This is a genomic window from Chitinophaga rhizosphaerae (assembly GCF_003958645.1).
Lineage (GTDB): Bacteria > Bacteroidota > Bacteroidia > Chitinophagales > Chitinophagaceae > Chitinophaga > Chitinophaga rhizosphaerae.
Genome location: NZ_RXLO01000009.1, coordinates 173,015 through 230,685, shown reverse-complemented (window position 1 = coordinate 230,685; position 57,671 = coordinate 173,015). Strand labels below are relative to the sequence as shown.

The 57,671-nt window shown below is 55.0% G+C and carries 51 protein-coding genes (2 of these 51 running past the window's edge); 26 read left to right on the top strand and 25 right to left on the bottom strand.

Going from position 1 to position 57,671, the window contains the following annotated elements; all coding sequences use genetic code 11:
* From EJ361_RS20405 to mraZ, 8 genes are all read right to left on the bottom strand, one after another.
* A protein-coding gene (locus tag EJ361_RS20405; protein ID WP_126247727.1) for an FtsW/RodA/SpoVE family cell cycle protein crosses the window boundary here: on the bottom strand, positions 1–58 show its start. 1,109 nt of this gene lie to the left of the window's left edge; the window shows 58 of its 1,167 coding nt (coding positions 1–58); its start codon is at positions 56–58; its stop codon lies off the left edge, out of view.
* An 18-nt stretch (positions 59–76) separates the two neighbouring features.
* A complete protein-coding gene (gene murD, locus EJ361_RS20400; protein ID WP_126247725.1) occupies positions 77–1,420 on the bottom strand; it encodes a UDP-N-acetylmuramoyl-L-alanine--D-glutamate ligase in 1,344 nt (447 codons plus the stop codon).
* 5 nt (positions 1,421–1,425) lie between these two features.
* Positions 1,426–2,673, bottom strand: coding sequence for a phospho-N-acetylmuramoyl-pentapeptide-transferase (gene mraY, locus EJ361_RS20395; RefSeq protein WP_126247723.1), 1,248 nt, complete (start codon positions 2,671–2,673; stop codon positions 1,426–1,428).
* Positions 2,674–2,691: 18 nt separating this feature from the next.
* Positions 2,692–4,161, bottom strand: a complete 1,470-nt coding sequence (locus EJ361_RS20390; protein ID WP_317126945.1) for a UDP-N-acetylmuramoyl-L-alanyl-D-glutamate--2,6-diaminopimelate ligase — start codon at positions 4,159–4,161, stop codon at positions 2,692–2,694.
* A gap of 5 nt (positions 4,162–4,166) precedes the next feature.
* Entirely contained in the window at positions 4,167–6,269 is a 2,103-nt protein-coding gene (locus EJ361_RS20385; RefSeq protein ID WP_126247721.1) for a penicillin-binding protein, read from the bottom strand.
* 34 nt (positions 6,270–6,303) lie between these two features.
* Positions 6,304–6,678 carry an FtsL-like putative cell division protein gene (locus EJ361_RS20380; RefSeq protein ID WP_240646693.1) on the bottom strand — a complete coding sequence of 125 codons (375 nt, stop codon included), beginning with the start codon at positions 6,676–6,678 and terminating at the stop codon, positions 6,304–6,306.
* A gap of 76 nt (positions 6,679–6,754) precedes the next feature.
* Positions 6,755–7,663 carry a 16S rRNA (cytosine(1402)-N(4))-methyltransferase RsmH gene (gene rsmH / locus EJ361_RS20375; RefSeq protein ID WP_126247719.1) on the bottom strand — a complete coding sequence of 303 codons (909 nt, stop codon included), beginning with the start codon at positions 7,661–7,663 and terminating at the stop codon, positions 6,755–6,757.
* 11 nt (positions 7,664–7,674) lie between these two features.
* The gene (gene mraZ / locus EJ361_RS20370; protein ID WP_126247717.1) at positions 7,675–8,145 is read right to left on the bottom strand and encodes a division/cell wall cluster transcriptional repressor MraZ; all 471 of its coding nucleotides are present in this window, start codon (positions 8,143–8,145) and stop codon (positions 7,675–7,677) included.
* 307 nt (positions 8,146–8,452) lie between these two features.
* Here mraZ and EJ361_RS20365 point away from each other — a divergent pair, with 307 nt between their 5' ends.
* The 9 genes from EJ361_RS20365 to EJ361_RS20325 all read left to right on the top strand — a co-directional run bounded on the left by EJ361_RS20365 (position 8,453) and on the right by EJ361_RS20325 (position 15,925).
* Positions 8,453–9,286, top strand: a complete 834-nt coding sequence (locus EJ361_RS20365) for an outer membrane protein assembly factor BamD (protein WP_126247715.1) — start codon at positions 8,453–8,455, stop codon at positions 9,284–9,286.
* Positions 9,255–9,596 carry a DNA-directed RNA polymerase subunit omega gene (locus tag EJ361_RS20360; protein ID WP_126247713.1) on the top strand — a complete coding sequence of 114 codons (342 nt, stop codon included), beginning with the start codon at positions 9,255–9,257 and terminating at the stop codon, positions 9,594–9,596. Before EJ361_RS20365 ends, EJ361_RS20360 begins: the two co-directional genes overlap by 32 nt.
* A gap of 76 nt (positions 9,597–9,672) precedes the next feature.
* On the top strand, positions 9,673–10,878 hold the full coding sequence (coaBC, locus tag EJ361_RS20355; protein WP_126247711.1) for a bifunctional phosphopantothenoylcysteine decarboxylase/phosphopantothenate--cysteine ligase CoaBC: 1,206 nt from the start codon (positions 9,673–9,675) through the stop codon (positions 10,876–10,878).
* Complete coding sequence (gene porD / locus EJ361_RS20350; RefSeq protein WP_126247709.1) at positions 10,871–11,788, top strand: type IX secretion system protein PorD; 918 nt, start codon at positions 10,871–10,873, stop codon at positions 11,786–11,788. The genes coaBC and porD overlap by 8 nt, the downstream gene beginning before the upstream one ends.
* 9 nt (positions 11,789–11,797) lie before the next feature.
* Positions 11,798–12,274 carry a DUF4296 domain-containing protein gene (locus tag EJ361_RS20345; RefSeq protein ID WP_126247707.1) on the top strand — a complete coding sequence of 159 codons (477 nt, stop codon included), beginning with the start codon at positions 11,798–11,800 and terminating at the stop codon, positions 12,272–12,274.
* Positions 12,275–12,346: 72 nt separating this feature from the next.
* Positions 12,347–13,039, top strand: a complete 693-nt coding sequence (locus EJ361_RS20340; protein WP_126247705.1) for a CoA transferase subunit A — start codon at positions 12,347–12,349, stop codon at positions 13,037–13,039.
* An 8-nt stretch (positions 13,040–13,047) separates the two neighbouring features.
* A complete protein-coding gene (locus tag EJ361_RS20335; protein ID WP_126247703.1) occupies positions 13,048–13,704 on the top strand; it encodes a 3-oxoacid CoA-transferase subunit B in 657 nt (218 codons plus the stop codon).
* A 41-nt stretch (positions 13,705–13,745) separates the two neighbouring features.
* On the top strand, positions 13,746–14,549 hold the full coding sequence (locus EJ361_RS20330) for an aminotransferase class IV (protein WP_164714341.1): 804 nt from the start codon (positions 13,746–13,748) through the stop codon (positions 14,547–14,549).
* Between the two features lie 77 nt (positions 14,550–14,626).
* Positions 14,627–15,925 (top strand): cryptochrome/photolyase family protein, encoded by a 1,299-nt coding sequence (locus EJ361_RS20325; RefSeq protein ID WP_126247699.1) that lies wholly within the window; start codon positions 14,627–14,629, stop codon positions 15,923–15,925.
* A gap of 33 nt (positions 15,926–15,958) precedes the next feature.
* Here the strand turns inward: EJ361_RS20325 and EJ361_RS20320 are convergent, their stop codons facing one another.
* Positions 15,959–16,750 carry a 1,4-dihydroxy-6-naphthoate synthase gene (locus EJ361_RS20320; protein WP_126247697.1) on the bottom strand — a complete coding sequence of 264 codons (792 nt, stop codon included), beginning with the start codon at positions 16,748–16,750 and terminating at the stop codon, positions 15,959–15,961.
* A gap of 12 nt (positions 16,751–16,762) precedes the next feature.
* A complete protein-coding gene (gene mqnB, locus EJ361_RS20315; protein ID WP_126247695.1) occupies positions 16,763–17,422 on the bottom strand; it encodes a futalosine hydrolase in 660 nt (219 codons plus the stop codon).
* A gap of 36 nt (positions 17,423–17,458) precedes the next feature.
* On the opposite strand from mqnB, the gene EJ361_RS20310 reads away from it, so the two are divergent.
* From EJ361_RS20310 to fabD, 3 genes are all read left to right on the top strand, one after another.
* Positions 17,459–17,896, top strand: coding sequence for a 6-pyruvoyl trahydropterin synthase family protein (locus EJ361_RS20310; RefSeq protein WP_240646692.1), 438 nt, complete (start codon positions 17,459–17,461; stop codon positions 17,894–17,896).
* A 21-nt stretch (positions 17,897–17,917) separates the two neighbouring features.
* Positions 17,918–18,523 (top strand): GTP cyclohydrolase I FolE, encoded by a 606-nt coding sequence (gene folE, locus EJ361_RS20305; RefSeq protein WP_126247693.1) that lies wholly within the window; start codon positions 17,918–17,920, stop codon positions 18,521–18,523.
* Positions 18,524–18,635: 112 nt separating this feature from the next.
* The gene (fabD, locus tag EJ361_RS20300; protein WP_126247691.1) at positions 18,636–19,535 is read left to right on the top strand and encodes an ACP S-malonyltransferase; all 900 of its coding nucleotides are present in this window, start codon (positions 18,636–18,638) and stop codon (positions 19,533–19,535) included.
* Positions 19,536–19,610: 75 nt separating this feature from the next.
* Here fabD and EJ361_RS20295 read toward each other — a convergent pair whose 3' ends face one another.
* Together EJ361_RS20295 and EJ361_RS20290 are read right to left on the bottom strand one after the other, a co-directional pair.
* Positions 19,611–20,057 carry a GNAT family N-acetyltransferase gene (locus EJ361_RS20295; RefSeq protein ID WP_126247689.1) on the bottom strand — a complete coding sequence of 149 codons (447 nt, stop codon included), beginning with the start codon at positions 20,055–20,057 and terminating at the stop codon, positions 19,611–19,613.
* A gap of 17 nt (positions 20,058–20,074) precedes the next feature.
* A complete protein-coding gene (locus EJ361_RS20290) occupies positions 20,075–21,295 on the bottom strand; it encodes a trans-sulfuration enzyme family protein (RefSeq protein WP_126247687.1) in 1,221 nt (406 codons plus the stop codon).
* Positions 21,296–21,366: 71 nt separating this feature from the next.
* On the opposite strand from EJ361_RS20290, the gene EJ361_RS20285 reads away from it, so the two are divergent.
* The 3 genes from EJ361_RS20285 to EJ361_RS20275 all read left to right on the top strand — a co-directional run bounded on the left by EJ361_RS20285 (position 21,367) and on the right by EJ361_RS20275 (position 23,052).
* Positions 21,367–21,861 (top strand): DinB family protein, encoded by a 495-nt coding sequence (locus tag EJ361_RS20285; protein WP_126247685.1) that lies wholly within the window; start codon positions 21,367–21,369, stop codon positions 21,859–21,861.
* 32 nt (positions 21,862–21,893) lie between these two features.
* Positions 21,894–22,589 carry an NUDIX hydrolase gene (locus EJ361_RS20280; RefSeq protein ID WP_126247683.1) on the top strand — a complete coding sequence of 232 codons (696 nt, stop codon included), beginning with the start codon at positions 21,894–21,896 and terminating at the stop codon, positions 22,587–22,589.
* A gap of 199 nt (positions 22,590–22,788) precedes the next feature.
* A complete protein-coding gene (locus EJ361_RS20275; protein ID WP_164714340.1) occupies positions 22,789–23,052 on the top strand; it encodes a hypothetical protein in 264 nt (87 codons plus the stop codon).
* Positions 23,053–23,104: 52 nt separating this feature from the next.
* Here EJ361_RS20275 and EJ361_RS20270 read toward each other — a convergent pair whose 3' ends face one another.
* Positions 23,105–24,109 carry a beta-ketoacyl-ACP synthase III gene (locus EJ361_RS20270; RefSeq protein WP_126247679.1) on the bottom strand — a complete coding sequence of 335 codons (1,005 nt, stop codon included), beginning with the start codon at positions 24,107–24,109 and terminating at the stop codon, positions 23,105–23,107.
* A 93-nt stretch (positions 24,110–24,202) separates the two neighbouring features.
* Here EJ361_RS20270 and ruvA point away from each other — a divergent pair, with 93 nt between their 5' ends.
* From ruvA to EJ361_RS20245, 5 genes are all read left to right on the top strand, one after another.
* The gene (gene ruvA, locus EJ361_RS20265; protein ID WP_126247677.1) at positions 24,203–24,790 is read left to right on the top strand and encodes a Holliday junction branch migration protein RuvA; all 588 of its coding nucleotides are present in this window, start codon (positions 24,203–24,205) and stop codon (positions 24,788–24,790) included.
* 184 nt (positions 24,791–24,974) lie between these two features.
* Positions 24,975–32,072 (top strand): T9SS outer membrane translocon Sov/SprA, encoded by a 7,098-nt coding sequence (gene sov, locus EJ361_RS20260; RefSeq protein WP_240646691.1) that lies wholly within the window; start codon positions 24,975–24,977, stop codon positions 32,070–32,072.
* A 124-nt stretch (positions 32,073–32,196) separates the two neighbouring features.
* On the top strand, positions 32,197–32,556 hold the full coding sequence (locus tag EJ361_RS20255; protein ID WP_126247673.1) for a hypothetical protein: 360 nt from the start codon (positions 32,197–32,199) through the stop codon (positions 32,554–32,556).
* A 168-nt stretch (positions 32,557–32,724) separates the two neighbouring features.
* On the top strand, positions 32,725–35,007 hold the full coding sequence (locus tag EJ361_RS20250) for a TonB-dependent receptor (RefSeq protein ID WP_126247671.1): 2,283 nt from the start codon (positions 32,725–32,727) through the stop codon (positions 35,005–35,007).
* Positions 35,008–35,078: 71 nt separating this feature from the next.
* Positions 35,079–36,290, top strand: coding sequence for a sialidase family protein (locus EJ361_RS20245; RefSeq protein ID WP_164714339.1), 1,212 nt, complete (start codon positions 35,079–35,081; stop codon positions 36,288–36,290).
* Positions 36,291–36,744: 454 nt separating this feature from the next.
* Here EJ361_RS20245 and EJ361_RS20240 read toward each other — a convergent pair whose 3' ends face one another.
* From EJ361_RS20240 to dprA, 6 genes are all read right to left on the bottom strand, one after another.
* Entirely contained in the window at positions 36,745–37,506 is a 762-nt protein-coding gene (locus EJ361_RS20240) for an SDR family NAD(P)-dependent oxidoreductase (protein WP_126247666.1), read from the bottom strand.
* 11 nt (positions 37,507–37,517) lie between these two features.
* Positions 37,518–39,452: a T9SS type B sorting domain-containing protein gene (locus EJ361_RS20235; RefSeq protein WP_126247664.1), complete on the bottom strand. Its 1,935-nt coding sequence runs from the start codon at positions 39,450–39,452 to the stop codon at positions 37,518–37,520.
* A gap of 228 nt (positions 39,453–39,680) precedes the next feature.
* A complete protein-coding gene (locus EJ361_RS20230) occupies positions 39,681–40,484 on the bottom strand; it encodes an alpha/beta fold hydrolase (RefSeq protein ID WP_126247662.1) in 804 nt (267 codons plus the stop codon).
* Complete coding sequence (gene lnt / locus EJ361_RS20225) at positions 40,465–42,069, bottom strand: apolipoprotein N-acyltransferase (RefSeq protein WP_126247660.1); 1,605 nt, start codon at positions 42,067–42,069, stop codon at positions 40,465–40,467. The genes EJ361_RS20230 and lnt overlap by 20 nt, the downstream gene beginning before the upstream one ends.
* A 77-nt stretch (positions 42,070–42,146) precedes the next feature.
* The gene (guaB, locus tag EJ361_RS20220; RefSeq protein ID WP_126247658.1) at positions 42,147–43,625 is read right to left on the bottom strand and encodes an IMP dehydrogenase; all 1,479 of its coding nucleotides are present in this window, start codon (positions 43,623–43,625) and stop codon (positions 42,147–42,149) included.
* 107 nt (positions 43,626–43,732) lie between these two features.
* A complete protein-coding gene (dprA, locus tag EJ361_RS20215) occupies positions 43,733–44,839 on the bottom strand; it encodes a DNA-processing protein DprA (protein ID WP_126247656.1) in 1,107 nt (368 codons plus the stop codon).
* 165 nt (positions 44,840–45,004) lie between these two features.
* Between dprA and EJ361_RS20210 the strand changes: the two genes are divergently transcribed.
* Positions 45,005–45,790, top strand: a complete 786-nt coding sequence (locus EJ361_RS20210) for a 5'-nucleotidase, lipoprotein e(P4) family (protein ID WP_126247653.1) — start codon at positions 45,005–45,007, stop codon at positions 45,788–45,790.
* A gap of 455 nt (positions 45,791–46,245) precedes the next feature.
* On the opposite strand, the gene EJ361_RS20205 is transcribed toward EJ361_RS20210, so the two are convergent.
* From EJ361_RS20205 to pckA, 5 genes are all read right to left on the bottom strand, one after another.
* Positions 46,246–46,707, bottom strand: coding sequence for a DUF1569 domain-containing protein (locus tag EJ361_RS20205; protein WP_164714338.1), 462 nt, complete (start codon positions 46,705–46,707; stop codon positions 46,246–46,248).
* Positions 46,708–46,714: 7 nt separating this feature from the next.
* A complete protein-coding gene (locus EJ361_RS20200; RefSeq protein ID WP_126247649.1) occupies positions 46,715–48,589 on the bottom strand; it encodes an OmpA family protein in 1,875 nt (624 codons plus the stop codon).
* 943 nt (positions 48,590–49,532) lie between these two features.
* A complete protein-coding gene (locus tag EJ361_RS20195; protein ID WP_126247647.1) occupies positions 49,533–50,156 on the bottom strand; it encodes a 7-carboxy-7-deazaguanine synthase QueE in 624 nt (207 codons plus the stop codon).
* A 169-nt stretch (positions 50,157–50,325) separates the two neighbouring features.
* The gene (folD, locus tag EJ361_RS20190; protein ID WP_126247645.1) at positions 50,326–51,213 is read right to left on the bottom strand and encodes a bifunctional methylenetetrahydrofolate dehydrogenase/methenyltetrahydrofolate cyclohydrolase FolD; all 888 of its coding nucleotides are present in this window, start codon (positions 51,211–51,213) and stop codon (positions 50,326–50,328) included.
* 115 nt (positions 51,214–51,328) lie between these two features.
* The gene (gene pckA / locus EJ361_RS20185; RefSeq protein WP_126247643.1) at positions 51,329–52,933 is read right to left on the bottom strand and encodes a phosphoenolpyruvate carboxykinase (ATP); all 1,605 of its coding nucleotides are present in this window, start codon (positions 52,931–52,933) and stop codon (positions 51,329–51,331) included.
* A 304-nt stretch (positions 52,934–53,237) separates the two neighbouring features.
* On the opposite strand from pckA, the gene EJ361_RS20180 reads away from it, so the two are divergent.
* From EJ361_RS20180 to rsmI, 4 genes are all read left to right on the top strand, one after another.
* On the top strand, positions 53,238–54,530 hold the full coding sequence (locus EJ361_RS20180; RefSeq protein ID WP_126247641.1) for an aminopeptidase P N-terminal domain-containing protein: 1,293 nt from the start codon (positions 53,238–53,240) through the stop codon (positions 54,528–54,530).
* 224 nt (positions 54,531–54,754) lie between these two features.
* The gene (locus EJ361_RS20175; RefSeq protein WP_126247639.1) at positions 54,755–55,522 is read left to right on the top strand and encodes a CDP-alcohol phosphatidyltransferase family protein; all 768 of its coding nucleotides are present in this window, start codon (positions 54,755–54,757) and stop codon (positions 55,520–55,522) included.
* A gap of 66 nt (positions 55,523–55,588) precedes the next feature.
* Positions 55,589–55,834, top strand: a complete 246-nt coding sequence (gene purS, locus EJ361_RS20170) for a phosphoribosylformylglycinamidine synthase subunit PurS (RefSeq protein WP_126247637.1) — start codon at positions 55,589–55,591, stop codon at positions 55,832–55,834.
* Positions 55,835–55,837: 3 nt separating this feature from the next.
* Positions 55,838–56,560, top strand: coding sequence for a 16S rRNA (cytidine(1402)-2'-O)-methyltransferase (gene rsmI, locus EJ361_RS20165; protein WP_126247635.1), 723 nt, complete (start codon positions 55,838–55,840; stop codon positions 56,558–56,560).
* A gap of 13 nt (positions 56,561–56,573) precedes the next feature.
* Here the strand turns inward: rsmI and EJ361_RS20160 are convergent, their stop codons facing one another.
* On the bottom strand, positions 56,574–57,233 hold the full coding sequence (locus EJ361_RS20160) for a DUF6896 domain-containing protein (RefSeq protein ID WP_126247633.1): 660 nt from the start codon (positions 57,231–57,233) through the stop codon (positions 56,574–56,576).
* Positions 57,234–57,446: 213 nt separating this feature from the next.
* Between EJ361_RS20160 and EJ361_RS20155 the strand changes: the two genes are divergently transcribed.
* A protein-coding gene (locus tag EJ361_RS20155; protein WP_126247631.1) for a DUF4255 domain-containing protein crosses the window boundary here: on the top strand, positions 57,447–57,671 show its start. 366 nt of this gene lie beyond the right edge of the window; only the first 225 of its 591 coding nucleotides appear in the window; its start codon is at positions 57,447–57,449; its stop codon lies beyond the right edge, outside the window.

Below are 57,671 nucleotides of genomic sequence, written 5' to 3'. Positions count from 1 at the left end.
AGAACACGATCGTCCATATCACCTTGTCGCCTTTCGTCTTTTGAAGCAAGTTGTTCACGTTGTTCCGTTTTTGTTGTTAGAGTTCCCTCACCGCATCCTTGAAGGCGCGGCCTCTCTCTTCATAATTCTTGAAGAGGTCGAAGCTTGCGCATGCAGGCGAGAGTAATACCACGTCGCCTTTGCTGGCCAGGTTGAAGGCCTGGGCCACGGCGTCTTTCATGTTATCGGTATTCACCATCACTTCCATGTCTTTGGACAGGGATTCGTGAATGGGGCGATTGTCGACCCCGAGGCAAACGATCGCTTTAACTTTTTCGCGGACCAGTTCGCGGATGGCGCTATAGTCGTTCCCCTTGTCCACACCGCCCATGATCAGGATCACGGGGCGTTCCATGCTTTCGAGGGCGAACCATACGCTATTGACGTTCGTGGCTTTACTGTCGTTGATAAAATCCACTCCGCGCACGGTAGTTACGTATTCCATCCTGTGCTCCAGGCTGGAGAACGTGCTGAGGCTTTCCCGGATCTTTTCTTTCCGGATATCCATCGTGCGGCCTGCAATCCCTGCTGCCATTGAATTATACAAATTATGCTTACCTTTTAATGCCAGATCGTACATCGACATAATTACCGGTTCGTCTTCTTTCACCTGAATGTTCAGCTGGTCGTTCGTTATGAATCCACCTTCTTTCAATTGTTCCATAATGCTAAAAGGTATTGTTGTAGAATAAATGGGTTTCTTGGCTATATGTTCCCGGATCACCGGGTCGTCTATACAATAAATAAAATAATCTTCCCTGGTCTGGTTCATGGCGATGCGGAATTTGCTTTCCACATAATTCTCCATTTTGTACGCGTACCGGTCGAGGTGATCGGGCGTGATATTGAGGAGAATGGCCACGTTCGGTTTGAAGTCCACGATATCGTCCAGCTGAAAGCTGCTCACTTCCACCACATAATAATCAGCCGGTTCGGTTGCTACCTGTTTGGCGTAGCTCACCCCGATGTTCCCTACCAGCGCGGCGTTGAGGCCGGCGGTCTTGAAAATCCAGTGGGTGAGGGCCGTGGTGGTGCTTTTGCCGTTGCTGCCGGTGATGGCGATCACCTTACTCGTATCCTTGCTGAAGCGCCAGGCGAATTCGATCTCGGATATTACGGGAACCCCGCGCTCGCGGACCTTCTTCATCAGTTCCGACTTCTCGGGGATGCCGGGCGATTTCACGATCTCGTCGGCCCCGAGGATCACGTCCCACGAATGATGCCCTTCTTCGAATAGAATGCCGTTCACCGCCAGTTCCTGTTTGTACAGGTCTTTGATGGCGCCACCGTCAGACACGAATACCTCGTATCCCTGCTTTTTCCCCAGCAGGGCCGCACCAATGCCGCTTTCTCCGGCTCCGAGTATGACGAGTTTTTTCATGTTGACTATCTCATTTTCAATGTGGCGATGGCGAATACGACGCACATGATCGTCACGATCCAGAAACGCACGGCGATCTTGCTTTCATGATATCCGAGTTTCTGGTAGTGATGGTGGAGCGGGCTCATGAGGAACACGCGTCTTCCTTCACCGTATTTCTTCTTCGTATACTTGAAATATGCCACCTGGATCATCACGCTGAGGCTTTCCACGAAGAAAACGCCGCAGATGATGGGCAGTAACAATTCTTTCCTGACGATAATGGCCAGCGAAGCGATGATGCCCCCCAGCGCCAGGCTCCCCGTATCGCCCATGAACACCTGGGCGGGGTAAGCGTTGTACCAGAGAAACCCGACACAGGCCCCCACGAACGCGGCGATGAAGATCGACAGCTCGCCGAGGTGCGGGATATACATGATATTCAGGTATTCCGCGAACTGGATGTTGCCGCTCACGTAGGCGAATATGCCGAAGCAGACCCCGATCACGGCCGAGACGCCCGTCGCCAGGCCATCCAGCCCATCCGTCAGGTTCGCTCCGTTGGAAACGGCGGTGATGATGAGGATCACGATGAGGATGTAGAGCACGAATGTGAATTTCTCCGCACCGGGGATCCAGGAAATCAGTCTGGCATAGTTGAACTCGTGGTTTTTTACGAAAGGGATGGTGGTGATGGGCGTTTTCACGTCCACGAAGCGGTGCCCGTCGGGCGTTACGCGCTCGTTGCTCACCACTTTTTCGTAAGGCGCCAGTTTCTTGCCGTCCATGATCTCGCGGCTCATCACCACGTTTTCATTGAAGTACAGCGTGGTACCTACGATGATGCCGAGGCCTACCTGGCCGAGGATCTTGAACCTTCCCGCAAGCCCTTCCTTATTTTTCTTGAATACCTTGATGTAATCGTCAATAAACCCGATCAGCCCCAGCCAGATGGTGCAAAGGAGGATCAGGAGGATATACACGTTCATCACCCTTGCAAACAGCAGGGTGGGGATCACTATGGCGGAAAGGATGATGAGGCCGCCCATGGTGGGAGTGCCTTTTTTGGTCTGTTCGCCTGCCAGGCCCAGGTCGCGGATGGTTTCCCCGATCTGCTTGCGCTGCAGGTATTTCACGATGCGCTTGCCGAGCAGCAGCGAGATCACGAGCGAGAGCAACAACGCCATGGTGATACGGAACGTGATGAACTGCCACATCCCGGTACCGGTGTAGTTGAACTCGTTTTTAAGATAAGTGAACAGATAGTATAACATATAATTGGTCGTGATCTTCTATTTGTCAAACATTTCCAGGATCTCGCGCAGCACCTGCTTATCGTCGAACGGGTGCTTCACGCCCCGGATCTCCTGGTATTTTTCGTGCCCTTTCCCCGCGATGAGGATGATGTCTTCCGGTTTCGCGAGGCTGACGGCGGTTTTGATGGCTTCGTGGCGGTCGGCGATCGACAGCGTTTTCTTGCGCTGGGTCACATTTACGCCGGCTTCCATTTCTTTGATAATGGCCGCGGGGTCTTCCGACCGCGGGTTGTCTGACGTGAAAATGGCTTTATCCGAATGTTCGGCGGCCACTTCACCCATGATCGGGCGTTTGGTTGTATCGCGGTCGCCGCCGCAACCTACCACGGTGATGATCTGCTCATGGCCCTGGCGGAGGTTTTTGATGGTGGCGAGCACGTTGATGAGCGCATCCGGCGTATGGGCGTAGTCCACGATGCCGATGATGCGTTCGTTTTTCGACACGATGTAATCGAACCGCCCTTCCGCGCCGTTCAGGTTGCTGAGTGCGGCCAGTACGGTATCTTTATCGTCTCCCAGCAGCACGGCGGCGCCGAACACGGCCAGGAGGTTGTAGGCGTTGAATTCGCCGATCAGCCGGAAGTGCACGTCTTTCGCGCCGATCTGCATTACCAGCCCGGTGAGATTGTTTTCGAGGATCTTTCCCTTGAACTCGGCCATGGTGCGCAGGCTGTACGTGGCTTTGCGGGCCTTCGTGTTCTGCAGCATGACGTTCCCCCGCTTGTCGTCCAGGTTCGTGAGAGCGAAGGCGGAGGAAGGAAGGTTGTCGAAAAACGATTTTTTCACCCGGATATATTCGTCGAACGTCTTGTGGTAATCAAGATGGTCGTGCGTGATGTTCGTAAAGAGGCCGCCCGCGAATTGCAGCCCCGCGATGCGTTGCTGGTGAATGGCGTGGGAGCTTACTTCCATGAAAGCGTAATCGCATCCTTCGTTCACCATGTCTGCCAGCAGGGCGTTCAGGTTGATGGGGTCGGGCGTGGTATGCGTTGCCGGAACGATGCGCTCGCCGATCTGGTTCTGCACGGTCGACAGCAAACCGCAATGATGCCCCATCGCCGTGTACAAACGGAACAGGAGCGTGGCCACGGTGGTTTTGCCGTTGGTGCCCGTAACGCCGACGAGCCGCAGCTTGCGCGACGGGTTGTCGTAAAAGTTGCCGGCCATGATACCTGCCGCCTGGTGACTGTTGCTGACGCGCACATAGCAAACGTTGGCGGCCGTAACCTCCGGCATTTCCTCACAGATCACGGCAGCGGCGCCCTGCGCCACCGCTTTCGGGATGTAGGCATGCCCGTCGGCCGCCACTCCGCGGATGGCGATGAACACGTCGCCCGGTTTTACCTGGCGGGAGTCGATATGCAGCGCCTGCACGGCAATGTCGTTATTGCCCTGCACGTCCAGGATCTGCACCTGGTATAATATGTCCCGCAACGTCTTCATCATCTGTATCAGCTCAGTTCTATAATGATCGTTTGTTCTTTTCCGATGTTGGTTCCGCCGGGGAGCGACTGGCTGGTCACTTTTCCCGCGCCGCGGATCACTACGCGCAGTCCTGCGTTTTCCAGCAGGTACAGTGCGTCTTTCAGGCCCATCCCCTTTACATCGGGAACGGTGCCGCTTTGTTGTTTTACCGGTTCGAAGGCCAGTTTTTTCCCTTTCACGTCTGCCTTCACCCAGTTGCTGCTGGAGAGGCTGCCGGAGTAAGGGAGGCCCAGCGTGGCGGCTATGCTTTTCCACTCACTGCCTTTCCCGCCTTTCATGACCATCATGGAATCCAGCCCGCCGTTGCCCGCGAGGTAACGCGGTTTCTTCACGGCCAGGGCGTAGAGCTTGTCGGCCACTTCGCGGAAAACCGGTCCTGCCACGGTGCCGCCGTAGAATTTGGCGGCATGGGGCTTGTTCCGGATCACTACCACGCAGGTGTATTGCGGATCGTCTGCCGGGAAATATCCTGCGAAAGACGATTGGTAAATCTTGTCGGCATAGCCCCGCTTGCCATCCGCGATGAGTGCGGTACCGGTTTTGCCGGCGAAGCGGTAATAGGGCGTTTGCAGTTTGGCGGCGGTACCGTTCAGGACCACGCCTTCGAGCATATCGTGCAGCGCGTTCAGGGTCTTAGCCGAACAGATGCTGTCTGCCACGATCACCGGCTCGAAGTTTTTCACCGGTTGCCCGTATTCCTGGATGCTGTTCACCAGGTAGGGCTTCATCATTCTGCCGCCGTTGGCCACCGCGTTGTACAGCATGGCGGTGTGCATGGGCGTTTGCGTCACTTCATAACCGAACGCCATCCACGGCAGGGTGGTGGCGCTCCAGCTTTTGTTGGCCGTGGTCTTGATCATCGGTTTGCCTTCGCCGAGAAGGTCGATGCCGGTGAGCTCGTCCAGGTGGAGTTTGCGGAGGCGGGCCGAGAATTCGTTCGGCTTCTTCGCATAATATTGATATACCAGCTTGGCCATCCCTACGTTCGAGCTGCGCTCGAATGCACGTTTGACGGTTACGTTGGTGAGGTGATGCGGTTCGGAATCGTATACGATGCGGCGGTTGATGGGCCAGCGGCCGTAATTAAGGTCTACCATCGAGTTCGGCGTGATGTATCCGTCTTCCAGCAGGGCGATCATGGTGGCCAGTTTGAAGGTGGAGCCGGGTTCCCCTTTCTGGATGGCATGGTTCATATCTTCCCAGTAAGAGCCGTCGGGTTGGCGGCCGAGGTTGGCGATGGCCTTGATCTTGCCGGTTTTCACTTCCATGAGGATGGCGGTGCCGTGCACGCATTCGTTCTGGACCATCATCCGCATGAGCGCCGTTTCCACGATGTCCTGCATGTTCACGTCGAGCGTGGTGATGACGTCTTTCCCGTTTTCCGGCTCGATGTCGTACCCTTCCACGGGCATATAGGTGCCGCCGGCGATCCTGCGCATGAGGCGCTTTCCGGTCACGCCGCTGAGATATGCGTCGTAGGTGTTTTCCAGGCCTACGTTCTGCGAGTTGGTGCGGGCGAGGCCGATGGTGCGGTTGGCGAGCAGCTTGAAGGGATTGATCCGCTTGTTCTTGGTCTCAACGATAAGGCCGCCCTTGTTGCGCCCGAGGCGGAACAAGGGGAAAGTGCGGAGCTGCTGGTACTGGTCGAAGCGGATATCGCGCTTGAGGAGGAAGTAACGGTCCTTTTCTTTATAGCCTTCCTGCAATATCTTTTTATAATCGGCCGCGGAGCGGTCCATGAACAGGTTGGCGAGTGCGCGGGAAAGAGAGTCGACGTTATCCTTGAAAACCGTTTTCTTTTTATCGCGCAGGCCGTCGGCTTTGAAGTCGATGCGGATATCGAAGTAGGGGATGGAGGTAGACAGCATGCGGCCCTCTTCGGAGTAGATGGTGCCGCGGTCGGCATCCAGGTCCATATAAGCGGTGTGGAGACTGTCCGACATATTGCGCCAGTAGCTGCCTTCCACCTGCTGGAGGAAAACGGCCCGTCCGACGATGGCGACCGCGAAGATGCCCATGCCGATGAGGCACAGATACGACCGCCATAATATGTCTTTTTTAATCTCCATTTGCCGGGTTAGAATCAGTATCGGTGTGAATTTCCTATTGTTCGTTGTCGGTTTTCGCCTTCGGTTCGATCCGTTGGGGCGGTGTGCTGAGTTCTTTGAGGCCGAGGGGTTCCACGGCTTTGCTCACTTCACTGAGTTTGCTTCTGAACATCAGTTCGCTTTTCACGCTCAGGTATTCCCATTTCAGTTCCTTGATCTGGCGGCTGAGCCGGTTGATCCGGATGACCTTCTTCTCGGCGAGGTGATTATTGGCGATGTATACCAATGCCACTACGGCGAGGAAGAGGATGAAGGGGAGGTTTTCCGTGATCATCCGGTAGTTGATCCGCAGCCGCCATTCCCTCCGCGGCGCTGCCGGGGTGCTTTCCTGCGGTATTTCCGCTGATATGTCTTTTACTTCTTCCTGCAAACCTTTACGTGTTTAGCGATTGATGATGCTGACAGTATATTCGGTAAAAGGGGATGATAGGATGGAAGTAACAACTTTAGCGTTTCTCCGCGACCCGGAGCTTTGCGCTCCGGCTTCTGGGGTTCTCTTTCAGCTCGGTGGCGCCGGCCGTGACCGGTTTCTTCGTGACCAGGCTGAACACTTTCGGCGGGGTTTCGAAGCTGTACGGGTTTTCGTCCACCGTTTCGAAACTGCCGTTCTTCATAAAGTTCTTCACCAGCCGGTCTTCCAGTGAATGGAAGGTGATGATCGACAGCCGGCCGCCGGGTTTGAGCACGGCGGTAGACTGGGTGAGGAGGTCTTTCAATGCCCCCAGCTCGTCGTTCACCTCGATCCGCAGCGCCTGGAATACCTGTGCGAGGTATTTGGCCGGATTGCCTTTCACGATGGGCTGGATGAGCGATTTGAATTCCCCGATGGTCCGCAGCGGATGTGCTTTCCGGAGCGTAACGATGGTTTTGGCCAGCGTGCGCGAATTGGTCACTTCGCCATAGTCCTGGAACAGCTGGTGCAGGTGGTGCTCGGAATAAGTGGTGAGCACGTCTGCGGCGGTCAGCTTCGCGCGGTTGTCCATCCGCATGTCCAGCGCCCCGTCGAACCGCGTGGAGAACCCTCTCTCCGCCGTGTCGAACTGGTAGCTGGAAACCCCGAGGTCGGCGAGTATCCCGTCGGCGCCCAGCGCCTTATGCAGTTTGCAAAAACGCTCCAGGTGCCGGAAATTCTCGCGGACGAACGTGACCCGCTCGTCCGGGATGCGGTTGCGGTAGGCGTCTTCGTCCTGGTCGAACACCACCAGCCGGCCCTGCGGCCCCAGGTGCGAAAGTATCGCCCGGGAATGACCGCCGCCGCCGAAAGTGGCGTCGATATACAGGCCGTCTGGCCGGATCTGCATATGCTCGATCACTTCCTGGAGAAGGACGGGCTGATGATAGAAACCTGCTTCCATACGTACCGTTTTTACAACCCGGGAATATTGCTACCGTCGGGCGACATGACCTGTTGGGCCAGATTGCTGAAGGCTTCCGGTGAAAAATTATCAAAGAACTCCTGGTATTTGGCCTTGTCCCATATCTCGATCTTGTTGTTGGCGGCGGCCAGGACGATGTCTTTGTCCAGCCCCGCATGTACGGCAAGGTTCTTCGGGATGTTGAGGCGGCCTGCACTGTCCAGCTCCACAATGGTTGCACCATTCAGAAAATAGCGGCGGAATTCCCTAACTTTCGGATCAAAATCGTTCAACTTGGCAATTTTCTCCTGGATAGGCGTCCACTCACGCATCGGGTACAAGGTCAGGCACTTCTCGAAGCCGCGGTTCAGCACAAACTGGGCCCCAGCGTCTTCCGGCAACTGCCGTTTAAACCCGGCAGGGAGCAGGAAACGCCCTTTTGCGTCCAGCGTAGATTCATATTCTCCTAAAAAGCCCGTCATGCTTCGTTTTAGTACCTGATTACCATTTTCTAACACAAAATAACACTTTTTCCCACTTTTAACCGAAAAAATGTATTCTATATTTTTTCCACACGAGGATCGTGCCTACAGGCGCAGGTTTGAGGTGTGCGGGAGAAGGTGGGTTGTGGATAAAGTCGGGGGTATGTGGAAAAAATGTTTATAACCGGGGTTTTGTTGTTGAAAACGCGCCGTGGGACGGAAATCCGCTTTTTTGCAAATTTTTAACGGCCATCCATTATGTCAAGTCCGGATTTTGCTTTTAATTCGTACCTTTGCGATTCTTTTTATGAGGAAAATTTTCTTACTAGCTGGCCTTGTGGCCCTTACGCTCGCTACTGTTTCCTGCAACCGGGAACTCAGACGCATTGAAAAAAGCAATGACCTGGACAAGAAGTTAGCGTATGCCGATAAAATGTACGAGAAGAAGAAGTACCAGATGGCCCAGACCTTATATGAGGAAATGATCCCCGTATTCAAAGGCACTGACAAATTCGAGCCGCTGTATTATAAATACGCCTACTGTTCTTTCTACCTGAAAGATTACACCCAGGCCGCCTTCCACTTCAAAAATTACCTGGACGCCCTGCCATCCAGCCCCCGGGCCATGGAGATCGACTATCAGCAAGCCTATTGCTATTATAAACTCTCCCCCAAGGTTGCGCTGGACCAGACCAATACCATGAAGGCCATCGCAGCCATGCAAACCTTCATCAACACCTATCCCCAGTCCGACAAATCCACCGAGGCCTCCGTCGTGATCGACCTCCTCCGCCGGAAACTGGAACAGAAAGATTTTAACGCCGCCGAGCTGTATTACAACCTCGGCCACTATAAAGCATCGGGTGTGGCCTTCAAAAGCCTTATGCGCGCTTACCCGGACTCCGAGCGGAGCGACAGCTATAAGTACATGGCTATCAAGGCATATTATAACTATGCCAGGAACAGCGTACATTTCCGCCAGAAGGAGCGATACGAAACCGTCGTAAACGAATATCTCGAGTTCAATGACCGCTATCCCTCCAGCAAATTGCGCGGGGATGCCGAAAAATACTTTACCTTAGCAAAAAATAACATTAAAACGCTGGAAAATGAGCAAAATAAAACGGAGTCTGTCCAGTAGCCTGAACCCCTGGGTTGAGACTAAAAACACGACCGATATCAAAAACAGAACCGGTAATCTGTACGAATCCATTGCCATTATTGCCAAAAGGGCAAACCAGATCAATATTACCGTGAAGGAAGAGCTCCACTCCAAACTGGAAGAGTTCGCCTCCCACACGGATAACCTGGAAGAAGTGCACGAGAACAAAGAGCAGATCGAAATCTCCCGTTTCTACGAAAGAATGGCAAATTCCGCCATTCAGGCTACCCAGGAATTCCTGGACAATAAGATCTATTTCCGCAAAAACGACGACGATCTGTATTCCTGATCCTTCGTTGTATTTGTGAAAAATACTAATTTCATAGCGGCAGAATATCGTTGTTCTGCCGCTTTTATTTTGCCAGATGTTACAAGGTAAGAAGATCCTACTGGGCGTTTCCGGCAGCATCGCCGCCTACAAGGCTGCCCTGCTCGTGCGCCTCCTCGTCAAGGAAGGCGCCCAGGTGAAGGTGCTCATGACCCCCTCCGCCTGCGATTTCATCACGCCCCTTACGCTCGCCACCCTATCGAAACAGGAAGTCGGCGTCCATATCTCCGAACACGGCAGCTGGAGCAACCACGTAATGCTCGGCCGCTGGGCAGACGTCATGCTCATCGCCCCCGCATCCGCCAACACCATCGCCAAAATGGCGGGCGGCATTTGCGACAACCTCCTCCTCGCCGTGTACCTTTCCGCCACCTGCCCCGTCCTTTTCGCACCTGCGATGGACGAAGATATGTGGCTCCACCCCGCCACCAGGGCCAATGTCGGCAAACTGCTCGCCTATGGCCACCGCCAGCTCCCCGTTCACCGAGGCGAACTGGCCAGCGGCCTCTTCGGCGAAGGCCGCATGGCCGAACCCGAAGCCATCGTTTCCTTCCTCTACAACTTCTTTTCCGGCAGGCCGGACGGGCAACCCCTCAAAGGCAAAACCGCCCTCGTATCCGCCGGCCCCACCCAGGAACCCATAGACCCGGTACGCTTCATCAGCAACCATTCCAGCGGTAAAATGGGCATCGCCATCGCCGAAGCCCTCGCCGAAGCCGGCGCTTCCGTACACCTCGTGCTCGGGCCCACCCCCCGCGAAACCCACCACGCCGGGGTCTCCACCGAAAAAGTGACGACCGCCGCACAGATGTTCGACGCCTGCACGGCCTTCGCGCCGAAGGCGGACATCCTCGTCATGGCCGCCGCCGTGGCGGATTATCGACCGCGCGACGTAGCCGACAAAAAAATCAAGAAGAAAGACGACGAAATGAACCTCGAACTCGAGAAAACGGCAGACATCGCCCGGGCTCTCGGCGCTTCGAAGAAAAACGGTCAAACCCTCGTCGGATTTTCCCTCGAAACCAATAACGAACGCGAATACGCGTTGAAGAAACTGAACGACAAACGCCTGGACATGGTGGTCCTCAATTCCCTGAACGACCCCGGCGCCGGCTTCAACTTCGATACCAATAAAATCACCCTCCTCCGTGCCGATGGCCAGGAGCGCCAGCTTCCCCTGCAATCCAAGCAGGACGCTGCCAGGGAAATCGTTTCGGCTATAATCGACATGCAACATGGGTAAACAACTTCTCGCTTTCTGCCTTTGTTTGATGGCATCCCTTGCCGCGGGCGCCCAGGAATTCCGCGCCAATGTTTCCGTTCAGGCCGCCCAATTGGGCACCAACGTGGAAAAACGCATCTTCAACACCCTCCAGACCGCCCTCAACGAATTCATCAACGGCCGGCGGTGGACGGACGACGCGTTCACCACTTCCGAACGCATCGAATGCAACTTCCTCCTCAACGTAACCCAGGACCTGGGGAACAATACCTACCGCGCGAGCCTCACCGTGCAGGCGGGCCGGCCCGTCTACAACACGAGCTATACCTCCAGCATTTTCAATACCCAGGATAACAACCTGGTTTTCCGCTACGTAGAGTTCCAACCCATGGAATTCAACGAACAGCGCATTTCCGGCAACGATCCCCTGGCATCCAATCTCACCGCGGTTGTCGCCTATTATTGTTATATCATCTTAGGGCTGGATTACGATTCGTTTTCCCCCCGCGGCGGCGACAATTATTTTAAAAAAGCCCTTAATATTGTGAATAACGCCCCCGACGGAAAAGACGTTTCCGGGTGGAAGGCTTTCGAAGGTAACCGCAACCGTTACTGGCTGCAGGACAACCTGCTGAACGTCAAGTTCGCGCGGTTCCACGACGTGATGTATACCTATCACCGCCTGGGGCTCGACCAGATGTACGAAGACGTGAACAAGGGCCGCGCCGCCATCATGAATTGCCTGAACATGTTGATGGGCATCCAGGAAGACCAGCCCAACTCGATGGTGGTGCAAAGCTTTTTCGCCGCCAAGAACGAAGAGCTGATGAAACTCTTCTCCAAGGCGCCGCCGCAGGAAAAAATGCGGGCCATCCAGATGCTGTCCGTCCTCGATGTGCCGAATGCCAACAAGTACCAGCAAATGAAGTAATATAAGAGTATGAAGAATTGGAGAAAGATAGCGGGTGTCCTCTTCATCGCAGCCCTCATGGCTGCCTGCGGCGAAGCGGACCGTACACCGAAAGGCGTATTGGGAAAAAATGAAATGCGCGATATTTTGCTGGATATGAACTATGCAGACGTGTTTGCGCGCGAGCAGATGATGGAAGGCCGCAGTTCGGTAGACATCACGGAAGCCATGCGCGATTCGGCGAGCAAAACCCTGTATGCACAGATCCTGCTGCTTCACAAAACCGACCGCGAAACGTTCACGAAAAGCTGGCAATTTTACGAATCGCATCCAGACAGGCTGGAGGCGATCTATAAAGATATGGCCGACGTGGTGCGCCGCAAGCGCGAAGCCATCGATTCCACCGACCGGGCGCGAAATGAAAGAGAACAGCGCAAATTGGGCCGCACCCGTATGGATTCCCTGTTCTGGCCCAGCCCGGATAGTTTGAAACTGAATATATTCTGACGTTATACACACCAAAACATGAAACGCCCCGGGAGGCGTTCCATCTTTCGGTTACAAACAAAAACTGAGAAGATGAACAAGATCGTTGCAAACGCCGACGAGGCCATCGCCGATATCCCCAACGGCGCCACCCTCATGCTCGGAGGATTCGGCCTGTGCGGCATTCCGGAAAACTGTATCGCAGCCCTTGTGCGCAAGGGCGTAGGCAACCTGACGTGTATCTCCAACAATGCGGGGGTAGACGATTTCGGGTTGGGATTGTTGCTGAAGACAAGACAGATTAAAAAGATGATGTCGAGCTACGTGGGCGAGAACGCCGAGTTCGAGCGGCAATTGCTGTTGGGCGAGCTGGAGGTAGACCTTATTCCGCAGGGCACCCTGGCCACGCGCATCGCCATGGCGGGGATGGGCATTCCTGCTTTTTTCACGCCGGCGGGTTTCGGGACGGAAATTGCGGAAGGGAAGGAGACGCGGCGTTTCGGGGAGAAGGATTATCTCATGGAACTGGCGCTGCCGGCCGATTTCGCCATCGTGAAAGCCTGGAAGGGCGACCGGATGGGGAACCTCGTTTTCCGCAAAACCACCCGCAACTTCAGTACTTCCATGGCGCGGGCGGGCAATGTGACCATCGCGGAGGTGGAGGAACTGGTGGAACCCGGGCAATTGGACCCGGACGAGATCCACGTTCCCGGGATATACGTGCACCGCATCTTCCAGGGGCACGATTACGAAAAACGCATCGAAAGAAAAACCGTCAAAATCTGATTTTCGCTATGGCTCTTGATAAATACGGCATCGCCAAACGCATCGCGCAGGAATTGCGCGACGGGATGTATGTGAACCTGGGGATCGGCATTCCCACACTCGTGTCCAACTTCGTTCCGCAGGGCATTTCCATCATGCTGCAATCCGAAAATGGCATGCTGGGCATGGGGCCCTACCCGACGGAAGAAGGCATCGACCCCGATCTCATCAACGCCGGGAAAGAAACGGTGACCATCCTGCCGGGTGGCGCCTTCTTCGACTCCGCCGAAAGCTTCGGCATGATCCGCGCCGGGAAAGTTGACCTCACCGTGCTGGGCGCCATGGAAGTCTCCGACTCGGGCGATATCGCCAACTGGAAAATCCCCGGGAAAATGGTGAAAGGCATGGGCGGCGCCATGGACCTCGTGGCTTCGGCCAAAAACATCATCGTAGCCATGATGCACACCAATCCCAAAGGCGAAAGCAAATTGCTGCCCCAATGCACCCTGCCGCTCACCGGCGTGCGCTGCGTCAGGAAAATCGTCACCGAAATAGCCGTGCTCGATGTTACGCCCGAAGGGTTCCGGCTACTGGAACGCGCGCCGGGCGTGAGCGTAGACGAAATCAAAGCCAAAACGGCCGGCCGGCTGGTCGTTGACGGCGATGTTCCCGAAATGGTTTTATAATCGTAACTTACGGTATGCAATTGTGTTATAACGGAAGATTTATGGCGGCCGACAAACCGTTGCTCACCGTAGATAACCGCAGTTTCCGGTATGGCGACGGGTGCTTCGAAACCATGAAAGTGTACCAGGGGCAACTGTTATTGGCGGACCTGCATTTCGAACGGCTGGTCGCCAGTTTGCATATCCTGCATTTTCATATTCCGCCGCATTTTACGAAAGACTATTTCATCGACCTCATCCAGCAACTTTGCCGGACCAACGGCGTGAGCGACCTGGCGCGTGTACGCCTCACCGTATGGCGCGCGGGAACGGGACTGTATGACCCGGTCGATCATACCCCGCATTTCCTCATCCAGTCCTGGGAATTGCCGGACCATATTTTCGAACTGAACAGCACGGGGCTTTCGCTGGACGTGTTCCCCGACGCCGTGAAAACCGGCGACAAGCTCAGCAACGTCAAATCCAACAACTGCCTGCCTTACGTGCTGGCCGCCATGTACGCCCGTCAGCACGAGGTGGCCGAAGCCGTTTTGCTCAATCAATACGGCCGCGTGGCGGATACGACCGTAGCGAACGTGTTTATCGTGAAAGACGGCGATGTGTTCACACCACCGCTGACGGAAGGATGCGTGTGCGGCGTGATGCGCAAACACATCCTCACCACCGATTTCCCGTTCCGCATCCAGGAGCGGGTGCTGACCGTGCGCGATCTGCAAACGGCCGACGAGATTTTTCTTACCAACGCCATCTACGGCATCCGCTGGGTGGGCGAATTCGGCGATACCAGTTACGGGAACGCCACGTCCGCCATCCTGCACGACTTGCTGTACGAATCCATGTTGTAAGTTCGACGTATCTTCGATTTTCCATCTGACTTGAACTTTTCCGCCCGGGGAGCAGCATCGCCTGTTAAAACCTGCGCATGAAAATTGTTATCTGCTGGCTTCGCCGCGACCTTCGCCTGCACGACCAGGCTGCATTATACCACGCCCTCCGCAGCGGTTGCCCCGTTGTGCCCGTGTTCGTTTTCGACACTGAAATCCTCGACGACCTGGAAGACCGGGCCGACCGCAGGCTGCAATTCATCCACGATGCGCTGTCCGGCCAGCAGCAGCAGCTGTTGAAACTGGGAAGCACTTTGCATGTATATCACGGCCCCCCCGCCGCCGCGTTCCGGTATTTCACGGAAGTGTACGATGTAGCCGGGGTTTTCGCCAATCACGATTACGAGCCATACGCCTGTAGGCGCGACGAAGCCATCGGCGCGCTTCTCCGGGAAAAAGGCATTCCATTCAAAACCTTCAAAGACCAGGTGATTTTCGAAAGGGGGGAAGTGTTGAAGGATAACGGGGAACCCTATACGGTGTTCACGCCTTACAGCCGTAAATGGCTGGCCGCCATGGAGCCGTTTTTCGTCAAATCCTATCCAACGGAAAAGTATTTCGGCAATTTCCATCTGCAGGACGGGCGCCCCATCCCTTCGTTGCCCGACATCGGCTTCGCGCCCACGCGCCGCGATTTCCCGGCGCCCGATCCGGAAGACGCATTAATAAAACATTACGATCAAACCCGCGACTATCCTGCCATTCCGGGCACGAGCCACCTGAGCGTGCATCTCCGCTTCGGGACGGTGAGCATCCGCGAACTGGTGCGCCGCGCCATGAAACTGAACGATACATTCCTGAAGGAGCTGATCTGGCGCGAGTTTTACCAGATGATTCTGTGGCATTTCCCGGATGTGGTGCATGCGTCATTCAAAAAGGAATACGACAACATCGCCTGGCGGAACAACGAGCGGGAATTCCGCGCCTGGTGCGAGGGACAGACCGGTTACCCCATCGTGGACGCGGGAATGCGCGAGCTGAACGAAACCGGTTACATGCACAACCGCGTGCGGATGGTGACGGCGAGTTTTCTCACCAAGCACCTGCTGATCGACTGGCGCTGGGGCGAAGCCTATTTCGCGAAAAAGCTGCTCGATTACGACCTGGCGGCCAACAACGGCGGCTGGCAATGGGCAGCGGGCTCCGGCTGCGACGCGGCGCCGTATTTCCGGGTGTTCAATCCCACGTTGCAGGCGCAGAAATTCGATAAGGAAGGAAAATATATCCGGAAATGGGTGCCCGAGATCGATGAACTCACTTACGTTCAGCCGGTCGTCAATCATGAAATGGCGCGGAAACGGGCGCTGGAAGTGTACGGGAAGGGACTGAAGCCCTGATATGCGAATACTGAAACCAATGCTGAATTAGCGCTATAGCATGCCTGCTTTCTCCTTCAGCACCTCGATCGCTTTGTGGCCCTGTTCGCCTAAATTCAGGCTGAAGTCGTTGACATACAATTCGATATGCTGCCGCATCACCTGCTCGTCCATCTCCTGGGCGTGTTCCTTGACATAAGGAGCGAGGGTAGGGTAGTTGGCGAAAGAAAACTGCAGGGATTTTGCGATGAGGGCGTCTACCTGCCGGGCGGTGGTTTCGGGAATGTCTTTGCGGATGAAAATGCCGCCCAGCGGGATGGGATGACCGGTTTTTTCTTCCCAGAAAGCGCCGAGGTCGGTGATTTTTACGAGGCCTTTTTGCTGGTAGGTAAAGCGGTTTTCGTGGATAATGACGCCGGCGTCTGCCCGGCCGGAAATCACCGCCTGTTCGATGTCGGAGAAAACCATGATGTCCTTGTTTTTCGCGTCGGGGTAAGCGATGGAAAAGAGGAGGTTGGCGGTGGTATTTTCTCCGGGGATGGCGATTTTCAGGTGTGGGATCTGTTCGGGGGAAAGGGGCTCCCGGGCAATGAGGAGCGGGCCACAACCCCGGCCCAGCGCGCTTCCGCTGTTGAGGAGACGGTATTTGTCCGCCACACGGAGACCGGCGGCGAAGCTCAGTTTCGTGATGTCCAGTTTACCCTGGAGGGCCCATTTGTTGAGGGTTTCCACATCCTCCAGCCGGGTGTCGAACTGCAAACCCTCCGTATCTATCTTTCCATTCACCAGTGCGTCGAAAATGAAAGTATCGTTCGGGCAGGGCGAAAATCCTAAGCTCAGTTGCATATATCGTTCTTTTTATCGTTCGTTATTCCATTCGTTGATCGTATCGCGGAGCAGCCCGTTGAGCCGGGCCACCGCCGATTTGATGTCCCACTTCGATTTGTCGCGCTGTTCCACGTAATTGGATACGGTGCGCAGCTGGAGAAAGGGGACGTTTTCCATCAAACCCGCATAATGCAGCGCCGCGCCTTCCATGCTTTCGAGCGTGGGGGCGAACTGCTGTTCCAGTCGGGCGATGGTGACGGCTTCGCCGGATACGGTATTGACGGAAACGGCGGATGCCCGGGGTAGCTGCGCCAATGCCGGTGGCATCCTGTCAAACGGATTCAATAAAAAATTATTCGTAAACGGGTGCTGATCATGCTTCCAGAGCCCAATGCCGAAGAGGTCCCGGAAAACGCCGTTGTCTTCCGCCCCCAGGTCGCCGAAATACTCCTTATCCACCAGCAGCGCGTCGCCCAGCTTCACGTTCCGGTCGAAAGTGCCCGCGATGCCGGCCTGGAGCACCAAAGCGGGCTTATCGGCGGCCGCGAGGCGCTTTCCCAGCGCAAAAGCCGCGCTGAACAGGCCGATGCCCGTGATAACCGTTTCTACGTCCGTTCTTCCGGATTCCTTCAGCCAGGCGATCGTGGGTTGGATTTCCGCCTCCGTAGCGGCGGCAACGAGCAGTTTCATCCCATAAAGGTACGTTTTCGACGAATTGCTTTAACTTTGCAGAAATTTATCAAGGAACAAATGATCTATTTGACGCGCGTCGAGCATTTTAATGCCGCGCACAAGTTGTACAATCCGCAGTGGAGCAAGGAGCAAAACCACGAAGTTTTCGGCAAATGCGCCAACGACAACTGGCATGGGCACAACTATGAACTGCACGTAACGGTAAAAGGCGTACCCGATCCTGAAACCGGTTTTGTATTCAACGCCAAAACGTTAGGGGTCCTGATCAACGATGTGGTGGTTGAGAAGCTCGACCATAAGAACCTGAACCTCGACGTGGATTTCATGAAAGACAAATTCACTTCCGCGGAAAACGTGGCCATCGCCATTTGGGAACAACTCGAAAAACATCTGCCGGGAACCGTTCAGCTTCATTGCATCAAGTTGCACGAAACTTCCAAGATCTACGTGGAATACTATGGCGGTAAATAACCAGTAAAAACACAGCAGCACATGGCTTACAATAAAGAAGAGCAGTACGACGAATCAGTGACGAACGGGTTGAAGGAGTTTTACCGCAATAGCATTGCCCTGCTGGGCGAAGACCCCGGGCGCGAAGGGCTGGTGAAAACCCCTGAACGGATGGCCAAAGCCATGCAGTTCCTCACACAGGGTTACCAGCAAGACGCGAAGGAAGTGCTGAACGGCGCCAAATTCACGGAAGCGTACAGTGAAATGGTGATCGTGAAAGACATCGAATTGTATTCCATGTGCGAGCACCATATGCTGCCTTTCTTCGGAAAAGCGCACGTGGCCTACATTCCCAATGGTTTTATCACCGGGCTGAGCAAGATCGCCCGGGTGGTGGACATTTTCAGCCGCCGCCTCCAGGTGCAGGAGCGCCTCACCCACCAGATCCTGGACGCCATCCAGGATACGCTGCAGCCCCAGGGCGTGGCCGTGGTGATCGAAGCGCAACACCTGTGCATGATGATGCGCGGCGTGCAGAAACAAAACTCCGTCACCACCACGTCCGCTTTCAGCGGCCAGTTCGAAGACGGCGCCACCCGTGCCGAATTCATGAAACTCATCAGTTCCGACCTCATGGGCCGGCGCTAATCAGCCGTTATCATATTGATCCAAAACACATATGGTTTGACCCGGACACTTCCGTGCTGGATTAAACCATAATTTTTTATATATATTTGCCATCTGATAATTAATCATATCAATGAAGCACGCATTCGTTTTTCCCGGTCAGGGAGCACAATTTACCGGTATGGGCAAGGCTTTTTACGAACAAAGCCCCAAGGCCCGCGATCTCTTCGAGCAAGCCAACGAACTGCTCGGATTCCGGATCTCCGACGTGATGTTTGAAGGCTCGGAAGCGGACCTCAAACAAACAAAGGTAACCCAGCCGGCGGTATTCCTCCATTCGGTGATCGGGTTCCTCTGCCTGGAAAACGCCCGTCCCGACATGACGGCCGGCCACTCCCTCGGCGAATTCTCCGCCCTCGTGGCCAATGGCGCCCTCGGCTTCGCCGACGCGCTCAAACTCGTGTCTATCCGCGCCAACGCCATGCAGAAAGCCTGCGAGATCACCCCGTCCACCATGGCCGTGGTGCTCGGGCTCGACGATGCCAAAGTGGAAGAGATCTGCGCCACCATCACGGACGATACCGTGGTGCCCGCGAACTATAACTGTCCCGGCCAGCTCGTGATCTCCGGCACCAAAACCGGCATCGCCAAAGCCATGGAGCTGCTCAAGGCCGCCGGCGCCAAACGCGTTATGGAGCTCGCGGTAGGAGGGGCTTTCCACTCGCCGCTCATGGCGCCCGCCCAGGCAGAACTACAGGCTGCCATCGAATCTATCGCGTTCAACTCGCCCAACTGCCCCGTTTACCAGAATGTGGCAGCCAAAGCCGTGACCAATCCCGCCGAAATCAAACAGAACCTCATCACCCAGCTCACCGGCGCCGTGAAATGGACGCAGTGCGTTCAGGCCATGGTAGCCGATGGCGGCGCCCGCTTCACCGAAGTAGGCCCGGGTAAAGTGCTGCAGGGGCTCATCGCTAAAATCGACAAGAACGTTGCGACCGACGGCGTGAGCGATACGCTTGTGCTGGCGTAACCCTTCGCCGAACGATATAAAAAAAGCGTCCCGGTTCCTCAGAGCCGGGACGCTTTTTTTATTATTCCGTCCACATCACAGATCGATGCTGACGTTCAGCCATTCCGGATCGAATTTGGCGTTGTATTTTTTGTAGAAATTGATGGCGGGCCCGTTCCATTCCAGCACCTGCCACATCATGCCGCTGAAACCTTTTGCCCGCGCTTCTTCGAGCAGGCGGTCGAACAACAGTTTGCCGAGCCCTTTGCCACGGTAGCTTTCAGACACCACGATGTCTTCGAGCCACATGCGGGTCCCTTTCCAGGTGGAATAGCGTATATAATACAGGGCCATTCCGGCGACAATACCGTCTTCTTCCGCTACAAATGCCCACCATACCGGGTTTGGGCCGAATCCCGATTCCTCGAAATGTTCCAAAGTCACCGTCACCTGTTCGGGTGCTTTTTCATATAATGCCAGTTCCCGCACCAGTTCCATCATGCGGGCGCAATCTTTTCTTTCAGCGTTGCGGATCGTAATCATGCTGCAAATATAGTTGTTTAGGCGAGGGCCTGGTCGAGATCGGTGAGGATATCCGTTACCGATTCGATGCCTGTGCTCATGCGGATGAGCCCGTCGGTGATGTCGTATTTCTCGCGCAATTCTTTCGGGACGCTGTAGTGGGTCATGGAAGCCGGGTGGCAGATAAGCGTATCGGTGGTGCCGAGGCTCACCGCGCGGAGGCACATTTTCAGCTTGTCGATAAACCGCTTGCCCGCGTCCAGCCCGCCTTTCAGCTCAAAGCTCAGCATGGCGCCGGCATGTTTCATCTGCCGCGATGCGATCATGAAATCGGGGTGATCGGCAAGGCCGAGATAGTTCACGGTGGCGATGGCCGGATGCCCGTCGAGGAAGCCGGCCACTTCCATCGCGTTGTGGCAATGCCGCTCCATGCGCACTTCCAGCGTTTTGATGCCCTGCGTGAGCATAAATGCGTCGAACGGGTTGGAGTTGGCGCCGAGGAGGCGGTGCACCTTTTCCACCGGGCCGTTCATCAATTCCACATCGCGCCCGATCAGCACGCCGCCGATCGCGGTGCCATGACCGTTGAGGAATTTGGTGGTGGAATGGAAAACGTAATCGACCCCGTAGGCGAACGGTTGCTGGAGGTACGGCGTGGCAAAGGTGTTGTCTACCGCCGTGATGACGTTTTTCGCTTTCGCCAGGCCGGTCAGCACTTCCAGGTCTACACAGCGAAGTGTAGGATTGGCGGGCGTTTCGAGGTACATCATTTTGATGGAAGGGTCCTTTTTCAGGATGTCTTCAGCGGCGTTCAGGTCGCGGAGGTCCATGATGATGGCTTCGATGCCCAGGGGCGGGAGGATCTTGCGGAACAGTTCGTCGGTTCCGCCGTAGAGCGAATAATGCGATAGTATCTTATCGCCCGACTTGAGATGGGCGAGGAAGAGCGTGGAAAGGGCGCCCATGCCGGAGGCGTGCAGTTTCGCCTTGAGAACGAGCGGGTTGCCGTCTGGCCCCGTAAGCCCGAAAGCTTCGAGCGCGGCGATCTTGGCTTCCGCTTCCCGGAAATTGGGAGAATCCCAGCGGGAGTAGATGAATCCGTCTTCCTGGCCGCTGAAACGGCGCATGCCCTGTTCGGCGGAGTCGTACACGTAGGTGGAAGAAGCGTAGATAGGCGTGAGATGGGCGTACCTGGGGTCCTGTTCGTGACCGGCGTGGATGCAGACGGAACTGAAGCCAGTGAGTGGTGAAGGGTTCATATCGTTTGAATTATTTTTTGGTAATGATTATCTTGTTAAGGTAAACAACGGAACGTAAAAATAAGATATTAATGAAGGATCTCCTGGTGCAACTGGCCGGGCATAACGCCTGGGCCAACGGCCGGCTGATGAAGGTGATGGCGGCATTGCCCGATGAGCAGCTGGACCGCGACATGGGCAGCAGTTTCCCGACATTGCGGAAAACGGTGTTGCATGTCTGGAATGCGGAAAGCGTCTGGTACCAGCGGTTGCTGCTGGCGAGCCCGGTAGTGCCTCCGGCGGCGGGTTTCAGTGGTGGTATGGAGGAACTGGCCGGGTTGTTCGTAAGGCAGAGCGAGGCGTTGAAGGCGTTCGTGGCGGGCGCGTCTGACGCGAAACTGGCGCATACGGTGGAATTCAACAGTCCGGTGAAAGGCGTTTGCAAGTCGCCGGTGACGCGGATATTGATGCAGGCGTTCACGCACAGCGCGTTCCATCGGGGGCAACTGGTGACGATGTTGCGCCAGCAGGGGGTGCCGCGGATACCGTCCACCGATTTCATCGAATATACAGGATGGAAAAAATAATTCCCCTTATTTTACAGCCATAATCGGAGCTAATGAGCCTTGCATCGTTTTACGCCAATGCGCCTCACCACCTGGTGGCGGTGGATTGTATCATTTTCGGGTTTGAAGACGGGAAACTGAAACTGTTGATCATCCAGCGGAAAGTGGCCCCGCTTGCCGGCGCGTTTTCGCTGGTGGGAGGCTTCGTCCAGGAAAATGAAAGTACGGACCATGCGGCTATTCGCGTGTTGCGGCAAACGACGGGCATCCGCGACATTTTTATGGACCAGCTCCGCGCCTACGGCGATGCCGGCCGTGATACTGGCGCCCGCGTGATCTCGCTGGCCTATTACGCCCTCATCCGCATCAGTGAGCACGACAAGCTCCTGGCCCAGCAGCATGGCGCGCATTGGCTCAGCCTCCATCAAATCCCCGAACTTATTTTCGACCATAACGAAATGCTTCGCGACGCCCTGGAGCGCCTGCGCGACCGGGCCAAATTCCACCCCCTCGGCTTCGAGCTGCTTCCGGAAAAATTTTCCCTGCCGCAATTGAGAAATTTGTACGAAGAAATTTATCAACGGCCGTTAGATAAACGTAACTTTAGGAAGAAAATCCTGGCGATGGACATTCTTGAGAAACTGGACGAGAAAGACAAAAGCACTTCCAAAAAAGGGGCGCATCTGTACCGGTTCGACAGGAAAAAGTACGATGCATTGACCCAGCATGGATTCGTGTTCGAGATATAGCTTTAGTTCCAGCCCCGGCATTACCGATTTAGTTACTTCCTTATTCCAAAACCCAAGCAAATGTGTTTGTTTATCCGCATCTTCCCTTGCGCCGAAGCGCCTGTTTTTGACGGCCATAATGAAATGAATCATGCCCCATAAGCTGTCGCAATCTACCCTTCGAAACCATTTTTTACACCTGACTATGAAAACAGCGCCTATGTATCATCAATATTGTTGTGCCAGGTTTGGCATTAGACATGAGGTATCGCGCGAGGACGGGATGAATTTGCGCGTGGTGAAGCGGCATCCCGACGAGCGGCCAGACGGCCGGCATGTTTACCGTTTTTACGTAACGCCCGGGTATAGTGTGGGGCAGGAGGTGAAGCGGTTGAACATCCGGTATTGTCCGTTTTGTGGTACCGATTTGTATGCTTTTTACCGGTCTGACCGGTTCGTGAATGAAGAACCGGGAAATTTGTAACATAAAAAAGGCATCCTTACCGGATGCCTTTTTCAATATAATATGCTGGTTATTAATCTTTTTTGCCATCGTACGCCCATTTCACATAGCTGGCGCCCCAGGTGAACCCGCCGCCGAAAGCTGCGAGGATGAGGTTGTCGCCTTTTTTGAGCTGGGGTTCCCATTCCCAGAGGCAGAGGGGGATGGTGCCGGCGGTGGTGTTGCCGAAGCGGTGGATGTTGATCATGGTTTTCTCTTTGGGGAGGCCCATATGGTCTGCCGTTGCGGAGATGATGCGCAGGTTGGCCTGGTGGGGAACGAGCCATGCCACATCGTTGGCCGTGAGATGGTTACGGTCCATCACGGTGCGGGCGGCGTCTGCCATGTTGGCCACGGCGTATTTGAAGACGGTTTTGCCTTCCTGGAATACATAGTGCTGGCGGTTGGCCACCGTTTCGGCGGAGGCGGGGTAGTTGGAGCCGCCGGCCTTCATGTTGAGGAATTCGCGGCCGTGCCCGTCTGATTTGAGGACGGAATCAACCAGTCCGTAACCTTCGGTGTTGGGTTCGAGGAGCACGCCACCGGCGCCGTCTCCGAAGATGATGCAGGTGGTGCGGTCGGTATAATCGATGATGGAGGACATTTTATCTGCCCCGATGACCATTACTTTTTTGTATTTTCCGCTTTCGATGAATTTGGCGCCGGTGTCGAGCGCGTAAAGGAAGCCTGAGCAGGCGGCGCTGATGTCGAAACCGAAAGCGTTTTTGGCGCCGATCTTATCCGTAACAACGTTGGCAGTGGCGGGGAACACCATGTCCGGCGTAACGGTGGCTACAATGAGCAGGTCGATGTCTTCCGGGGTGATGCCTCTTTTCTTGCAGATTTCGAGCGCAACAGGCACGCAGAGTTCCGAGGTGCCTTTCCCTTCCCCCTTCAGTATCCTCCGTTCCTTAATGCCGGTACGGGTCATGATCCATTCGTCTGTCGTTTCAACGAGTTTTTCCAACTCCTGGTTAGTCAGTACATAGTCGGGAACATACCCACCCACCGCCGTGATGGCGGCTGTTATTTTACTCATATTGTTAGGATAAGTTATAAAATGGGCGTAAAAATACGACTTAAACGAATAATCTTATTAATGAATTAAATTCGCCGGAAGATAAAATCCTATATGATAGCATACCTGAACGGCAAACTTGCCTTCAAATCCCCAGCCATGGTGCATTTGGATGTAAATGGAGTAGGTTACGAGGTCCAGATCAGCCTCCATACCTGGACCCAGATTACGGGAATGGAATCCTGTAAACTCCTCACTTACGTACATATCAAGGAGGATGCCCACACCATGTACGGATTTTTTTCCGACGTGGAAAGGACGGTTTTCCTCCAACTTATCAGTGTTTCCGGCGTGGGAGCCGGCACGGCGAGAATGATGTTGAGTTCGTTGACCCCGGAAGACGTACAGCGGGCCATTGTGATGGAAAACGAAAAGATGCTGGAGGGCGTAAAAGGCATCGGGAACAAGACCGCGAAACGCATTATCCTGGAACTCAAAGACAAAATGAAAAAACACAGGGAGGAAACCGTATATTTATCTGCCCAAACCCACAATACGATTGAGGATGACGCGTTAAATGCTCTGGTAACGCTGGGAATTGCCAGAAACATGGCCGAGCAGGCAGTACGGAAAGTACTGAAAACGGAGCCGCAATTGCATGAATTGGAGGTACTTATAAAGAAATCCCTCAAAAATTTATAAATTTATAATCCTTGACCTCTATAAAACCTAAGATCGCTTGGCAAGAAAGAATTACCTTGGAGTACTTGCAGTAATCGGTGTTGTATCTTTAGTCATTGTTGAATCAGCCGCCAGAAACACGAACAGTTCGGGATATACTTTCAAAAAAAATATTGAGCACGCGGGGATTTGGAACTTAATAGATGTGACACGCCCTGATACGGTAGCGAAGCCGGATACGCTGAAATATCCTATCCGGGACCGGAGGGGTACGGCCGTGACGGATCCCGTCCGCAACGCCATCGACCTGAAAGACCCCGCGAATATCCAGAAGAATGTAGAATACGACCCCGTTTCCAAGGAATACATCGTTACAGAAAAAGTAGGCGGCCGCCATTACCGGCAGCCCACCGTCATGACTTTTGGCGAATTTTACCGCATGCAGGCCGCTCAAAGCGAACAGGCATACTGGCAAAAGCGGGCCGGCACCATCGGCAACCTCAACCAGCGCAGCGGTGCGCCCCAGCTGTATTATGGCGATAAACTCTTCGACCGCGTGTTTGGCGGCACCAAGGTAGACATCAAGCCACAGGGGAGCCTGGGGCTTACTTTCGGTTACCAGGGCCAGAACGTGAAAAATCCCGTGCTCGTGGAAAGGGCCCGCAAGAACGGGGGCTTCGATTTCGATATCGATATCAACATGAACGTGACCGGCAAGATCGGGGAGAAGCTCAAACTCATCACCAACTATAACACCCAGAGCACCTTCGACTTCGAAAACCAGGTCAAACTCGAATATACCGGCTACCAGGACGAGATCATCAAAAAGATCGAAGCGGGTAACGTGAGCTTCCCGCTCAGCAGTTCCCTCATCCCCGGCGTGCAAAGCCTCTTCGGGGTAAAGACCCAACTCCAGTTCGGCCGCCTCACCGTCACCAGCGTACTTTCCAACCAGAAATCCCAGAAGCAGAACATGGTGCTTCGCGGGGGCAACAGCGTGAGTGATTTCGTGCGCCGGGCAGACGAATATGAAGATAACCGCCACTTCCTGCTGGCGCAATTCTTCCGCGACACCTTCAATTACGCCATGAGCAACCTGCCCGTAATACGGTCGCAGGTATATATCAACCGCATCGAGGTGTGGGTCACCAATAAATCGGGTGCCACCACCGAAACGCGCGACATCGTGGCCCTGGCCGACCTGGCGGAGCAAAAGCCCTCCAACCCCGTGATCCAGCCGCTGACGTCGAACAAACTGCCCGACCGGAATACGAACGATCTGTACCGCAACCTCATCAGCGACCCGGGCGCGCGGTTTACCGGGACGGTCGTTTCCCGTTTGCTCGGCCTGCAACTGGAGCCTGTGCAGGATTTCGAAAAAACCTTCGCCCGGAAGCTCGATTCCACCGAATTCACCCTCAACCGCCAGATCGGCTTCATCTCGCTGCAACAACAATTACAGCCAGACGAAGTGCTGGCCGTGGCTTACCAATACACTTACAACGGCCGCGTTTACCAGGTCGGTGAATTCTCGCAGGACGTGCCCCCGGACCCCAAAAACTCGGCCAACCAGCAGATCCTCTTCCTCAAGATGCTGAAAGCCACCTCGGCCAGGCCCGCCCTTCCCATCTGGGACCTCATGATGAAAAACATCTACTCCACCGATGCCTACCAGGTCAACCGCGCCGACTTCAAGCTCGACGTATTGTACAAGGACCCCGGCACCGAAACCCGCGCTCCGAGCGAAAAACGCTATCTGCCGGACGCATCGGGCCAATGGCAGGGAGCGCCCATCATCACCATCCTGAACCTCGACCGCCTCAATAACCAGAACGATCCCCAGCCCGACGGCGTGTTCGACTACGTGGAAGGGTACACGATCTTCCCCATGAACGGGAAAATCATGTTCCCCGTGCTGGAGCCCTTCGGCGAAGGGGTTAAAAAAGCGTTCAACGGAGACGCGACGCTGGAAAAACAATACATGTACACCATGCTGTACGACTCCATCAAGGTGATCGCGCAGCAGTTCCCCAACCTCAACCGCTATATCATGCGCGGGTCGTACAAATCGGCCAACGCTTCCGAGATATCCCTCAACGCCTACAACATCCCCCGCGGTTCCGTGACCGTTACGGCCGGCGGGCAAATGCTCCGCGAAGACATCGATTACCTCATCGATTACAACATGGGGCGGATCAAGATCATTAACGGCGGGGTGCTGAGCGCCGGCGTGCCCATCAACGTGCAGTTCGAGAACAACGCGCTGTTCGGGCAGCAGGTCAGGAATTATATGGGTACACGGCTGGATTATTACGTGAACGACAAGCTGAACCTCGGCGGTACCGTGGTGCGGATGAGCGAGCGGCCCTATTACCAGAAAGTGAATTACGGCGACGATCCCATCAAGAACACCGTAGTGGGGCTCGACGGTAACTATATTTCCGAGTGGCGCGGCCTTACCCGCCTGCTCGACCGCCTGCCCAATTTCCAGACCTCGCGCCCCGCGGGTATCAACTTCACGGGCGAGGTGGCGCGGCTCTTCCCCGGCCATAGCAAACTGGTGAACGCGCCGGGCTCCAAGCAGGGGCAGGTGATGATCGACGATTTTGAAGGAACGCGAAGCGGGTACGACCTGAAGTTCCCGTCTACCGCCTGGAGCCTCGCCTCCACGCCGCGCGACGCCACCAATGCCGCAGGCGCCATCCTTTTCCCCGAAGCCGAACTGAACGATACGCTGGCTTACGGCAAGAACAGGGCGCTGCTGGCCTGGTATATCATTGAGCCGACCTTGCAGATCCCCCGGTCCAGCAACCTGCCGCCCGGTGTGAACGAGGCTTCGCAGACCGATCCGCGCACACGGCTCATCTATCAGAAAGACGTATTCCCCAACCGTTCCACCGACTTCGGCCAGAGCCAGTTGAGCACTCTCGACCTGGCGTACTACCCGGAAGAGAAAGGGCCTTATAATATGGAGGCATCGTCTCTCGAGCTTCAGGCCAACGGCCGCCTCCGGAATCCCAAACAGCGTTGGGGCGGTATCATGCGCGCTATCGACAACTCCGACTTCGAAACCTCCAACATCGAGTTCATCGAATTCTGGATCCCCGATCCCTTCTTCGACAAACCCGCATCCGCCGGCGGTTCGCTGTACTTCAACCTCGGAAACGTGTCGGAAGACGTGCTGAAAGATTCCCGCAAGTCTTTCGAAAACGGATTGCCCGACCCGAACCGCGACCGTAATAAAATCGATTCCACCCATTGGGGGCGCATCCCCAAATTCCAGCAGCAGATCACGCAGGCGTTCGACAACGACCCCGCCATCCGCCGCTACCAGGACGTGGGCTTCGACGGTCTCGAAAACGGCGATGAGAAAAACTTCCACGCGCCCTACCTCCTGGAATTGGCCTCCAATTTCGGCACCGGTTCCGACGCTTTCAGGAACGTAGCGAACGACCCCTCGAACGACGATTATAAATGGTATCGCGATAAGGCGTATGACGACGCGAAAACCGACATCCTCGGCCGTTACAAGAAAATCAACGGGCCGGACGGCAACTCGCCCGTTTCCAACGACAACTCGCAGTTCTCCAACGCGGCCACCAACTATCCCGAGTCGGAAGACCTCAACCGCGACAATACCATGAACGAAACGGAGGAATATTTCCAGTACCGTGTGGACCTGCGCCCCGATATGCAGGTGGGCAGCAACTACGTGGTAGACCGGTTCGTGACCAAGGTACAATTGCCCAACGGACAAATGGCCGACCAGACCTGGTACCAGTTCAAGGTGCCGGTGAACCAGTACGACCGGAAGGTGGGCAATATCCCCGATTTCAAATCCATCCGGTTCATGCGTATGTTCATGACGGGATTCGAGGATTCGGTGGTGCTTCGCTTCGCGAAGCTCGACCTCGTTCGCAACCAATGGCGCCGGTATTTATATGAACTGAAGCCAGGAGACCCCATCCCGGTAGACCAGCAGACCACTTTCAACGTGTCTGCCGTGAACATCGAAGAAAACGCCAAGCGCCGTCCTGTTCCGTATGTGCTCCCTCCGGGCATCTTGCGCCAGAATACGCTGAGCACCAACAATACCAACATCCTGCTGAACGAACAGGCCATTTCCGCGCAGATCTGTGATTTGAAAGACGGGGAAACGCGGGCGATGTATAAAAATATCCAGCTAGACCTCAGGCAATATAACCGCCTGCAGATGTTCATCCACGCGGAAGCCGTAAGCGATCCCATCTCGTTGAAAGATGACCAGTTGCAGGCGATCGTCCGGGTGGGCAGCGACTTCACCGAGAACTATTACGAATACCGCATTCCCATGAAGCTGACGCCCTGGGGCTCGGCGCGGGATACGGAAATATGGCCGGAAGCCAATAACCTCGACCTGGACCTCGACCGCTTCGCGAAGCTGAAGATGGCACGTAATAATAATGGAGCGTCGCCGCTGATCCCGTACGAAGAGCGCGACGGCAACGCCATCGTGGCAGTGGTGGGTAACCCCAGCCTGGGCGATGTGCGGAACGTGATGATCGGGGTGACCAACCCGAAAGACGACGGTTTATCGAAATGTACCGAAGTGTGGTTCAACGAAATGCGTTTGACGGGATTGGACGAGAAAGGCGGTTATGCAGCGCTGGCGCGGATGGACATCGACCTGGCCGACCTGGGTACCGTGACGTTCAGCGGTAACATGCACACGGCGGGCTTCGGCGGGATCGACCAGCGGGTGAACGACCGTTTCCGGGACAATTTCCTCCAGTACGACATCGCTACCAACCTCGATTTCGGGAAACTGCTCCCCAAGCGCGCGGGCATCACCATCCCCGTGTACGCCGGTTATTCCAAAACCACCAGCAACCCGGAATACGACCCTTACGACCTCGACATCAAGCTGAAAGATAAACTCGCCATGGCCCGGAACCGCGAGCACCGCGATTCCATCCGCCGCAACGCGCAGGATTTCACCTCCATCAAGAGCCTGAACCTCACCAACGTCCGCAAGCTGTCTGCAGGCCGAACCAAAAACCGCCTGTGGGATATCGAAAACTTCGACATCAGCTATTCCTTCAGCCAGATCACCCGCCACAACCCCGTGATCCAGAGCGATGTGCTCACCCGTCACCGCGGCGGCCTGGGCTATACATTCAACGGTACCCAGAAATTCCTGGAGCCGTTTAAATTCATCAAGAACAAATCTCCCTGGCTGGCGCTTATCCGCGACTTCAACGTCAATTACGTACCCACGCTCATGAGCTTCCGGGCAGACATTACCCGCCAGTTCGGCGCCACCCGCATGCGCAATATCGGCGGTGGCCAGTTCCAGCTGCCGGAAACGTACGACAAGTTCTTCCGCTTCGACCGGTATTATTCCCTGAAATGGGATTTCTCCCGCAACCTTTCGCTCGACTTCAACGCCGTGAACAACGCGCGCATCGACGAGCCGGACGGGCGGATCAATACCAGCAACAAGAAAGATTCCGTGAGAGGGAACTTCTTCAAGGGCGGCCGAACCACTAACTATTTCCACAACGCCAACCTGACCTATACTTTGCCCACCGCCAAATTCCCGGCCCTGAGCTGGACGAGCGTGGCGCTGAGTTATGGAACGGAATACCGGTGGATCGGCGCATCGCGGCTGGCGATGTACCTCGGGAACGCCATCGAGAACTCCAACCAGAAAACGGTGGCGGCGGAATTCAAGTTCAACGATCTGTATAACAAGAGCAAATGGCTGCGGAAGATGAATATCTCCAGCGCCGGCGGCTCCGATTACGTTCCGCCTTTAATGAATAACGCACCGCAGAAGAGCGGGCAGGATACCAAGAAGGAAGAGGAAAGCCGCCCCTCGGGCGTCGCCAAAACCCTCATGCGGATCGTCATGGCGCTCAAACGCGTGAACGTGAACTATAGCGAAAATTCCGGGACCCGCATGCCGGGGTACCTCGACAGCACCAAGCTGCTGGGGATGAACTGGCAGTCGATGTCTCCCGGGATCGGATTCGTGCTCGGCAAACAGCCCGACAAGGCCTGGATGGACAATTTCGCGAAGAAAGGTCTCCTCAGCCCGGATACCCTGTTCAACATCCAGTTCCAACAGCAGTTTACCCAGCGGCTCGACATCCAGGCGCAACTGGAGCCTGTCCGCGACCTGCGCATCGACCTGAACCTTACCCGTTCCTTCTCCAAAACGCACACCGAGCTGTTCAAGGATACCATCGGCAACGGGGTATTTAATCACCTGAACCCTTACGACGCGGGCGGCTTCGAGATCACTTTCATCGCCATCAAAACGATGTGGGGCAAGATCAATACGGAAGACGGCGTGTCTACCACCTTCCGCGATTTCGAGAATTTCCGCGCGGCCATTTCCGAACGCCTCGGCAAACTGAACCCGTACAATAACAATGGTTCCGTTCCCAAATACGATCCGAAAGACCCGCAATACCGTTACGGGTACGGCCGGTATGCGCAAGACGTGCTGGTGCCGGCATTCCTCGCCGCCTACACCGGAACGAGCCCGGAAAACGCGCCGCTGCTGAAGCATTCCAATGCCAACGTGCGGTCCAATCCGTTCAAGAACATCCTGCCGCGCCCGAACTGGCGGATCACTTATAATGGGCTGAGCCGCATCAAACCGTTCTCCGACTTCCTGACCAACTTCACCCTCACGCACGCCTATACCGGCCTGCTGAGCATGAACTCCTACAATACGGCGCTCATGTATTACGACCCGCTGATCCTCGGTTACCCGGCCTTCCGGGATACCGTTTCGGGCAACTACGTGCCGTATTTCCTCGTGCCGAACCTCACCATCACCGAGCAGTTCGTGCCGCTGCTGGAGGCCGACCTTACGTTCACCAATTCGCTGAACATCCGTGTGGGCTTCCGGAAAAGCCGGACCCTCAGCCTCAGCCTCATCGATTACCAGCTGAGCGAAATGCGCTCGAGCGAGATCACCATCGGCGGCGGCTACCGCGTGAGAGGTTTGCCCCTGCCCATCCGCATCGGGAAAGATGGCGGGAAACGGCTGGAGAACGACCTCAACTTCCGGATGGACCTCAGCTTCCGCGACGATAAAACGGTCAACAACCGGCTGGATGCCGACATCGTGATCCCGACCAGCGGGCAGAAAGTGGTCAGCATCGCGCCATCTATCGATTATGTAGTCAATAACAGATTGAATATCAAATTCTTCTACGACCGACGGCAAACCATCCCCGTGATTTCGACGGCGTACCCGATTACGAACACACGAGGGGGCGTAACCTTGCGGTTCATGCTGGCGCAATAGCGGCCGGCTGACAATAAGCAACCTGGTGACGGGGAGACCGATGACGACGGTCTCCCCGTTTTTATTGCGGGATTGATATAAATCATTCCACCGTATCTGTTCAGCGCGTATTTTTGTGGCGTTCATGAAACAGATTTTCGTCATATTCATTCTCGGTGGACTATTGCTGCAGACGTTCAGCAAAGGTCTCGTGCTGGCGGAATTTTCGCTGAACAAGGAGTATATCTCCCGGGTGCTTTGTATCAACAGGTCGAAACCGAAATTGCATTGCGACGGTCATTGCGTGCTCATGAAAAAGATGCAGGAGCAGCAGAAGAAAGACCATAGCGGTAATTCGGTCACCGAGAAGTTCGAGATCCTCATTGCCCAAACCGCCTCGCAGCTGCTGTTGCGTCCCGAAAAGGCGGTGCGCATCCGCCCGGCATATTTGACGGATGTGCCAACCAGACCCCTCCACGCCGTGTTCCACCCTCCACGGGCGTAATTCCTTCCCATTTATATTTTTTCAGACGAATTGCAATACCGTCCTGCAGAGGGACCGGTTTCCATTTACCCGTATACGATCTCCGTTGCCGGACATTCCGTGCGCAATTTTGCATGCGACCGGCAACAGGTATGCGCCTGCATACGTATACATCAATAGCGATCCAACATGCACCGCATTTTATACATATTGCTTTGCCTCGTGCTGGCGGGGATTTCCGCCAGTGCGCAGGAAAAGGTGAAGGGTAGGGTGATAGACGCCCTTACCCGGCAAGCCCTTCCCAACGTAACGGTCCAGGCCGGCGGAACGGGATGCCAGACAGACGCTTCGGGCCGATTTTCGCTGCATTGCCCGCCCGGGGCCGATTCCATGAAAGCTTCCTGCATCGGTTATGCCGCCTGCTGTGTGAAGGTTTCGGGGGGAGACGAACACGTTTTCGTGCTGGAGCCCCTCGCCGGCAAGCTCGGCGAAATCATCGTGTCTGCCGGCCGGCAGCGCCAGTACCGTTCCGATGCGCCCATCGCCATCAGCACGCTCAACGCCCAAACCCTACGCGAAACGAAAGCCACTTCACTGGAGCAGGTGCTGAACAAGGTGAGCGGCGTGTACATGGTAGACCTGGGGAACGAACAGCACACCATGGCCATCCGCCAGCCGATCGGGTATAAAAGCCTGTTTTTATATTTGGAAGACGGATTGCCCATCCGCACCGTCGGCGATTTCAACCACAACGCCCTCATCGAGATCAACATGGCGGCGCTGCAAAGGATCGAAGTGATCAGGGGGCCGGCTTCGTCGCTGTACGGCAGCGAAGCCGTGGGCGGGGCCGTCAATTTTCTGACCGCGCAACCTACACCCGTTACTACCGGGAAAATCCAGGCGGAAATGAGCGATGGCGGATACAAGCGCACCGATTTTAATTTGTCGGGCACGAAAGGCAAGCTGGGCGTGTGGGTTGGCGGATATTACGCAGATCAGCGCAACGGCCGCATCGAGCACAGCGATTTCCATAAACTGGCGCTCACCCTCAAAACGCAATACAAGTTCGACGGGCGCACCACCTGGACGAACGCCGCTACCTTCGTGGATTACAGGACCGACCAGACCGGCGGTGTAGACAGCGCCAACTTCTACTCCCGCAACTACAAAAGCATGCACACGTTCTCGTACCGGCTGGTGAAGGCGTTCCGGTTCCGGAGCACTTTGGAAAAACAGTGGAGCGATGCCGACCAGACGAGTTTCTCCGTTTTCTACCGCCACAACGAGATCGGCCAGAACCCTTTTTACGCCATCAAAACCACCAGCAATCCCCTCAAAGCCAGGGGCGAAATCAACAGCGACGCGTTCCAGAGCGGGGGCCTGCTCATACAGCACAGGAAACGTTTCGGGTGGAAAGGTGCTTCTTTGACCGGGGGCGTAAGCGCGGATTATAGCCCGGCTACTTACTACGCCCGGTTCATCGACGTGGACCGAGACGGAAGGGGTTACTTCACCGGCTATACGAAAACGGATTCCGTGCTCACCGATTACAAAGTAGACCTCGTGAATACAGCGCTATACGTACAGGGCGAAATGAACCCCTTCGCCAATATGAAACTGATCGCGGCGCTGCGGTATGACCGGATGGATTACCGGTTCGATAATCACCTGCCGCCGTCCGCATTTACCGGTTCCCCCGACGAGCGGAACCATTACGAAGCCTGGACGCCGAAGCTGGGCCTTACGTACGACTTTGGCCACAACCGCGGCCTGTACGCCAATTACAGCGTGGGTTTTGCACCGCCGAACATTTCGGAACTGTACCGCGGCGTGAAGGTGCCTACGCTCCGGCCCGCCAGTTACCGCAACTTCGAGATCGGCGGCTGGATGGGTTTTGCGAAAGGAAAGGGACATGCGGAAGTGAGCGTCTACCGGATGGATGGCGAAAACGAGATCATCAGCGTTCGCCTGGCCGACAATTCCTCCGAAAACCGTAACGCCGGTAAAACGAAGCACGCAGGTGTGGAATGGAGTGCACGCTATGCGTTGCTGACTTCGCTGGAAATTCGTACCAGCGGTACTTTTGCGCGGCATGACTTTGTGACGTTCGAGGATAAAGGGAAAAAGTACGACGGCAACCGGATGAACACCGCCCCTGAATGGATCACCAATTCCGAAGTGACCTGGAAGCCCATCCGGCACCTCCGCCTGGGGATGGAATGGCAGCATGTAGGCAGCTATTTCATGGACCCCGCCAACACGGTGCGCTACGGCGGTTACGAACTCTTCAACGCCCGGGCCGGTTACCAGTTTGGGCCGGTGGAGTGCTGGGTCAACTGCCGTAACCTGTTCGACGCCACTTACGCCACCACGGCCGAAAAAAGCGCATTCGGCGCCAGCTATCGCCCGGGGCCGGTGCGCACGTTCAACTTCGGCGTCGCCTATACATTTACCGCCAAACAGCAGTCGTGATGCAGGGAGTTTACGCTTCCGCTATTCAGCGGTTCCGGAGCCCCTGTTTTCATCGTCAATCAAAATTTAACATGCACAGGTTTTTAATATTATTTTTCATAACCGCCGTGGCCGCGGGCTGCGGGCAACAACAGGGATTCCGGGCGGGAGGGGAGCATATCCTTTCCGACACGAGCAAACTCGCTTCCTGCACGCATATTTCCCACGACGCGGGCGGACGGCTGATCGTAAGCTGGGTGGAACAGGAGCCGGGGGCCGACGAAGGATCGCTCTGGTACGCGGTTTCTGAAGACGGTGGCGAACATTTCGGTCAGCCCGTTCCCGTAACCACCGCTACCGGCATTTCGCCGCAACCGGAAAATATGCCGAAGATCGTGTTCCGGAAAAACGGTGAAGCGATCGCGATGTTCGGCACCCGGAACCCCGATCCGCGCAACAAATACGCCGGCAAAGTGTGGTACACCCGCTCTTCCGATGGCGGTAAAAACTGGCAGCCGGCCGTGCCTTTGGTGACGGATACCGCGGGATACGATCAGCGGTATTTCGATATGTCGCCGTTGCCGGACGGAACAGTAGCGTGCGTTTGGCTGGATAACCGGAAAGACCATTCCCTTGAAGGTTCCACGCTGTTTATCGCGACTTCGGGGCAGGAGGGGTTCGAGCGGCCGCGCCCCCTCGTGCAAACGGTTTGCCAGTGCTGCCGCACATCCCTCTACACCGATCCGCAAGGCGGCCTCCATGTTGCGTTCCGCGACATCATCCACGACACGATCCGCGATATGGTGCATATCTATTCGAAAGACGGTGGACAAACATTCACACAACCCGCGCGCATCAGCGCCGACAATTGGGCCGTGAACGGTTGTCCGCACACCGGCCCTACGATGACCAGCAACCGCAGCGGAATGCATTTCGCGTGGTTCACGATGGGCGGGGGACAGGGCGTTTTCTACGGAAAATCCATCAACAACGGTATCAGCTTTTCCAACCGGGAAAGCATCAGCGCCAAACCAACGGCGAAGCACCCGCAGCTCGTTTCCGCATCCCGCGGCGATTTGTTATTGGCCTGGGACGAGCCTTCCGATACCACCACGAACCGAATCGGCTTCGTGCATAAATCCCCCGAAGGCAAAACCCTGTCAACCGGCTACCTGACCGGCGAAGGCGAGCAATCCGTGTTCCCCGTCATGAAACCGGTGGCGGAAAGAACGGTGGCGGTAGCGTACCGGAAAAGGACCAGGGGAAAGGAAATGATCTGTGTGAGAAGAGTGGATTGGGATTGACGATCCATATATATCGGGAATAAAACAAAAAAGAGGGCGCTTTGCGGCGTCCTCTTTTTTAATGCGGTAGTTTGAGAGTCAGTTGTAGCCCCACGACCATTGCTTCTCGGCATTCCAGCTCTGACGCATGGCCCAGCGGCCGTAATTGTTTCTTCGGGAACTATCAAAATACGCTCCCAGAAATTCCTTACATCTCGGATAGTACAACCTGATGATGTACATAGTAACAAATGTTAGCATAGGGATATGGTTATAGGATTATCAATAGGCTCGTCGTTGGGCATCTCACCCTTTTGGCGGGATGGTACTTTCTGTGTCGCTCGTCTGTAAGTGGTATTTATAAGGCAAACCCTTATGCCGGGCGCTTTTCAGTCCCTGCGGCTCTCCCAGTTTATAGGGATTTCAAATATAATAGAATATTATAAAATGTATAATAACACTAATGTGTAGTTTTTTATTTGAAGGTATAATAAGCGTTCGCCTGCGCCGTTGCGGTCACCACCAGGTCGTTGATGCAGACATGGGCCGGCAGGGAAGCGCAATACCAAACTACGGCTGCCACGTCTTCCGCTTTAAGCGGTTGAAAACCAGTGTAAACATCTTTGGCGCGGCTTTCATCGCCCTTGAAGCGCACCAGCGAGAACTCGGTTTCCGCGGCACCGGGGTGAACCGCCGTCACTTTGATCCCGAAAGGCAGCAGATCGATCCGCATGCCTTGAGATAACGCGTCTACGGCCGCTTTGGTGGCGCAATACACATTCCCTTTGGCATAAACGATCTTGGCGGCGGTAGAGCCGATGTTGATGATGTGCCCGGATTTCCGTTCTTTCATCCAGGGGATCACCGTGCGGCTCACGTATAAAAGTCCCTTCACGTTCGTGTCGATCATCGTCTCCCAATCGTCCACATTCCCTTCGTCGATAGTGGAAAGGTCGAGCGCAAGACCGGCATTGTTCACCAGCACGTCGATCTGCCGCCAGTTGTCCGGCAAGCTTTCCAGCGCGGCGGTAACGGCATCCCGCGAGCGGACATCAAATTGCAGCGGCATTACTTCCGTCCCGAAACTTTCTTCCAGCTGCTGTTGCAGGGCGGCCAGCCTTTCCTGTCTTCTGCCGGTCACGATCAGGCGATATCCTTCCCGCGCAAACCTTTCTGCGCAAGCTTCTCCGAACCCGGCGGTAGCGCCGGTAATGAGTGCGGTTTTTCCAGTCTTCATGTTATGAACGTTTAGCGAAGCAAAGTTACGGTCCCTTTTTTGGAAATCTTGACCCCGTTCAGATCGAGGCCCTCCAAAATCCAGAGATACGTGTCGATCGCGGCTGGCTTGCCTTTGTAAGTACCGTCCCATCCTTTCCGGAATTCGAGCGAATTATAGACGAGCTCGCCCCACCGGTTGAAGATCCGGAAATAATAATATTCCTTGATCCCCACGGGAATGAACCGGAAAAAATCGTTGTTGCCATCGCCGTTCGGCGAAAACGCATTGGGGATGTAGAACTCGGGGCCAGTGTAATATTTGATGTTGATATCGTCGAACCCGACACAGCCCTGCGGATTACTGACCCGCAGCCGGAACGTGATTTCCTCGTTCCAGTTCAGCATCGGATCGGCCACGTCCGGATTGTCGAGCCCCGATCCGGGCGACCACCGGTAAATTTCCCCGCCCTGTCCGTTCAGCCGCAAAGGCTGTCCCCTGGCGAGGATGGTATCATTCCCCGCAAACGGTTTCACTTCGTATAACCGGAAATTTTTCGTGACGGTGGCGTCGCATCCGCGATTGGTCTGGATGTGTAACTTTATCGTATATACATCTCCGTTAGCATACCGGTATAACGGTGCCGTAAGGTTCGACGTGTCGCTGTCCGTTCCGGGCACGCCGAAATCCCATTGCCGGTAGGTGATCACGCCATTCCGGTAAGACGATGTATCCGTAAAGAAGACAGGGTTTTCGCGGCAGACGCCCTGCACGGTGAAACCCGTCCGCAGCCCCGGGTAATTGAAGATGCGGCCGGTAGTGCTGTCGGTACACGGCAGCCCGGGGTTCACGACCAGTTTTACGGTATAAACACCAGTGTCGGCGAAGGTTTTGAAGAAGATGTTCCGCGAATCGGTAATGGTGTCGGTCCCGTCGCTGAAATACCAGAGGAAGCGCGAGGTATAGCCCGCCACGCTGTTGTTGGTGATGGGGACGCGCATGCCGAGGGAGTCGTTGCAATGGTACAGCGACGAAGGGGTGGATGCGGTGATGCGGGTGGCGCAATTATAAACGGTGATGAGGATATCTTTTTGATGCGTCCCGAGTAATCGTTTCGTGCGCCGGTCCCATTCCGAAACGCAAACGGAGACCACGAATTTGCCGGACCGGTTCGGTGTTCCGGTGATGAGCCCGTTGTTGTCGATGCTGAGTTGGGGATTGCCGCCCATGGGGTTGGCGCCGGTATATGGCGGTATGTAGCTCACGTAGGAATTGTAGGGCGGCGGTGTGGCGGATGTTTCATTGGCGCGGGTGCTGCCACCGGTGAGGGCGTTACAGAGGGAATAGGTAAGGCTGTCGCCGTCGGGGTCGGTAGCGCGGTAATTGTATCTCAGAGGAAGGCCGGCGCAGATGACGGGTGCTTCTTCGATGTCGAAATAGGCGCTGTTGTTTTCCGGGCGGTTCCCGATGCCGGGGATCCAGGTGTAGAAATTGGAACCTTCGCGTTCGGAGTTGTAGATATTGGTGAGTGCTTCGCCCCGGCAACACCGCTGGTACGTCACGTAATACCCGCCGTTGATTTCGGGCAGCTCGATGACCTCACTTTCGTAAAAGGCCACTTCGAGGTAAATGGTTTGCGGGGCAAGACAGGGGTTTTTAAGGGTGTCGCGGATGGAAGCGGTGCGGGCGATGGTGAGCAGCCGCGGAACGCCTAACCGCGCGCCGGTGGCGGTGAAGATGGAAAAGGGGACGGGGTTCTCGAAATAATCCAGGCAGCCTTGCCGGGTGCCGCACACGAAATCCCCATCCCGGTACAACTTCATGATGATGCGGTAGCGGTGCGCCCCGTTGTTGGGGTTGATGCCGAGATGCCGATAAAATATTTCCCCACCGATAATGTGGTAAGCGTTCACAGTGCAGCTCAGAAAACAGGCCAGTAAGATGAGGAGCGTTACAAATTTGCCCATGGGGAGAGGCTTTACTTGTAACCATAATTTACGGAAAATCGCGCGGTTGCTGAAATTTAAGTGGCAGGCGGCTACATAAATTTCGCCGTCAAGTGTAAGGTGCTGTAGGATAGCGGGATGAATTCCGGCGGGTTTTCGTTTAACCGAAAAGTTTATGCCGGCGGGAGGGAGAACGGGGAAAAGAGGAGATTGCCGGCCCGGGGTTTTCGTCGCCGGGCCGGAATATTTTTACTGAACGTGTTGGCAAAAGGTAATGAATTGATGCAGCAGCAAACTGCTTTCTTCGAACACTTCCAGCATGCCCATATGCCCGACATGGTCGAATATCTGAATGCTGGCGGTGGATGGAAGTACCACCTGGCTCATGCTGTTTTCCAGCGGAACGGCCTGGTCTTCTTTCCCGACGAAGAAAAATACCGGTTTCCGGATGGACGACAATACGGCGGTCCTGTCTGGCCGTGCGATCATGGCTTCGTAATACCCGATCATGGTGGCCATGGGAATTTTAACGGCCTGGTCGATGTAATTTTCCACCCTGGCTGCCTGTGCGTTCCGGAAGCCGCCGGCGAACATATTGGGAAGCAATTGTTTCACGAAAGATTCGACGCCGTATTGCTGCATGATCCGGATGGATTTGCGGCGGCTTTCGCGTTTTTCTTCGGTGTCTGGCCGGGCGGTGGAGCTGAAGAGCCCGAGGCCATCCACCGCATCGGGGTAGGCTTCGGCGAATGCGAGGGCTACGTATCCGCCCATGGAATGACCGATCACGACGGCACTGCCGAGCCCTTCGGCCTGCAATACCCTCCACACGAAGGTGGCCATGCTTTCCATGCTGAGCGGCGCTGTGATATTGGAGCGCCCCGTGCCGGGGAGGTCCGGGACGATCACCCGGTAATGCGCGCGGAGATAGGCGGTCTGGTGTTCCCAAACGGAATGGTCTTCCGCGAAACCGTGCAACAAAAGCACCGCGTCTCCCTGGCCTTCCGTCCAATACGCGCCTTCCTGTCCTCCGTTATCGAATGTTTTCCACATTTTTCTTCCTGGTTACCCGTAAAACAATCGTGTATATCAATAGCAAGATACAAAAGATCACCGGTGCGAACGCGATGAAACCGCAATATTTCACGTAGAACGTTTGGTCGGGAGAGCAGCCCACCATACCCGAAATCACGCCCGGCTCCCAATACGGCAACGATTCCGTGATCTGCCCCTGCGGCGAGATCAGCGCGGAAATGCCCGTGTTGGCGCTGCGGGCCACCCATTTCCGCGTTTCGATGGCGCGAAGGCGTGCATACTGCAGATGCTGCCGGTGCCCGGCGGTATTGCCCCACCATCCGTCGTTCGTCACCACTACGAGCAACTGCGCGCCTTCCCGCACTTTTTCCGCAACAAAGCTGCCGTAGACGGATTCGTAGCAAATGGCGGTGTAAACGTTGCAGTCTGGATGGGTGAACAGCGGCACCCCGGGCGTGAGTCCATAACTTCCTGAAATGCCGCCCATGTCGAGCGCGAGCTTTTTCATGAAAGGGAGATACCGCATGTAGGGCGTCAGTTCCACACCGGGCACCAACCGGGCTTTATGATATACCTGGACGTTAGCCGAAGTATCGATCTGGATGCTGGCATTAAACGCGTCGTACCAGTAATTGCCTTCTGAAGCGTGGCGCGCGGTGGAAGGGATTTCGTCCATCACCGTGTATTGACGGTATGTAGCCGCGCCGGAAATGACGCTGGCTTTGGGGAAACGCCGGAGGAAGTCGCGGATGGCCAATACTTCCGGCTGAACGTTCAGGTCATGCTCCCAGGCGCCGGAAGGGAAGAGCGCGGTTTCCGGCCAGATGATGAAGCGGGTCGACGAATCGGTTTTTTGCGCGGTGAGGTCGATCAATTTACGGAGCTGTTCTGCCGCCGCGCCCCGCGCGAATTTCTCGTCGTACGGGTCGATGTTCGGCTGCACGACAACGATCTTCGTATCGGCGGGCACGTTTTTATCCCCCGGAACAAAGATAGAAGCGACGGTGGGTATCAGGATGGCGAGCGCCGGGGCGAGGATCGCGCTGAATTTGAACGTGCTGCGGTATTGGAGGATGGCGCGGTAAGCGAGGATGTTGACGATGAGGATCCACCACGATCCGCCTTCCGTTCCCAGGTATTCGTACCATTCCACCCATTGCGGGTACATGGCGAACGCGTTGCCAAGAGTGAGCCAGGGCCAGCTGAGTTCCCAATGCTGGTGAATATATTCGAACGTCATCCAGTAAACCGCCAGTGCAAAATACCCTGTGGTACGGCCAGCACGAAGGCGGGTGGTGCGGTAGCACATCCAGGGGATGGTCATGAGCAGGGCGTTGAATGCGTTGGCGAAAATGCCGCTGGCGGGAACGGTGGTGTTGCCGACCCACCAGGTGGTGGCGGTGTTCCAAATCCAGAACGCGAGGAAAAGGAGACCGAAATAAGCGGCGGGGCGCCCGGTCATACGGTCGCTCATGGCCAGCAGGGGAACGAACGCGATGAAGATCAGGAAGGTAAGGGAGGAAGTAGGCCAGGCCGCCCACAGCAGGAGGCCGGAAAGGATACTGAGCAGCAGGGCACTGCGTTTTTGCAGGATTGCATTCATTTTTCAAATATAAACAGGGAACGCAAGAAAAAGGGCCTGCGCGTGCAGGCCCTTCGAAATATCACGGGAAAATGATGTTAGCGGCTATAGTTGGGCGCTTCTTTGGTGATCACCACGTCGTGCGGGTGGTTTTCCTTTACGGTAGCGGAAGTGATCTTGACGAATTGCGCGTCTTGCAGGGCCTTGATGTCTTTGGCGCCTACATAACCCATACCTGCGCGGAGGCCGCCTACGAATTGCTGAACCACTTCGGAAAGGGTGCCTTTGTAGGGAACGCGGCCTACGATGCCTTCGGGAACGAGTTTCTTGATATCGGCTTCCACATCCTGGAAGTAGCGGTCTTTGGAACCTTCCGCCATGGCCTCGATGGAGCCCATGCCGCGGTAGGATTTGAATTTACGGCCTTCGTAGATGATGGTTTCTCCGGGGCTTTCTTCCACACCGGCGAAGATGGAGCCGGCCATGATCGTGGAAGCGCCTGCGGCGAGGGCTTTCACCATATCACCGGTGTAGCGGATACCGCCATCGGCGATCACCGGGATGCCGGCTTTCCTGAGGGCCTGTGCGGCGTTCATCACGGCGGAAAGCTGCGGGAAGCCGGCGCCGGTCACTACGCGGGTGGTGCAAATGGAACCGGGGCCAACGCCTACTTTCACGGCGTCTGCACCGGCGGCTGCCAGGGCGAGGGCGCCTTCTGCGGTAGCTACGTTGCCACCGATCACCTGCAGTTTCGGGAATGCTTTTTTCAGTTTCTTGAGGGCTTCGAGCACGTAAATGGAATGGCCATGGGCGCTATCGAGCGTAACCACGTCCACACCAACATGGAGGAGTGCGGCTGCGCGTTCCTGCAGGTCTTGCGTGATGCCGAGGGCGGCGCCAACGAGCAGACGGCCGTACATGTCTTTTGCGGCGTTGGGGCAGCTTTGCAGCTGGAGGATGTCACGGTAGGTGATGAGCCCTACCAGTTTACCTTGTTTATTGACTACGGGAAGTTTTTCGATGCGGTGCTGCTGGAGGATTTTTTCGGCTTTCTTCATGTCCGTGCCTTCGGGAGCGGTCACGAGGTTGTCTTTAGTCATTACTTCGCTGATCAGGCGCTTGGTGTTTTGCTTTTCGAAGCGGAGATCGCGGTTGGTGAGGATGCCGATGAGTTTTTTATCGCCGTCTACGATGGGGATGCCGCTGATGCCGTTATCCCGCATGAGGCGTAATGCCTGGCCGATGGTGGAATCTGCGCTGAGGGTAACCGGGTCGAGGATGAGGCCGCTCTCGCTGCGTTTCACTTTTCTTACCAGTTCCGCCTGTTTCTCGATGCTCATGTTCTTGTGCAGGATGCCGATACCGCCTTCCCGTGCCAAAGCGATGGCGAGGGTGGCTTCCGTTACGGTATCCATGGCGGCAGATACCATGGGGATGTTGATACGAAGGTTCTTGGTGAGTTGAGTGGAGATGTTCACTTCTCTGGGCAGCACTTCTGAGTAGGCAGGTACCAGTAAAACATCATCGAAGGTGAGACCGTCAGCTACAAATTTCTCTTTGGATTTTCCCGCAGGCATATTGCAATTATTTTGGTAAGGTTTCTAAATAATTGCACGCAAATGTACGACTATTTTATCGAATCCGCGCAAACCGTTTTTTATGTACCGATTAAATAACATGTGTGTCAGCGGGCCATTTGCTGGAAGGTGTGGCCAGGCAAGGCCCGTACCACGCCCATCATTTCCAGCGCCAGCATGCCTTCTGTAACCTGCGACCGCGGAATGCCGCTCCTGTACTGGATTTCATCCAGGCTGAGGCGCGTTGCGCCGAGGGTTTCGAGGAGCAGCCGCTGTTCGGCCGTGAGGTCATGGAACAGGGCGGATTGGATGGCCGGCGGAGCAGAAATGGCGGAGCCCTGCCAGTTCAGGGCTTCCGCAATGTCGGCGGCGGAAGTGACCAGGGCGGCCCGGTTCTGGCGGATGAGGGCCAGGCAGCCTTCGGAGGCGGTGTCGCCGATTCGGCCGGGAACGGCGAGTACGTCTCGGTTGTAATCGTTCGCCAGGCCGGCCGTGATGAGCGAGCCGCCGGTGATGCCGCTTTCCGCAACGAGGATGCCGTCGCAACAGCCCGCTACGATACGGTTGCGGCGGGGGAAATGCATCCGGTTGAGGACGGTTCCGCTGGGGAAATCGGTGAGTAAGCCGCCCTGTTCCTCCATCCGCCGTGCGATGCGTGCATGGCGGTATGGATAGAGGCGGTCGAGCCCGTGGGCCAGCACGCCGATGGTGGGCAAACCGGCTTCGATGGCGGCCTGGTGGGCGGCCACGTCTATTCCATAGGCGAGCCCGCTGACGATGGTGACGTTGAGCGGTGCGAGGCCGTTGATGAGCGACCGGCAGCATTCGATGCCGTAGGGCGTGGGCCGGCGGGTGCCTACAACGCCCAGTATGCGGGGGGCTTGCAGGTCGGGCTGGCCGCGGGCGTAGAGGAGAACGGGCGCGTCCCAGCAATGGCGGAGGCGGGTGGGGTAATCGGCATCTGTCCAGAATATGGCGCGGACGCCCTGGCGCTCGAGGAAGCGGATTTCCAAATCGGTGCGGGAGAAGTCTTTAAATTGCCGGATGGCGTCTGCGCGTGACGGCCCAACGGTGGTGATGCGTTCGAGCTCGCGGCGGGGCGCGGAAAAGATGGAGGCGGCGTCGCCGAAATGTTCGACGAGATGACGGGCCACAACGTCACCGACTTGAGGAATGAAGCTAAGCGCGATGCGGCATTGGGTTTCGGTTGGCATGGATGAAAGAATTTGGGCATCGAAGCTAGGGGAATTCTGCGGAAACCTGCACTGAGAATTTCTCCGATTTCCGGAGATATTCTCGGCCTTTTTTACAGGCGCCGAACAGATTTTTCCCGATTTTTGCCCCGTTAACTTCCTGCTTCACATCAAAAGCTTTCGTGTATGCGATACCTGGGTATTTTTCTGTTGATATTATTTGCGGCCTGTAAAACGGCGGGCCCGGTGGCGGCGGGTGCGCAGGGGCAGGCGGGGCCATGGGTTTCAGGCCCTGCCTGGGCGGCTTTGTGGCAGCAGCGGGCGGGAGAGTACCGGGCGTTGTGCCTGCAGGCGTACCGTGTGGCGGGCGAGCGGGTGGAAGTGATGCGTCATCAGCAGACGCTTCGTCCGCGTGCGATCGTGACGGATGTCGATGAAACGGTGCTGGATAACAGTCCGTATTCCGCGGCGGTGGCGTTGGCGGGTAAGAGTTGGTCGCAGGCGTCGTGGGAGGAGTGGACGAAGAAAGCGGCGGCGGATCCGGTGCCGGGATCGGTGGAATTTTTCAGGTTCGCGGCGGAAAGCGGGTTTACGATCTATTACATTACGAACCGGATGGAAAGTGAGCGTGCCGCGACGTTGAAGAATCTGCAGCGTTGCGGGTTCCCCCAGGCGGATGACGAACATTTGCTCATGTCGTCGGGGAATTCGGATAAGGAGCCGCGGCGGCAGGTAGTGGCGCGCAAGTATGAAATAGCGATGCTGGTAGGGGATAACCTGAATGACTTTACTGATATTTTCTACCGCCAGCCTTCGGATGCCCGAAACGTGAAAGTGGAGGGGTTGCGCCAGGAATTGGGGAGTCGGTACATCATGCTCCCGAACGCGATGTACGGCGATTGGCTGAGTGCTTTAGTGCCGAAGGGCGCGCGGGTAGACAGTGCACTGCGCAGTGCCTTGCGTGTGGAGTAATTGTGGTGTTATAAAAAAAACTATACAGGAGAGATACGTACGGCTGATTGTTAGCCCGGTTTGTTAACCTGGGGTACGTATTTGAAATTGGGACTGATATTACGTGTGAAGGCTGATAATTGATAGTGCATGCACATGGTGGTTTCGAATATAGATGAATCGCGGAAAGGCGGCATCCTTGGAGGCCCATGGGTAGGTTACTGACTTTCAGCCATCTCAATTTTTCTGAAGTACAGGGTCTCGAACTTGCCAGTATGTGGTTTCGCATGATGGTGAACGCAGTATAGCGTCATCATCTGAGGCCCATTGCAGGTCGGTATCGATTGCTTCAGCTATTTTGGGTGAAAGCCAGATGTAAACCGGTGTGTGTAGCGCTGGATGGATATCTCGTGAGCGTATTCATACGGCTGCTTGCATGAAAAAAGGCGGCTCGTTGATAGCCGCCGGTTTAAGTATCATTCGTCCAGCAAACCGAATTGGGTGAAGTGGTGCCGGAAGTGTTTCTGATGGAAACGCTGCCAATCCTCATACCCGATCGGTCCGAAGAAGACATGGATCGCCTGGTGCGAAGGGTTTTCCGAATAATGCCGGAAAAATTCCTGTAATGACGTGAGCAGGTGGTTTGTAGCCGTCAATAAATCCGGGTGCAACAATGGCCCCTCGTTAGCGGCAGGGCTGCCTATTCCGCGCGACAGCGGTTTGTCTGTCCGCAGCCATTGCAGTAAATGCGGCAGTTTTTCTTCCGGAGTAACGACGGGGGCTGGTTTGTCGCTGATGGAAAACTGTAGGATTACATCCAGGTGTTCTATCATTCGCTGAGCGTTCATGCTTCCCCAGCGCGGTTGCGTGTCGGGAGCGAGTCGTTCCAGCAAAGGGAGTAGCACATCGGCTTGTGCGAGCGGGAAAAGTATTTCCATGTAATAATTACTGTAGGCTGATGATTTTGAGTTCTGTTCTTCTGTTTTGTGCGCGTCCTGCATCGGTGTCGTTGCTTTCCAAAGGCTTCGTTTCGCCATAACCTTTGGCTTTCAGCCTGGTGGCTGCTATGCCATGTTGCGCCAGGTAGTCGACCACTGATTTCGCGCGATTCTGGGAAAGCAGCAGGTTGGCGGCATCGCTGCCGACATTATCGGTGTGCCCGCTGATTTCGACCTGCAAGGTCGCGTTTTCGCGGAGGAATTCAACGAGTTTATCCAGTTCGGCGGCAGAAGCGGGTTCCAGCACGAACTGGTTGGTGGGAAAAAAAATGTTTCTAAGCACGAGCGTAGCATTCGCTTCGATCGGCGTCAGGGGAATATTTTTTTCGAAGGGCTTGCCGTCGAGGTTACCCGTCAGTGAAAAATTGTCTGAGTAGAAGAGGTATCCTTTCCGGTTGACGTTAAAGGCGTAATCTTTCCCGGTTGGCAGGGGAACGAGGTAATCGCCGTTTTGATTGCTTTGGATGGTAGCTACGGGTTGGCGGTTCGATAGGTCGATAAGGTCCAATTCCGCCGGGAGACGTGCCTGGGTCTTGGCATCATACACGTATCCGCGGATATAAAGCGTCGGTAACGGGCGCGCCTCGGGATACAGTTCGAAGCTATAGATGTCGAGCGCCCCGCGGGAGTCGCTGCGGTCGGAAGCGAAATAAGCGGTGCGGCCGTCGGCGGCTACCGTCAGGCTTCCTTCTTCTTCGATCGTGTTGATGGGATAGCCCAGGTTAACGGGTGTTCCCCAGGATCCGTCTGCCTGTTTCCGGCAATAGAAGAGGTCGAGCCCCCCAAATCCGGGATGCCCGTCAGACGCGAAAAAGAGCGTTTGTCCGTCGGCATGCAGATAAGGCGTGGTTTCGCGGCCTTTGGTATTGATGTAAGGTCCCAGGCGCTCGGCGGGCGACCAGCGTCCTTCGGCGTTTCGGGTACTGAAAAAGATATCGGAACCCGCGTCGGGTGTGGCGCGGACGAAATAGAGCGTTTGCTTGTCAGGCGAAAGGCAGGGCTGTGATTCCCAGGCTTCGGTGTTGATGGCGGGGCCGATGTTTTTGGGTTGCGTCCAGCCTCCGTCTTCCGTGCGGAGGGAGAAATAGATGTCGCAGGAGCCGCGGCCTGTGGGGAAGTCACAGCCGGTGTACACGAGCATTGCGCCGTCCTGTGAGATGTTTTGTGCGCCTTCGTTGAATGCGGTGTTCACCGGTTCGCCCATGTCTCGGGTGTGCGTCCATTGGAGGCTATCGTTCCCGGCGATGAAGAAATCTTCATTCCTCCCGCCTACGCGACGGGTGAAAACGAGCGTTTTCCCATCGATCGTGGGGGAAGGGAAGTATTCCGGATCAGCGGTGTTCACGGATTCGCCGAGGTTTAGCGGTTTAAAGGGGACGGGTTTCGTCGTTACGGCGAATTCCATGTCTTTTTTCAGTTGCCGGGTCCGGGGGGATATGTTTTTGGCGGTGGATTCGTATATGGTGAGGAGGGCCAGTGCTTCTGGGAATTTTCCATTCCCGGCCATGGCTTTGGCGTAGGAAGGTGAGACAGAGCGCAGGCCGGAGGAATCCAGCTCACCCAGTTTTAGAAACGCCTGTTCTGCATCGGAATATTGTTTCATGGCAAGGTAGGTGAGCGCCATTTGTCCGTATGCATCAGGGAAAGTAGGTTTAACCCGTATAGCTTCCTGCAGGTAGCGGATGGCTTCCGGGTATTGGTAAGACCGCATGGCTGTCATGGAAGATTCGAGCAATTCCATGGCTTTCCTGGTGGCCTTGTCCGTTTTTTGTGCGAACGCATGCATGCTCACAAGGCAGCAGCAGAACAGGAGTTTTTTCATAGTCGACCACTAAATAACGAAAAAAATGAAGGTTTATGATTATACGAAGCGGATTGACTAATAACCGGGATGTGACAAAGCTGTTCCATCCTCCGCCAAATTAACGGTGAATATCAGTTTATTTCGTATTTCTAAGTTGTTGTGGGTAAACTTCAATGGCGTTGGTTCCTGCTTTACGGATTATCGACTGGAGGAAGTGCGACTGTTAACGAGGGGTACAAAGCTACTCCTTTGGAAGAGGTGTGCCTGCCAATGCGGATATTTACTGCATTGGATGTTGTGTAACCCTAAGCGGGATGTTTATTCCGTCCATACGAAGGAGTGTGCCTACCAACGGGGTGGTATTTACTGCATTGGATGTTGTATAGCCCTAAGCAGGACGCTTATTCCGTCCATTGGAAGGCGTGTGCCTGCCAACGAGGTGGTATTTACTGCATTGGATGTTGTGTAACCCTAAGCGAGATGATTATTCCGTTCATAGGAAGGAGTATTCCTGCCAACGGGGTGGTATTTATTCCATTGGATGTTGTGTAACCCTAAGCGAGATGTTTATTCCGTTCATAGGAAGGCGTGTGCCTGCCAACGCGGATATTTACTGCATGGGATGTTGTGTAACCCTAAGCGGGATACTTATTCCGTTCATAGGAAGGCGTGAGCCTGCCAACGGGGTGGTATTTACTGCATTGGATGTTGTGTAACCCTAAGCGGGATGTTTATTCCGTCCATTGGAAGGCGTGTGCCTGGAAACGCAGGGTACTTATTGATTCACTTGGAAGTAGTATGAATATTAGCGAGGAGTCCTTATTCACGCCATGGAAGCATTGTATTGCAAGCAAGGAGTAATTATTCACCCAATAAAGGATATTTATTCACCAATTAATGAACAGAAGGATACCCCCCTGAAAGTAATAAGATCAGTTAAGGCGGAAATTAACTACGTATCCTACGGAACATTGAGATACTTATGAATCTGTAGCGAAATCTGCCATTGGGGGTTCGACTTGACGTATTCAATGATCAATGGCGTCATCTGGCTGGCTTTGCTCCATTCCGGTTGCAGGTATAGTTTGCAGTGGGGGCCTGCCAGTGTGGCGTATTGTTCTGCCCATGCGAAGTCGGATTTATTGTAGATCACGATCTTCAGCTCGTGGGCTACGGCACAGATTTCGGGGAGGGGGGCTTTGAATTTCTTGGGGGAAAGGGTGATCCAGTCCCATTGTCCGCTTAAGGGCGAGGAGCCGGACGTTTCCATATGTGTGCGGAACCCCTCGGCCTGCAGCGCACTTGTTAAAGCCTGGAGATCATGCATCAGGGGTTCGCCGCCGGTAATTACGGCGATCCGACCGGGTTGGGCGGCGGCTTCCGCTACGATCTCTCCGATGGGGCGCTTTGGATGCTTATCGGCATCCCAGCTTTCCTTAACATCGCACCATACGCAACCCACGTCGCATCCGCCGAGCCGGATGAAGTAGGCCGCTTTTCCCTGGTGAAATCCTTCCCCCTGGATGGTGTAGAAAGATTCCATCACGGGCAATACGGTTGTTGTATAGAGCGTCGCTGTTGTCATGGTGTAAAGGTACGTCAATCTGCGTTGCCGCGGCCCTCGCCGGCCCGGATGGTGGTTCGGTGCCGCATTTGCGGATCGGTTGTTAAAGATTCAGCCCATGGACCCGCTTTTCGCGGGGCATGGGCTGATAGTATGTTTGCATCCAGCCTGTGAAAGCTGGATTGCAGGATCAGTTCTGGTTGCCTTTCTGGCCGATTGCCGCCTGGTAGGTGTTTTTCAGCAGGGCAGCGATCGTCATGGGACCTACACCTCCTGGAACCGGGGTGATGAAGCTGGCTTTGGGTGCCACTTCGTCGAATTTCACGTCGCCAACGAGCCGGAAACCGCTTTTCTTGGTTTCGTCCGGGAGGCGGTGGATGCCCACGTCCACTACCACAGCGCCTTCTTTCACCATGTCGCCCGTCACGAATTGAGGGCGGCCTACCGCGGCAACGATAATGTCTGCCTGCAGGCAGATGTCACGGAGGTTTTTGGTGTGGGAATGGCAAAGCGTAACGGTGCAGTTGCCGGGATTGCTGTTGCGGCTCAGCAGAATGCTAACCGGTGTGCCCACGATGTGGCTGCGGCCGATCACCACAGCGTGCTTGCCTTTCGTCTCGATGTTGTAATGTTCCAGCATCAGCATGATCCCATAAGGGGTAGCGGGCAGGAAAGCGGGGAGGCCGCTCACCATTTTGCCTACGTTCATGGGATGGAAGCCGTCCACATCCTTGCTGGGATCGATGGTGTTGATCACCAGTTCTTCATTGATGTGTTTGGGCAGGGGAAGCTGTACGAGGATCCCGTCGATATCGGGGTTTTCGTTCAGCATGATGATATGATCGAGCAGGTGCTTTTCGGAGATGGTGTCTTCAAAGCGCAGGAGGGTGGAGTTGTACCCGATTTCCGCGCAGGATTTCACTTTGGAGGCCACGTAGGTTTCGCTGGCGCCATCGTTTCCGACGAGGATGGCTGCGAGGTGAGGCGCTTTTTTGCCAAGGGCCTTTAATGCGGTCGTTTGTTCGGCCAGCTGGTCCTTAATTGCCTGTGAGGTGAGTTTACCGTCTAAAATTTGCATGCGCAAAGGTACGGAAAATGGCGGATAAACGAAAGGGGCTGCCTAGCCTGGCAGCCCCTCAACCAAATTGATAAATGAACGTAGGAATTTATAATTATAAAGGCAAAACGGTGGATCAGCGGGTTGTCGGCGCGGCGGCGAGGATCTCGGGATCGGCCTTCGCGGCGTATTTTTCGAAGTTTTTTACAAATTGGGCGGCAAGGTCGGCGGCCTTGGCGTCATACGCAGCGGGGTCGGCCCAGGTGTTGCGCGGTTCGAGCAACTCGTCCGGAACGCCGGGAACGGATTCCGGGATCGCCAGCTTGAACTCGCCATAGGTCTTGTAAGCGGCCTTGTCGAGCGTGCCGTTCAGGGCGGCCGTGATCATGGCGCGGGTGTACGACAGCTTAATACGGTTCCCCGTGCCAAAAGGCCCGCCGGTCCAGCCGGTGTTGATCATCCAGACGTTCACGTCGTGCTCGCGCATCTTTTCGCCCAGCATCTGTGCGTAACGGGCAGGGTGCAGGGGGAGGAAAGGCGCACCGAAACATGCGCTGAAAGTGGATTTAGGTTCCGTGATGCCAGTTTCCGTGCCTGCAACTTTGGCGGTGTACCCGGAAATGAACTGGTACATGGCCTGGCCGGGCGTAAGCCGCGAAATGGGTGGCAATACGCCGTAAGCATCGCAGGTGAGGAAGAAAATATTCTTGGGAATGCCCCCGACGGAGGGCTCCTTCGCATTGGCAATGTAAGAAAGGGGGTAGCTCACACGGGTGTTTTCCGTGATATGCCCGTCAGCATAATTCACTTCGTTGGTGCCGGGGAAGAACGAAATGTTCTCCAACAGGGCGCCTTCGCGGATGGCATTAAAAATGGCCGGCTCTTTTTCCGCACTCAGGTCGATGGTTTTGGCATAACACCCCCCTTCGAAGTTGAAAACGCCATTGTCCGTCCAGCCATGTTCATCGTCGCCGATGAGTTTGCGTTGCGGATCTGCGCTGAGGGTGGTTTTGCCGGTACCGCTGAGCCCGAAGAAAACAGCCGTATCGCCGCCGGAGCCCTGGTTGGCAGAACAGTGCATGCTCAATACCTTACGGGCATGGGGGAGCAGGTAGTTCAGGATGGTGAACACGCCTTTCTTGATTTCGCCGGTATAAGCCGAACCGCCGATCAGGATCAATTTGCGGCTGAAGCTCACGACGGAGAAGTTATGCTGCCGCGTACCGTCGGTAGCCGGATCGGCATGCAGCCCCGGGGCCTGGATTACCGTCCAGTCCGGTTCGATGTGTTCCAGCTCCTCTTCCGAAGGGCGCAGGAACATATTATAAGCGAAAAGATTGCTCCACGGCGATTCCGTGATGACGCGGATGTTCAGGCGGTACGCCGGGTCGGCGCAAGCCATACAGTCGCGCACCCAAACGGGTTTGCCAGTGAAATAGCGGGTGATCTTCCGGTACAGTTTCTCAAAGTTGTCAGCAGAAAATGGCTGGTTAAAGTCGTTCCAGTTGACGGTGTCGGCAGTTAACTCGTCTTTCACGATGAACTTGTCCTTCGGAGAACGGCCTGTGAACTCGCCTGTGTTGACGACTAACGCCCCGGTACTGCTCAGGCAGCCTTCGGAACGCTGCAACGTCTGCGACGTCAGCTCCTCCGGGGAGAGTTGGTAATGTACATCGGCGACGTTCTCTATGCCCAGTTCCCTCAATTCTCTGAGTGTATCCCTTACACTGCTGATTTGCATAAAGAAAGATTGTTTTGGTGTAATGGCAAAACTATGGTTTTTTTGATAACGTTAAATTTGATGGGTGTTGCAACGAATATTTTTATTAAAAAATCTACTTTTTAGGGCCTGTTTTTAGAAAATATTCATTTCTACCGATTTCAATTTGCCCGAAAATCAAATTAGCCCCATAATAAATTCAAGGTGAATAATCTACCAGTTTCGGGGAATACCGTACCGGTCTGCATATGGTTGTTTTGCGGGTAACTGATTTTCCGGTAAGTTTGACGTCCAAAGCAAGCTCAGCAGTAAAAAGACTCATCAAATGAAATATTTGCCACTGGATCCTCAGATCTTCATTAAGAACCGCAACCGTTTTACGGCAAAAATGCAACCCGGCTCCATTGCCATCTTTAATTCGAACGACGAACTGCCTTCCAACGGCGACGCCCTTCATCCCTTCAAGCAAAACGCAGACCTGTACTGGCTTACAGGGATTGACCAGGAAGACACCATGCTGGTGCTTTTCCCCGACAACCCGGACCCCAAGTACCGCGAAGTGCTCGTGCTGGTACGCCCGAACGAGCTGAAGGAGAAATGGGACGGCCATCGCCTCCGCCGCGAAGAAGCCACCGCCATTTCCGGCATCAAAACCATCGTCTGGCTCGACGTCCTCGACGGCCTCCTCCAGCCCTGGATCCACGATGCCATCAATATTTACCTCAATTCCAACGAAAACAACCGTAAGGCCAACCTGGTGCCCGTTCGCGACTACCGCTACGCCCAGGAGCTCCGTACCCGCTATCCCCTTCACAACTTCCTTCGCGCCGCACCCCTGCTGAAAGAGCTCCGTTCGGTGAAAACCGAAGCCGAAATCGGGGTGATCCAGACGGCGATCGATATCACGGAAAAGACGTTCCGCCGCCTGCTCGGGTTCATCCGGCCGGGTGTGTTCGAACATGAAATACATGCAGAAATCTGGCACGAATTCCTGCGCAATCGCGCCACGGGAGAGGCTTACGGGTCTATCATCGCTTCGGGCGACCGCGCCCGCACGCTGCACTACATATCCAACAACCAGGAATGTAAAGACGGCGAGCTGGTCCTTATGGACTTCGGTGCAGCTTACGGCGGTTACAATGCCGACCTGACGCGCACCGTACCGGTGAACGGCAAATTCACGCCCCGCCAGCGCGAGGTGTACGATGCCTGCCTGCACCTGCACAATTTCGCGAAAGGCTTGCTCAAACCAGGCATTGCCATCGCAGATTATCATCAGCAGGTGGGTGTGGAAGCGGGCAAACAGTTCGTGAAACTGGGGCTGCTGACGGAATCCGACATTAAAAACGAGGACCCAGAAACGCCTGCGTACCGCAAATACCTGTACCATGGCATTTCCCACCACCTCGGCGTGGACGTGCACGACCTCGGGCCTTCGTTCCACCAGCCGATCCCCGATGGGGCGGTGCTGACGGTGGAACCGGGCATCTATATTGAGGAAGAAAAGATGGGCGTCCGCATCGAGAATAATATCTGGGTGAAATCTTCCGGGAATGTGGACCTTATGAAAAATATCCCCGTCACGGCCGACGAGATCGAGGCGCTGATGAAAAAATAAAGGTGATCTTCGCCATGAAGCCCGTTCCGCTGCAACCGGGACGGGCTTTTCTTTTCCTGTTCATTTTATTCATTTATACCACAGCAGGTGTTAATACCATTTGCAGCAATGAATAAAATGCTTTTGTTTTATATTCTTCGATTTTTAATATTTTTCCGCCGGGAAACCGGGCACTTGTCCGAAAACCTTCCCGCTCACGGGCGCAACCGCCCACAACCGGTAACATGAAACAGATTCCCAACATCCTGACGCTTTCCAATTTATTCTGCGGCGCGCTGGCCATAATTTTCATCCTGCATGCGCCGGAGTATATCGCCGAGTTCAACGGTACGGAGTATACGATCACCAACCCGGAACCGATCTACTGGGCGAGCGGGCTGGTGGTACTGGCCGGCATCATCGATTTTTTCGACGGGTTCGTGGCGCGGCTGTTGAAAGTGTCCAGCGCAATGGGGAAGGAACTGGATTCGCTGGCCGACGTGGTATCTTTCGGGGTGGTCCCGGGCATGATGCTGTTCCGCCTCCTGCAAAGCGCCTATATGCAGATGCCCGATGTGTACGACGTGTCGGTCTTCAACCTGGCTCCCGCCTTGCTGGTGCCCTGTTTCGCGGCGTACCGCCTGGCGGTTTTCAACCTGGATACGCGGCAGACGGAACATTTCATCGGCGTACCTACGCCGGCGGCGGGGTTCCTGGTGGCTTCTTTCCCCATGATCATGCTGTATAACCCGTTCGGGCTGGCGCAGTGGCTGGGAAATATCTGGGTGCTGTACGCGATCATCGCAGTATTGTGCTACCTGATGGTGAGCTCCCATCCCATGATCAGCCTGAAATTCAAAAACCTGTCGGTAAAGGACAACTGGCCGCGGTTTTTGCTGGTATTGCTCACCGTGGCGAGCATCCCGGTACTGGGGTATGCGACGGTTCCATTCGTGTTCACGGCGTACGTGGTGTTATCGCTCATCGTACCTCCAAAGAGCCAGCAAGGCTGATTTCACAATTCCTTCCGGGGAATTTGATAACTAATTGCTAGTTTTGCGTCTAAATTTTTCGAACAAATGACATTTACTGCGCATATCAACGTGATGCCGTTGAAAGAACTGCTGGACCCCCAAGGCAAGGCTGTACTGGGCGGATTGAAGAACCTGGGCCTGGGAAATGTACACGACGTACGGGTAGGCAAACATATTACGCTCCAGATCGACGCAGCTTCCAGGGAAGAAGCGCAACAGATCGCCGAGAACGCCTGCCAGAAACTGCTGGCTAACCAGGTAATGGAATTTTACGAAGTAAATATTCAATAAGCATTGGCCAGGCTCTACCTCATTCCTTCGCCTATCGGCAACCTGGGCGACATTACGTACCGGGCTGTAAAGGTGTTGGAGACGGTGGAACTGGTACTTGCCGAAGATACCCGGACTTCCGGGGTACTTCTCAAACATTACGGTATCAGCAAGCCTGTAACACCTTATCATCAGCATAATGAACATAAGGTGTTACAGCACCTGGTACAACAGTTGCGCGAAGGGCGCTCCATGGCACTGGTGACCGATGCCGGCACACCGGGCGTCAGCGATCCGGGGTTCCTGCTCGTGCGCGAATGTATCCGCGAAGGGATCGATGTGGAATGCCTCCCCGGCGCCACGGCTTTCGTTCCCGCCCTCGTCAATAGCGGCATCCCCATGAACCGCTTCGCTTTCGAAGGCTTCCTTCCTCCCAAAAAAGGCCGTCACACCCTGCTCACGCAACTCTCCACCGAGCCCCGCACCATGGTGTTCTACGAATCGCCCCACCGCCTCGTCAAAACGCTGGAAGATTTCATGCAGTATTTCGGTGAAACCCGGCAATGCTGCGTTTCCCGCGAACTCACCAAGATGTTCGAAGAAAACAAACGGGGCTCCCTCCTTGAAGTACGCGACCATTTCCAGGCAAAAGGCGTGAAAGGCGAAATCGTCATTATCGTGGAAGGCGCGCCGGAAAAGCAAAGCACGCGCGACAGGAAGGAAACGCGGGATGAAGATGAGGAATAACGTGCCTGCTACATCATAATGCAATCTTCCTTTTGCTGCCCAAAGGCATTTCTTTCTCCGTCAGCATACCTTCCAATACTAACAAATCCAGCGCTTTCGATACATTCGTCAGATTGTTTTCGAGATAGTTGTTGAGCGGCTTGAATATTGCTGTGGTCGACATAAATAAGTGGAAGAAATAAGCATTCAGATAACCGAATTCGGGGAATGTGATGATAATTACCGCCAGTTTTTGCCCGGTAATGATATTTTCGAATCTGCATTCCGCACCATGAAGACTGAAAATCCATTCGTCATTTAACTTTCGGGATTTTACACGAATCCCTTCGATAAATCTTAAATGATACAACCCGTCCAACGTTTGTAGATCCACATCGAAATTATCCCCAATCATGGACATCAGGTTATTAGCTGCCAACCGGAACGATTGGGCGCAGGCGAGAATTTCTGTTTTCCTGTTTAAAATTTTTTCTGACGATATGGAAGGGTAAATACTGATCGTTTGTGCGTATTCGTCTACATTAACCGCGTGATGGGGGAGCGAGTCAACCAGCTGCGCATAGTAATTTTGCGAAAGGGTGATGAAGCTGAATGAATAGGAAGATACAGATTTTAATACATCCTGTAGTGCTGCAACAGTTGGAAGTTCATTGTTTTTAAGGAAAGATTTCATCTCGTGAAAGATAAGAATTCCGCCAGATATCATCCACATCCCGCCGGTTATCGTCTTTTTTTTGCAGTGTGAATTTTATTGCATAATATTACATGGATAGAAAAACCTTGGAATAGTAGCACAGCCCCAAACGCAATGCAGCACTATCAGTGAAGAGAAGTTAAACCCCGGTTTCCAGTAATTGTAAAGCGCAAACCCCGAAATCCTTCATCGATGATCGATCAGGTTTTGAGCGCGATCGTAAGTAAGTTGAACACATATATCGGCACGTTAGACCCGGAAGTCATCCTCGGCAACATTTCGTTCGCGGACGCTTTCCAGGAAACGCCTTCGCAGAATCTGAGCGACAAGATCGTTGTATCCGTCGTGAATATTCAGCAGGAGGAAACATTGCGCAACCTGCCTTTCCGGCGCACCGTGTATAACAACGGTATCCCG

Coding starts and splice junctions, on each gene's coding strand:
- murD (WP_126247725.1), bottom strand. CDS start 1,420: ATGAAAAAACTCGTCATACTCGGAGCCGGAGAAAGCGGCATTGGTGCG.
- mraY (WP_126247723.1), bottom strand. CDS start 2,673: ATGTTATACTATCTGTTCACTTATCTTAAAAACGAGTTCAACTACACC.
- EJ361_RS20390 (WP_317126945.1), bottom strand. CDS start 4,161: ATGATGAAGACGTTGCGGGACATATTATACCAGGTGCAGATCCTGGAC.
- EJ361_RS20385 (WP_126247721.1), bottom strand. CDS start 6,269: ATGGAGATTAAAAAAGACATATTATGGCGGTCGTATCTGTGCCTCATC.
- rsmH (WP_126247719.1), bottom strand. CDS start 7,663: ATGGAAGCAGGTTTCTATCATCAGCCCGTCCTTCTCCAGGAAGTGATC.
- mraZ (WP_126247717.1), bottom strand. CDS start 8,145: ATGACGGGCTTTTTAGGAGAATATGAATCTACGCTGGACGCAAAAGGG.
- EJ361_RS20365 (WP_126247715.1), top strand. CDS start 8,453: ATGAGGAAAATTTTCTTACTAGCTGGCCTTGTGGCCCTTACGCTCGCT.
- EJ361_RS20360 (WP_126247713.1), top strand. CDS start 9,255: ATGAGCAAAATAAAACGGAGTCTGTCCAGTAGCCTGAACCCCTGGGTT.
- coaBC (WP_126247711.1), top strand. CDS start 9,673: ATGTTACAAGGTAAGAAGATCCTACTGGGCGTTTCCGGCAGCATCGCC.
- porD (WP_126247709.1), top strand. CDS start 10,871: ATGGGTAAACAACTTCTCGCTTTCTGCCTTTGTTTGATGGCATCCCTT.
- EJ361_RS20345 (WP_126247707.1), top strand. CDS start 11,798: ATGAAGAATTGGAGAAAGATAGCGGGTGTCCTCTTCATCGCAGCCCTC.
- EJ361_RS20340 (WP_126247705.1), top strand. CDS start 12,347: ATGAACAAGATCGTTGCAAACGCCGACGAGGCCATCGCCGATATCCCC.
- EJ361_RS20335 (WP_126247703.1), top strand. CDS start 13,048: ATGGCTCTTGATAAATACGGCATCGCCAAACGCATCGCGCAGGAATTG.
- EJ361_RS20330 (WP_164714341.1), top strand. CDS start 13,746: ATGGCGGCCGACAAACCGTTGCTCACCGTAGATAACCGCAGTTTCCGG.
- EJ361_RS20325 (WP_126247699.1), top strand. CDS start 14,627: ATGAAAATTGTTATCTGCTGGCTTCGCCGCGACCTTCGCCTGCACGAC.
- EJ361_RS20320 (WP_126247697.1), bottom strand. CDS start 16,750: ATGCAACTGAGCTTAGGATTTTCGCCCTGCCCGAACGATACTTTCATT.
- mqnB (WP_126247695.1), bottom strand. CDS start 17,422: ATGAAACTGCTCGTTGCCGCCGCTACGGAGGCGGAAATCCAACCCACG.
- folE (WP_126247693.1), top strand. CDS start 17,918: ATGGCTTACAATAAAGAAGAGCAGTACGACGAATCAGTGACGAACGGG.
- fabD (WP_126247691.1), top strand. CDS start 18,636: ATGAAGCACGCATTCGTTTTTCCCGGTCAGGGAGCACAATTTACCGGT.
- EJ361_RS20295 (WP_126247689.1), bottom strand. CDS start 20,057: ATGATTACGATCCGCAACGCTGAAAGAAAAGATTGCGCCCGCATGATG.
- EJ361_RS20290 (WP_126247687.1), bottom strand. CDS start 21,295: ATGAACCCTTCACCACTCACTGGCTTCAGTTCCGTCTGCATCCACGCC.
- EJ361_RS20285 (WP_126247685.1), top strand. CDS start 21,367: ATGAAGGATCTCCTGGTGCAACTGGCCGGGCATAACGCCTGGGCCAAC.
- EJ361_RS20280 (WP_126247683.1), top strand. CDS start 21,894: ATGAGCCTTGCATCGTTTTACGCCAATGCGCCTCACCACCTGGTGGCG.
- EJ361_RS20275 (WP_164714340.1), top strand. CDS start 22,789: ATGTATCATCAATATTGTTGTGCCAGGTTTGGCATTAGACATGAGGTA.
- EJ361_RS20270 (WP_126247679.1), bottom strand. CDS start 24,109: ATGAGTAAAATAACAGCCGCCATCACGGCGGTGGGTGGGTATGTTCCC.
- ruvA (WP_126247677.1), top strand. CDS start 24,203: ATGATAGCATACCTGAACGGCAAACTTGCCTTCAAATCCCCAGCCATG.
- EJ361_RS20255 (WP_126247673.1), top strand. CDS start 32,197: ATGAAACAGATTTTCGTCATATTCATTCTCGGTGGACTATTGCTGCAG.
- EJ361_RS20250 (WP_126247671.1), top strand. CDS start 32,725: ATGCACCGCATTTTATACATATTGCTTTGCCTCGTGCTGGCGGGGATT.
- EJ361_RS20245 (WP_164714339.1), top strand. CDS start 35,079: ATGCACAGGTTTTTAATATTATTTTTCATAACCGCCGTGGCCGCGGGC.
- EJ361_RS20240 (WP_126247666.1), bottom strand. CDS start 37,506: ATGAAGACTGGAAAAACCGCACTCATTACCGGCGCTACCGCCGGGTTC.
- EJ361_RS20235 (WP_126247664.1), bottom strand. CDS start 39,452: ATGGGCAAATTTGTAACGCTCCTCATCTTACTGGCCTGTTTTCTGAGC.
- EJ361_RS20230 (WP_126247662.1), bottom strand. CDS start 40,484: ATGTGGAAAACATTCGATAACGGAGGACAGGAAGGCGCGTATTGGACG.
- lnt (WP_126247660.1), bottom strand. CDS start 42,069: ATGAATGCAATCCTGCAAAAACGCAGTGCCCTGCTGCTCAGTATCCTT.
- guaB (WP_126247658.1), bottom strand. CDS start 43,625: ATGCCTGCGGGAAAATCCAAAGAGAAATTTGTAGCTGACGGTCTCACC.
- dprA (WP_126247656.1), bottom strand. CDS start 44,839: ATGCCAACCGAAACCCAATGCCGCATCGCGCTTAGCTTCATTCCTCAA.
- EJ361_RS20210 (WP_126247653.1), top strand. CDS start 45,005: ATGCGATACCTGGGTATTTTTCTGTTGATATTATTTGCGGCCTGTAAA.
- EJ361_RS20205 (WP_164714338.1), bottom strand. CDS start 46,707: ATGGAAATACTTTTCCCGCTCGCACAAGCCGATGTGCTACTCCCTTTG.
- EJ361_RS20200 (WP_126247649.1), bottom strand. CDS start 48,589: ATGAAAAAACTCCTGTTCTGCTGCTGCCTTGTGAGCATGCATGCGTTC.
- EJ361_RS20195 (WP_126247647.1), bottom strand. CDS start 50,156: ATGACAACAGCGACGCTCTATACAACAACCGTATTGCCCGTGATGGAA.
- folD (WP_126247645.1), bottom strand. CDS start 51,213: ATGCAAATTTTAGACGGTAAACTCACCTCACAGGCAATTAAGGACCAG.
- pckA (WP_126247643.1), bottom strand. CDS start 52,933: ATGCAAATCAGCAGTGTAAGGGATACACTCAGAGAATTGAGGGAACTG.
- EJ361_RS20180 (WP_126247641.1), top strand. CDS start 53,238: ATGAAATATTTGCCACTGGATCCTCAGATCTTCATTAAGAACCGCAAC.
- EJ361_RS20175 (WP_126247639.1), top strand. CDS start 54,755: ATGAAACAGATTCCCAACATCCTGACGCTTTCCAATTTATTCTGCGGC.
- purS (WP_126247637.1), top strand. CDS start 55,589: ATGACATTTACTGCGCATATCAACGTGATGCCGTTGAAAGAACTGCTG.
- EJ361_RS20160 (WP_126247633.1), bottom strand. CDS start 57,233: ATGAAATCTTTCCTTAAAAACAATGAACTTCCAACTGTTGCAGCACTA.